At 69.8% G+C, this 57,671-nt stretch carries 34 protein-coding genes and 5 pseudogenes (1 of these 39 running past the window's edge); 8 read left to right on the top strand and 31 right to left on the bottom strand.

Annotated features, from left to right (window positions below; all coding sequences use genetic code 11):
- Positions 1–94: the 5' portion of an extracellular solute-binding protein gene (locus tag AB0D59_RS45835; protein WP_362577663.1), read on the bottom strand. 1,175 nt of this gene lie to the left of the window's left edge; the window shows 94 of its 1,269 coding nt (coding positions 1–94); it begins with the start codon at positions 92–94; the stop codon falls past the left edge of the window.
- A gap of 260 nt (positions 95–354) precedes the next feature.
- On the opposite strand from AB0D59_RS45835, the gene AB0D59_RS45830 reads away from it, so the two are divergent.
- Positions 355–1,194, top strand: coding sequence for a GntR family transcriptional regulator (locus AB0D59_RS45830; RefSeq protein ID WP_362577661.1), 840 nt, complete (start codon positions 355–357; stop codon positions 1,192–1,194).
- A 418-nt stretch (positions 1,195–1,612) separates the two neighbouring features.
- Here the strand turns inward: AB0D59_RS45830 and AB0D59_RS45825 are convergent, their stop codons facing one another.
- The 3 genes from AB0D59_RS45825 to AB0D59_RS45815 form a co-directional block, all read right to left on the bottom strand.
- A complete protein-coding gene (locus AB0D59_RS45825) occupies positions 1,613–2,395 on the bottom strand; it encodes an SDR family oxidoreductase (protein WP_362577659.1) in 783 nt (260 codons plus the stop codon).
- A 117-nt stretch (positions 2,396–2,512) separates the two neighbouring features.
- Positions 2,513–3,352 carry an SDR family NAD(P)-dependent oxidoreductase gene (locus AB0D59_RS45820; protein WP_362577657.1) on the bottom strand — a complete coding sequence of 280 codons (840 nt, stop codon included), beginning with the start codon at positions 3,350–3,352 and terminating at the stop codon, positions 2,513–2,515.
- A 127-nt stretch (positions 3,353–3,479) separates the two neighbouring features.
- On the bottom strand, positions 3,480–4,355 hold the full coding sequence (locus AB0D59_RS45815) for a helix-turn-helix transcriptional regulator (RefSeq protein ID WP_362577656.1): 876 nt from the start codon (positions 4,353–4,355) through the stop codon (positions 3,480–3,482).
- A 235-nt stretch (positions 4,356–4,590) separates the two neighbouring features.
- Here AB0D59_RS45815 and AB0D59_RS45810 point away from each other — a divergent pair, with 235 nt between their 5' ends.
- Together AB0D59_RS45810 and AB0D59_RS45805 are read left to right on the top strand one after the other, a co-directional pair.
- Complete coding sequence (locus tag AB0D59_RS45810; RefSeq protein ID WP_362577654.1) at positions 4,591–5,448, top strand: helix-turn-helix transcriptional regulator; 858 nt, start codon at positions 4,591–4,593, stop codon at positions 5,446–5,448.
- A 109-nt stretch (positions 5,449–5,557) separates the two neighbouring features.
- Complete coding sequence (locus tag AB0D59_RS45805) at positions 5,558–5,884, top strand: flavin reductase (protein ID WP_362577653.1); 327 nt, start codon at positions 5,558–5,560, stop codon at positions 5,882–5,884.
- Positions 5,885–6,590: 706 nt separating this feature from the next.
- Here the strand turns inward: AB0D59_RS45805 and AB0D59_RS45800 are convergent.
- The 4 genes from AB0D59_RS45800 to AB0D59_RS45785 form a co-directional block, all read right to left on the bottom strand.
- Positions 6,591–9,488: a non-ribosomal peptide synthetase gene (locus tag AB0D59_RS45800; RefSeq protein WP_362577651.1), complete on the bottom strand. Its 2,898-nt coding sequence runs from the start codon at positions 9,486–9,488 to the stop codon at positions 6,591–6,593.
- A 57-nt stretch (positions 9,489–9,545) separates the two neighbouring features.
- Positions 9,546–10,394, bottom strand: a complete 849-nt coding sequence (locus tag AB0D59_RS45795; protein ID WP_362577650.1) for a mycofactocin-coupled SDR family oxidoreductase — start codon at positions 10,392–10,394, stop codon at positions 9,546–9,548.
- Complete coding sequence (locus AB0D59_RS45790; protein ID WP_362577648.1) at positions 10,391–11,098, bottom strand: alpha/beta fold hydrolase; 708 nt, start codon at positions 11,096–11,098, stop codon at positions 10,391–10,393. Before AB0D59_RS45790 ends, AB0D59_RS45795 begins: the two co-directional genes overlap by 4 nt.
- A 337-nt stretch (positions 11,099–11,435) precedes the next feature.
- A complete protein-coding gene (locus tag AB0D59_RS45785; RefSeq protein ID WP_362577646.1) occupies positions 11,436–12,104 on the bottom strand; it encodes an LmbU family transcriptional regulator in 669 nt (222 codons plus the stop codon).
- A gap of 764 nt (positions 12,105–12,868) precedes the next feature.
- Here AB0D59_RS45785 and AB0D59_RS45780 point away from each other — a divergent pair.
- The gene (locus tag AB0D59_RS45780; RefSeq protein ID WP_362577645.1) at positions 12,869–16,042 is read left to right on the top strand and encodes a condensation domain-containing protein; all 3,174 of its coding nucleotides are present in this window, start codon (positions 12,869–12,871) and stop codon (positions 16,040–16,042) included.
- A 72-nt stretch (positions 16,043–16,114) separates the two neighbouring features.
- Here AB0D59_RS45780 and AB0D59_RS45775 read toward each other — a convergent pair.
- A pseudogene (locus AB0D59_RS45775) lies at positions 16,115–16,375 on the bottom strand (transposase family protein); the annotation flags it as partial.
- A 124-nt stretch (positions 16,376–16,499) separates the two neighbouring features.
- On the opposite strand from AB0D59_RS45775, the gene AB0D59_RS45770 reads away from it, so the two are divergent.
- Entirely contained in the window at positions 16,500–17,021 is a 522-nt protein-coding gene (locus tag AB0D59_RS45770) for a hypothetical protein (RefSeq protein WP_362577643.1), read from the top strand.
- A 343-nt stretch (positions 17,022–17,364) separates the two neighbouring features.
- Here AB0D59_RS45770 and AB0D59_RS45765 read toward each other — a convergent pair whose 3' ends face one another.
- Positions 17,365–18,015, bottom strand: coding sequence for a response regulator transcription factor (locus AB0D59_RS45765; protein WP_059204809.1), 651 nt, complete (start codon positions 18,013–18,015; stop codon positions 17,365–17,367).
- Positions 18,003–19,214 carry a histidine kinase gene (locus tag AB0D59_RS45760; RefSeq protein WP_362577641.1) on the bottom strand — a complete coding sequence of 404 codons (1,212 nt, stop codon included), beginning with the start codon at positions 19,212–19,214 and terminating at the stop codon, positions 18,003–18,005. Before AB0D59_RS45760 ends, AB0D59_RS45765 begins: the two co-directional genes overlap by 13 nt.
- Positions 19,215–19,389: 175 nt before the next feature.
- Between AB0D59_RS45760 and AB0D59_RS45755 the strand changes: the two genes are divergently transcribed.
- Positions 19,390–20,313, top strand: a complete 924-nt coding sequence (locus tag AB0D59_RS45755; RefSeq protein WP_362577639.1) for a hypothetical protein — start codon at positions 19,390–19,392, stop codon at positions 20,311–20,313.
- 55 nt (positions 20,314–20,368) lie between these two features.
- Here the strand turns inward: AB0D59_RS45755 and AB0D59_RS45750 are convergent.
- The 11 genes and pseudogenes from AB0D59_RS45750 to AB0D59_RS45700 all read right to left on the bottom strand — a co-directional run.
- A pseudogene (locus tag AB0D59_RS45750) lies at positions 20,369–20,440 on the bottom strand (DNA-binding response regulator); the annotation flags it as partial.
- A 27-nt stretch (positions 20,441–20,467) separates the two neighbouring features.
- Positions 20,468–20,660, bottom strand: a pseudogene (locus AB0D59_RS45745) (epoxide hydrolase); the annotation flags it as partial.
- Positions 20,661–20,665: 5 nt separating this feature from the next.
- Positions 20,666–21,413: pseudogene (locus AB0D59_RS45740) on the bottom strand (transposase family protein).
- 113 nt (positions 21,414–21,526) lie between these two features.
- A pseudogene (locus AB0D59_RS45735) lies at positions 21,527–21,640 on the bottom strand (IS5/IS1182 family transposase); the annotation flags it as partial.
- Between the two features lie 45 nt (positions 21,641–21,685).
- Positions 21,686–23,398: a carbamoyltransferase N-terminal domain-containing protein gene (locus tag AB0D59_RS45730; protein ID WP_362577637.1), complete on the bottom strand. Its 1,713-nt coding sequence runs from the start codon at positions 23,396–23,398 to the stop codon at positions 21,686–21,688.
- Between the two features lie 55 nt (positions 23,399–23,453).
- Positions 23,454–26,699 carry an aminotransferase class III-fold pyridoxal phosphate-dependent enzyme gene (locus tag AB0D59_RS45725; protein WP_362577635.1) on the bottom strand — a complete coding sequence of 1,082 codons (3,246 nt, stop codon included), beginning with the start codon at positions 26,697–26,699 and terminating at the stop codon, positions 23,454–23,456.
- A gap of 22 nt (positions 26,700–26,721) precedes the next feature.
- Positions 26,722–29,280, bottom strand: a complete 2,559-nt coding sequence (locus tag AB0D59_RS45720; RefSeq protein ID WP_362577634.1) for a beta-ketoacyl synthase N-terminal-like domain-containing protein — start codon at positions 29,278–29,280, stop codon at positions 26,722–26,724.
- The gene (locus AB0D59_RS45715) at positions 29,273–32,626 is read right to left on the bottom strand and encodes an amino acid adenylation domain-containing protein (protein ID WP_362577632.1); all 3,354 of its coding nucleotides are present in this window, start codon (positions 32,624–32,626) and stop codon (positions 29,273–29,275) included. Before AB0D59_RS45715 ends, AB0D59_RS45720 begins: the two co-directional genes overlap by 8 nt.
- A 5-nt stretch (positions 32,627–32,631) precedes the next feature.
- On the bottom strand, positions 32,632–34,038 hold the full coding sequence (locus AB0D59_RS45710) for an acyltransferase domain-containing protein (RefSeq protein WP_362577630.1): 1,407 nt from the start codon (positions 34,036–34,038) through the stop codon (positions 32,632–32,634).
- 565 nt (positions 34,039–34,603) lie between these two features.
- Complete coding sequence (locus AB0D59_RS45705; protein WP_362577628.1) at positions 34,604–34,861, bottom strand: phosphopantetheine-binding protein; 258 nt, start codon at positions 34,859–34,861, stop codon at positions 34,604–34,606.
- The gene (locus tag AB0D59_RS45700) at positions 34,858–35,085 is read right to left on the bottom strand and encodes an MbtH family NRPS accessory protein (RefSeq protein WP_362577626.1); all 228 of its coding nucleotides are present in this window, start codon (positions 35,083–35,085) and stop codon (positions 34,858–34,860) included. Before AB0D59_RS45700 ends, AB0D59_RS45705 begins: the two co-directional genes overlap by 4 nt.
- Positions 35,086–35,306: 221 nt before the next feature.
- Between AB0D59_RS45700 and AB0D59_RS45695 the strand changes: the two genes are divergently transcribed.
- Entirely contained in the window at positions 35,307–36,350 is a 1,044-nt protein-coding gene (locus AB0D59_RS45695) for a MupA/Atu3671 family FMN-dependent luciferase-like monooxygenase (RefSeq protein WP_362577624.1), read from the top strand.
- Positions 36,351–36,683: 333 nt separating this feature from the next.
- Here the strand turns inward: AB0D59_RS45695 and AB0D59_RS45690 are convergent, their stop codons facing one another.
- The 3 genes from AB0D59_RS45690 to AB0D59_RS45680 are packed head-to-tail and all read right to left on the bottom strand — an operon-like array spanning position 36,684 to position 41,435.
- Positions 36,684–37,040, bottom strand: coding sequence for a winged helix-turn-helix domain-containing protein (locus tag AB0D59_RS45690; protein WP_362577622.1), 357 nt, complete (start codon positions 37,038–37,040; stop codon positions 36,684–36,686).
- A 57-nt stretch (positions 37,041–37,097) separates the two neighbouring features.
- Positions 37,098–40,430, bottom strand: coding sequence for an amino acid adenylation domain-containing protein (locus AB0D59_RS45685; protein ID WP_362577620.1), 3,333 nt, complete (start codon positions 40,428–40,430; stop codon positions 37,098–37,100).
- A gap of 45 nt (positions 40,431–40,475) precedes the next feature.
- Entirely contained in the window at positions 40,476–41,435 is a 960-nt protein-coding gene (locus tag AB0D59_RS45680) for a fatty acid desaturase (protein ID WP_362577618.1), read from the bottom strand.
- Between the two features lie 142 nt (positions 41,436–41,577).
- On the opposite strand from AB0D59_RS45680, the gene AB0D59_RS45675 reads away from it, so the two are divergent.
- Positions 41,578–41,898 carry a hypothetical protein gene (locus AB0D59_RS45675; RefSeq protein WP_362577616.1) on the top strand — a complete coding sequence of 107 codons (321 nt, stop codon included), beginning with the start codon at positions 41,578–41,580 and terminating at the stop codon, positions 41,896–41,898.
- 43 nt (positions 41,899–41,941) lie between these two features.
- On the opposite strand, the gene AB0D59_RS45670 is transcribed toward AB0D59_RS45675, so the two are convergent.
- The 6 genes from AB0D59_RS45670 to AB0D59_RS45645 all read right to left on the bottom strand — a co-directional run bounded on the left by AB0D59_RS45670 (position 41,942) and on the right by AB0D59_RS45645 (position 57,478).
- Positions 41,942–42,160, bottom strand: coding sequence for an MbtH family NRPS accessory protein (locus AB0D59_RS45670; RefSeq protein WP_362577615.1), 219 nt, complete (start codon positions 42,158–42,160; stop codon positions 41,942–41,944).
- 248 nt (positions 42,161–42,408) lie between these two features.
- Entirely contained in the window at positions 42,409–43,464 is a 1,056-nt protein-coding gene (locus AB0D59_RS45665; protein WP_362577614.1) for a TauD/TfdA family dioxygenase, read from the bottom strand.
- A gap of 46 nt (positions 43,465–43,510) precedes the next feature.
- The gene (locus AB0D59_RS45660) at positions 43,511–47,296 is read right to left on the bottom strand and encodes an amino acid adenylation domain-containing protein (protein ID WP_362577613.1); all 3,786 of its coding nucleotides are present in this window, start codon (positions 47,294–47,296) and stop codon (positions 43,511–43,513) included.
- 19 nt (positions 47,297–47,315) lie between these two features.
- Complete coding sequence (locus AB0D59_RS45655; protein WP_362577611.1) at positions 47,316–48,623, bottom strand: MFS transporter; 1,308 nt, start codon at positions 48,621–48,623, stop codon at positions 47,316–47,318.
- 174 nt (positions 48,624–48,797) lie between these two features.
- On the bottom strand, positions 48,798–55,421 hold the full coding sequence (locus AB0D59_RS45650) for an amino acid adenylation domain-containing protein (protein WP_362577609.1): 6,624 nt from the start codon (positions 55,419–55,421) through the stop codon (positions 48,798–48,800).
- Positions 55,422–55,678: 257 nt separating this feature from the next.
- Positions 55,679–57,478, bottom strand: a complete 1,800-nt coding sequence (locus AB0D59_RS45645) for an NAD(P)/FAD-dependent oxidoreductase (protein ID WP_362577608.1) — start codon at positions 57,476–57,478, stop codon at positions 55,679–55,681.
- Positions 57,479–57,671 lie beyond the last annotated feature (193 nt).

The raw sequence follows: 57,671 nt of genomic DNA, 5'->3' as shown, positions 1-57,671 counted from the left end.
AGCCGTCGTCGGAGGTATCGGAGGAGCTACTGCAGGCACTGAGCCCGGCCGTCATCAGGAGCGCGGACACACCGGCAAACAAGCGGAGCTTCACGGTTCACCTCTGGAGGACATGACCTGACCACCTGACCAGTGAAGTCCACTGGACAGCTCACCTCTTGATGTGGGGATGAAGGTGGCATAGACCAATTGAAGCGTCAACCCCCCATGCACAAACGGCGTTTGGTGCGCAGCCCAGCGGAAATGCGGACGGCCATCGCTCGGCGGCCGTTACACTTCCCAGGTCAAGAGGACGGTTGCAGGCGGCCACTGGTCAACTGGTCAAGTGGGATTCCGGGCAAGAGGGAGTGCGACATGAGGGTCGACGAACCAGGTGCGGTACTCAAACGGGAGCGAGTGCGCGACTTCCTCCTCGACCTGGTCGAGTCACAACGCCCGGGAGACGCCATCCCCTCCGAGCGCGTCCTCTGCGCCCGTCTGGGCGTGTCCCGTCCGACCCTGCGCGCGGCGGCCGACGAACTGGTCGCCGCGGGGCTGCTGGTCCGGGAACACGGGCGCGGCATGTTCGTGGCCCCCGAGAAGATCACCCAGGAACTCGTCTCCGGACAGCAGGCCATGACCGTGCCCCGGGCCGCCGGAACCTGGTCGAGCCGACTGCTGGAGTTCACCACCGTCCCGGCGGGCGCGCGCGTGGGCCGCAAGCTGCGCATCTCCCCCGCCGCCGACATCGTGTACGTGGCACGGCTGCGCCTGGTCGACGGCGCCCCGATGGCCATCGAGCACCTGCACATCAAGGCCGATCTGGTCCCCGCCCTGTCCGCCGGGGAACTGGAGGCCGGCGACCTGTACGAGCACCTGCGCGAACAGCACGACGTGCACGTCCAGGAGGCGGTACAGGCGATCGAGCCGACCGTGGTCACCCGGGCCGAGGCCGAACTGCTCGACGTGCCCGAACTGTCCCCGGCACTCCTCTTCGAGCGGCTCACCTCGGACACCACCGGACAGCCCATCGAGTACGTCCACTCGATCTACCGCGGAGACCGCTACCGCATCGTCTCCCGGCTCACCCTCGGCCCCTCGACCACGGTCCCGTCGGCCGGCGTCGGACACCACCCCGGCATCCCACCGGGCGACTTCGCACACGGCGACACCATCACGTCCTCCACACGCGGCGACATCCAGTCGGCACCGTGAGCCACGGCGGTGCCCCGGGGGACGGAGCGGTATCCCCGGGACGGGGTGGTGCGCCGGGGACGGGGTGGCGCCCCAGGCACGGGGTGGCGCGCCAGGGACGAGGTGACGCCCCAGGCACGAGGTAGCGCCCCAGGGACGAGGTGACGTCCCAGGCACGAGGTAGCGCCCCAGGGACGAGGTGACGCCCCAGGCACGGGGTGGCGGGGACGGCCACGACGACGTCGGCGTCCTAGGCGTCGCCTCCGTCCCGCCCCAGCGTCCTGACCTCGTGGCCGGCCGTCTCCCACAGCCGGGCCAGGCCACCGCCGACCCGCCCTCGTCCGATCACCGTGATGTTCATGTCGGGTCCTCTCGACCGATGCGGGCAGGGCGGGGAGAACAGCCCAGGACTGTTCTCCCCGCCCTGCCGTGACGAATCTCAGACGGCCTGGGCGGTGGGCAGGATGGTGATCTCGGTGAGGTTGACGTGGCGCGGGACAGCGGCCATGAAGGCGACGGCCTCGGCGATGTCGGCGCTCTGCAGGACGTCGATGTCGTGGATGAGGTCGGCCATCAGCTTGGAGGCGTCGGGGTCCGTGACGTGGTCCGGCAGCTCCGTGTCGACCATGCCGGGCTCGATGGTGGCCACCCGGACCATCTTGGGACCGAGCTCGACGCGCAGCAGCCGGGTGAGGTGGCTGATGTACGCCTTGGTGCCGGAGTAGACGGAGAACTTCGTCAGGATGCGGGTGGCGGCAATCGACGAGGTGTTGATCAGGTCGGCGGGCCTGCCCGCGGCGGCGGACTCCGTCAGGTGCGGCACGAACGCGGCGATCACGTTCATCAGGCCGCCGATGTTGAGGTCGATCTGGCGCTGCCAGTCGTCGACCTTCAGCTCCTCGATGCCGGAGATGAGCTGGACACCGGCGTTGTTGAACACGAGGTCGGCCTTGCCGAAGCGCTCGGCGACCTGGTCGGCGGCGGTCTGGACGGCGGCGCGGTCGGTCACGTCGACGGCCAGGGCGAGCGCGGTGCCACCGGCGGCCTCGATGTTCTTGACCACACCGTCCAGGCGCTCCTTGCGCCGGGCCAGGACGACCACGGTCGCGCCGAGTCCGGCGAGGCGTTCGGCGGTCACGGCCCCCATGCCGCTGGAGGCGCCGGAGACGACGGCGACACGGCCGGCGAGGGGGGTACCGGTGAGCAGGGCAGCAGACATCACAAAACCTCAATCTCTTTGCTCGCAGGCTGGGAAAGCGGAGGGTTCGCAGAAGGCCCGACGGGAGGGGAGAGCCGGGCCGGCGCGGGTGCCCGAACGTGTCGGACACCCGGCGGAGCGTCAGGCGGCGTCGTCGTGCGCGGTGGCCACGGACTTCTCGCGCCACGGGGCTAGGTCGTCCTGCACCTGCTGGTACTTGACGTCGAGCCGCTCCAGGGTGTCGCGCCCGAGGTAGAGATGCGTGGGCAGCTTCTCGGCGGAGGCGACCTCGACGATGAGGGCGGCACCCTTGACGGGGTCGCCGAGCTGGGCGTGGTTGGCCCGGTCGATCCAGTCCAGCGTCACGTGCGCGGGGGTGTCGTCGTAGTCGCTGATGCGGTTCCCGGCGACCGACAGGGAGCTGGCGTCCAGGAAGTCGGTGCGGAAGACGCCCGGCTCGACGACCATCGACTGGATTCCGAACGGCGCCATCTCGGCGGAGAGCGCCTCACTGATGCCGGCGACGGCGAACTTCGACGCGGAGTACAGGCTGACACCCGGCTCGCCCTCGAACCCGGAGCGGGACCCGATGTGCACCAGCCGGGCCGAGCCCTGCTTGCGCATCACGGGCAGCACGGCGCGGGTGACGTTGATGAGGCCGAAGACGTTGAGGTCGAACAGCGACCGGGCCTCCGCGTCGGAGATCTCCTCCAGCGCGCCGAGCAGGCCGCGGCCGGCGTTGTTCACCAGGACGTCGATACCGCCGAACCGCTCCACGGCGGCCTCGACCGCGCGCGGAATGCTGTCGTTGTCCGTGACGTCCAGGGCGACCGCGAAGACCTTTTCGGAACTCTTCAGATCGTCCGGTACACGCTCCGGATTTCGTACGGCGACCACGACATTGTTACCGCCGGCCAGAGCGGCACGGGCGATTTCCGCGCCGATTCCACGGGAGGCACCGGTGACAAACCATGTAGCCATGGGAAAAACCTCTTTCGCTGCTTTCCCCTTCGAGGGGGATTTCTTGTTGACGTATTCGAGTCTGTCCCTTCACCACGGTGATATGAAGGCAGCGGTTTTCCTGGGAGTCCTGCACCCAGGATGGGGCTCACGTGCCGTGCGCGGGGTTCGACTGGTGCGGCACTTCGGGCGCGCTGACGGAGCCCAGCAGGGCCAGCCCGTCGGCGGAGGGGGAGCCCGGCTCGGCCTGCAGGACGACGAGCTGCTGCCCCGGGGCGCTGCGGATGCTGAGGGCCTCGTGCCGCAGCTCCAGGTCTCCCACGACGGAGTGGTACACCTCCTTGATCTCGTAGGGCGGTACCCGGGTGTACTCGCGTGCCCACAGGGCGCGGAACCCGCCGCTGCGCACCGACAGCTCACCGACCAGCTCCAGGATGCGGGGGTCCTCCGGGGTGCTCGCGGCGGTCTGCTGGAGGTCGGCGACCGCCCGGTGCCTGGCCCGCTCCGGGCTGCGGTAGAAGGTCTTCGCGGCGGGGTCCAGGAAGAGCATGCGCAGGACGTTGTCGTGCTGCGCGAAGTCGCGGTAGAGGGCGTCGGCCAGGGCGTTGGTCGCCAGCAGGTCCTGGGCGTGGCCGATGATGAATGCCGGTGTCCTGGTCCAGCTCTCGATCAGCTGCCGCAGGTGCGGCCGGACACGCTCGACCCGGACGGGAGCCTTCGTACGGCGGGCCGCCGGCTGGGCCAGCCGGAAGAGTTCCCGCTTGTCCTCGTCCCCGAGTTGCAGCACCCGGGCCATGGCCTCAAGGACCCGGGGCGAGGGACTGAGCTCACGGCCCTGCTCCAGCCGGCTGTAGTAGCTCGGGCTGACGCCCGCGAGCGTCGCGACCTCGTCGCGCCGCAGCCCGGGCACCCTTCGCCGGCCGGCGGCGGGCAGCCCCGCCGCCATGGGGCTCAGGCGTTCTCTGCGGGCGCGGAGAAACCGACCCAGCCCTTCCACCGAGTCGGGGTGCGTGTCGTTGTCCATGTCATCGAGGCTAGGCGGAAAGCGCCCGGAAAAGTCCCGCCGACGGTGGGTGTATTACACCCAGGATTACGGGCTCCACGGGGCGGCAGGGCCATGCCGGACTACAGCCTGACACCGCGCCTCCCCCTCTTCGGCGCCCCGGGCACGGAATCACCTTCTGCGACGAACGTGCGACCTGATGTGATACTGCGCGCCCGGCACTTCTCACCGGGCGAAATCCATCTAGTCTTGCCGCATGAGCAATGGGACGCCTTTGGGCGATTTTCTCCGAGCCCGCAGAGAAGCCCTGAAGCCACACGACGTCGGTCTGCCCGAACACGGGCGGCGCCGGGTGCCGGGACTGCGCAGAGAGGAAGTCGCGCTGCTCGCCGGAGTCAGTTCCGACTACTACATCAGGCTGGAACAGGGACGCGAGAACAGCCCGTCCCCGCAGGTCCTCGATGCCGTGGCGCAAGCGCTGAAACTGGACGCGGAGTCCACCGACCATCTCAACCGCCTCTGCCTCGCCGCCTCGCAGCGCCCCCACGACTGGGGCGAGACGGACGTCAGCCGGCAGCTGTTGCAGCTGATGGAAGGATGGGATCACACCCCGGCCTTCGTCGTCGGCCCGGCCCTCGACATCATGGCGGGCAACTCCCTGGCCACGGCCCTCCACAGCGGTTTCGACAAGTTCGACAACCTCGCCCGCATGGTGTTCGTCGACCCGGCGGGACGCGACTTCTACCAGGAATGGGAGCGGGCCGCGCACTCCTGCGTCGCCGAGATCAGGGCCGCCTACGGCCATGACCCCGCGTCCGCCCGCATCGCCGAGGTCGTGGCCGAACTGTCCGCCCGGAGCGCGGAGTTCGCCGCGCTCTGGCAACTGCACGACGTCAAGGGCAAGTCCCAGGAGAGCAAGCACCTCAAACACCCTCAGGTCGGCGACCTGCACATCAAGTTCGCGGCTTTCACGGTCAACGGGGCCCCGCACCAGCAGCTGGTGGTCTACCAGGCCGAACCGGCCAGCCCGACGGCGAACGCCTTCGAGACGCTGAGGTCCATGGCCACCCGGCCGAAGCAGGCCCGGACAGGAGCGGTGGAAGCCGGCAGGTGAACTCCGGTGCAGGCTGGTACCGGCACACCCAGGAAGAACGCGGCCTTCATCCCGGTGCCCCCGTCCGCCGACACTCGATGCCACAGACCGCACGGCACCGGGAGCAGACATGATCACCGTGAAGGACCTTCAGCCGCACCCCCTGGACCAGGTTCACCGTCTCATCGAACCCGGCCCCGTCATCCTGGTCACCACCCGGCACCGCGGTGTCCCGAACGTGATGACCAACGGGTTCAACATGATGGTGCGCCACGCCCCGCCGCTGATCGCCTGCACGATGGTCCCTGGGACCACAGCTACCAGGCCCTGGCCGAAACCGGGGGAGTGCGTCATCTCGGTCCCTACGGCCGACATGGCCGCCACCGTGGTCGACATCGGCAACTGCTCGGGCGCCGACACGGAACCTTCACGCTCGACGGACCGACCGTCGACCTGAAGGACCACATGACCAAGTGGCAGTACCTCCTGTAGAAGACGACCACACCCCGAGCAACGGCGTGCGGGGCCACCGCAGACCGGGCCGCTGCATCAGGACACCGCCCGCCATGCCCGCACCGCACATCATGCACACGCACAAAACCGCAGGTCAGGCACCCTTGGCCACCGGCTCGAGGATGGCAACGCACTCCACACGATGCGTCATCGGAAAGATGTCGGCCTGAGCAAGTCACGGAAAAGACCAGGTCAGAGCAGCTTTCTCGGCTCGCCGCGCAGCGTGAGTGCGCCCAGAGCGTCAAATGAGCGTCACGGTCGACAGCCCGTCCCGCCCCCTCGGGCCAGACCGAGCTGCCACGACCAGTTGCCCCAGCAGGCTCCGTCCCGCTCACTCCAGAGGCCAGCCGGCTCATCATGACCCGCGCCACTGCTCCGGCCCCAGAATGAAAGGCATGCCCTCCAGCCCACGACACCCCGCTCGTACTTGGTCTCATCGGCCATGCGGCTCCCCGCCCCCTGAGGCGAACTGGACACCGCCGAGTTGTTGGCCAGCGAGGTGATCGCCAACGCGGTCGCGACGGGTCGTACCCCGCTGCCGCGCACCATCCGAGCCGATCCGTCGCACCCGGCACGCGGGGCGGACCAGGCACGACGGGCTGCACACAGCACGTCGTCAAGTGAGCACCGGTCCCGTCCCTGCGACGAGGTCAGCTCCGCGCGCCACCAGTGGCAGCCGGGGCGTCGGAAGCGAGAGTGATCCGCTCCCTGACCAGCTGGATGAACTGTCGTGCGAAGGAGTTCTGGTAGAAATCCCGCACGGCTATCTTCGGTGCACCGAGCTCCTTGACCTCGGCCAGTACGCGGACGACCAAAAGCGAGTTGCCGCCCAGCGCGAAGAAGTTGTCCTCAGGGCCTACCTGCGTACCCAGGTGCCGACTCCAGATGTCCAGCATGTCACGCTCCAGCCGGTCCGCGGACCCGGTCTCGACGGGATCCGGGGACTCCGCCACGGCCGGCCGAGCGGCAGTCGGTGCGGGGAGCTGTGCTACATCGACCTTCCCGTTGATCGTCAAAGGGATGGCGTCGAGTTCTGTGACCGTTGCCGGGACCATGTAGTCGGGCAGAAGCTGCCTGGCATGCTCCGCGACCATGGCCACTGTCGTGTCCCTCGTGAGCACTACGTAGGCATCCAGCCGGTCGGCTGCTCGATCGCCACTCTCGTCGTGGTGGACGACGACGGTCGCCCCGGAGACCGACGGTGCTCCGAGCAGGACGTTGCGGATCTCGTCCGGCTCGATCCGGTACCCGCGGATCTTCACCTGGCTGTCGATCCTGCCCAGGTGTTCCAGGGACCCGTCGGGCCTCATGCGGCCCTTGTCGCCACTGCGGTAGATCCGCTCACCGGTCACCGGGTCGATGACGAAACGTCGCGCCGTGAGCTCCGGCTGCCCCTGGTAGTGACGGGCGACTCCAGCCCCGCCGACCCAGATCTCGCCCGCCGCTCCCACCGGCAGTACCTCTCCTCTCGGTCCGCGTACGGACACCGACCAGCCGGGGAGCGCCGGGCCCACCGACCGGCTCCCCCGCAGAGCCGCCTGAGGCGTCACGGTCTGCGCCGTCACGTGCACGGTGGTCTCCGTGATCCCGAACATGTTGACCAGACGGCACTCCGCCTGCGGGTGGCGGGCGAACCAGGGCAGCAGCTCACGGGCGTCCAGCGGCTCACCGCCGAAGATCACCAGGCGCACCGCGAGCTCGGCGGGCGATTCCCGGTCCTGTGCGACGAGGGGCAGGAAGGCGGAGGGCGTCTGGTTGAGCACGGTGACGCGTCGTTCGGCGAGCAGTGCGTGGAACTCCCCCGTGTCCCGCGTGATCCAGAAGGGCACCACCACGAGTTGCCCGCCGGTCAGCAGACAGCCCCAGATCTCCCAGACGGAGAAGTCGAACGCGCTGGAGTGGAACATCGTCCAGACGTCGTCCGCACCGAGCCCGAAGTCCTCGGCCGTGCCCTCGACCAGGGCCAGCACGTTGCGGTGCGGGACGACGACGCCCTTGGGCCGCCCCGTCGATCCGGACGTGTAGATGATGTAGGCGGGGTCGTTCTCGTCGCAGGGTGTGGTCCGGCCGCGGGAGACGCTCCGCTCGCCGAGCCGGAGCAGCTCCTCGGGGGGCACGGACCGAACGCCCTCGACGACCGGGAACGCTTCGGCTGCGGCGACAACGACGCGCACCCCGGCGCTGCCGACCGTGTAACGCAGGCGCTCGTGCGGGTACTCGACGTCCATGGGTACGTAGGCGCAGCCGGACTTGAGTACCGCGAGCAAGGTGACGACGAGGGTCGCGTCGCGCTCCAGGCACACGCCGACCGCGCTCCCCGGCACCGCCCCCGAGGAGCGCAGCCCCTCGGCCATGAGTTCGGCCTGCTCATCGAGCTGGCGATAGGTCAGAGTGCGGGTGCCGTCCGTGACGCCGATCGCGTCCGGATGGCGGCGTACCAGGTCCTCGAAGCGCCTGTGGACAGTCGAACCGGCCGTGGGGGTCGCGGCGACCGGAGGAGTCGCTCCCCGCCGCACGATGTCCGCGGCGCGTTCGGCCGACATCAGGGGGATGGCCGACAGCGCCAGTTCTTCCCCCGACTCGCCCACATCGGCCAACCACTGTGCGACATGAGCCACTTGCTCGGTGAAGGCGCGTGCGATCCGCGGATCGATCGCACCCTCGTCGTACCAGCAGGTGCCGCTCCAGGACCGGTCCGGGCGCTGCTCGGCCTGGAGCGTGAGAGGGAAGACGGGCGCGAGGCAGGGGTAGTACCGCCGCGCGTCGTCCCACTCGCCGAAGACCATGCCCACCGGAATCGCGAGGCCACCCCCGAGTTCCGTCGCCGGTTCACCGGCCGGCTCCGGTGTCTCGGGCCCACCAGCGAGGAAACCGGCGACGGACATGGTCTCGTCGTACTTGAGGACATACTTGGACAACGCGTCCGGTCCTACCGCGTCGGGATCGAGCAGGGCGATCTGCGGTGTCTCCTCGGCGTCGTACCGGGCCAGGACGATGGCGGTCGCGGAAATCAACAGCTTCTGGTCCACCGGGTTTTCGCAGACCGTCGTAGAGAAGCGGGCCGCGCCGACGAGACCGCGGCGCGCGAGGTTGCCGAGGCCCCACTCCGGCCCCGCGAGTGGGGCGGCCCCCGCCCCGCTCGTTTCACGCGCGGTGTCATGCCGACCTGCCCGGGGCAGGGAACCGCCGGTGAGGAAGCCGGCCAAGTCGCTCAGTGCCGCCCGGGACAGGGCGTCACGGGCAGCGACCAGCACCAGATCGGCGACGTCGTCCGCATGCCGCACGAGCGTGATGCGCAGCCGCGGACCGGAGGTGGCGCGCAGCGGTCGGCGGGCTTCCTGTTCCGCGTACTGCTGCGCCGCCGGTGCCGTCGAGCGCTCCCGGGTGCGCCGTTCCCACAGCACGCCTTCGGCGAGTTCGCCGACCTGTTCCAACCGTCGCCGAAGCTCACTACTACTGGGTGGCTGCGGGCACCTGACCGTCAAGCCGTGGCACATGGCGGCCTGCTCGTGGCACTGCGGCGGCACGGACCAGTGGGCTGTCGCCATCGGGGAACTCCTGTCGGTGCGCCAAGAAGGGTGCGGGGAACACGGTCGGCCGACGGGTCAGCGCGCGGTGAAGCCCCCGTCGACGGTCAGTACGCTGCCGGTCACTTGAGAGGAGTCGTCACCGGCGAGCCAGAGGGCGGCGCCGGCGATGTCGGAGGGAGCGATGAGCGAGTTCATCGGCTGCGCCTGGACGAAGACCCTCTCGTGGTCTTCCACGGCCACGTCCAGGGAGCGAGCGATCTCGGACAGCATCCGGCCGTCGAGCGCCGGGTCGTCCGCGACGGAGCCCGGGCAGAGGGCGTTGACCCGGACCTGGTGCGGCCCGTAGTCGAGAGCCGCGGCCTTGGTCAGCCCTATCAGCCCGTGCTTGGCGGCGACATACCCCGCGAAGTGCCGGTAGCCGACCAGACCGGCGGTGGATGAGACGTTGATGACGCTGCCTCGCCGCTGCGCGATCATCGTCGGCGCCACGGCTTTGATCATGCGCCACGCGCCGGAGAGGTCGACGTCGATCATCAGACGCCACTCGTCCTCGGTGATCTCGTGGACGGCCTTTCCCGAAGGGGCGGCGATGCCCGCGTTGTTGACGAGGACATCGATACGGCCGAAGCGGTCGAGCGCCTTCTCGACAGCCGGCGTGACACTTCCGCGTACGTCGACGGACTCCGCCAGCACCGCCGCGCCGCGCTCCTCGCAGAGCTTGGCGGTGTGCGTGAGCTGACCGCTCGTCGACAGGGGGTAGGGGACGCCAGCGATGTCCTCGCCCACGTCGAGCACAACGAGGTCGGCTCCCTCTTCCGCGAACCGCAGCGCACAGGCGCGTCCCAGGCCACGGCCCGCGCCGGTGATCACCACGGTCCGGCCCTCCAGGGCCGCACCTGCGGCACTCTTCCCGTCGCGCGTCATGTGCGGGCGCCTCGCGCCGCGGCGTCGATGACAGCGAGCAATTCCTGTTCCCTGTCGGTCAGATACATGTGTCCGCCCGCGAGTTCCTTCAGCTCGAACGGCCCGGTCGTCGCCGTCTCCCAGGTCGCGCACTGCGCCCGGCTCACCAGGGCGTCGTCCGTCCCTCGCAGGGCGGTGACAGGCAGCGTCAACGGCTCGTCCGAAACGGGTTGGTAGTCCTCGTGCAGGGCTACGTCCGCCCGTAGCAACGGAAGCAGCAACTCCCGCAGCTCGGGGTCGTCGAGTGCCGCATGCCGGTACCCGGCGAGCTCCGCGACCCGCTCCACGAAGGTGTCGTCGTCGAGTTCCGCGGTCCGCCCCGTGCGACCGCTCCGGGGACCGGGGGACCCGCTCACGAAGAGGTGCTCCAGCAAGGTGAAGCCCTGCGCCTGGAGTTCACGAGCCGTCTCGTAGGCGAGCACGGCGCCGAGACTGTGCCCGAAGAGCACCACTCGTTCCGCCCCGCCGACCAGGCGGAGCGTGGCGCCGGCAAGGTCCTTGGCCGCCTCCGCGGCGTCCTTGTACGGGTCCTCCAGGAAACGCTCCTCCCGGCCCGGCATCTGCAACGGGACGACCCGGAGGCCCTGCTCACCGCCGTTCGGCCAGGCCCTGTAAAAGCCGGCGCCGCTCCCGGCGAAGGGTACGCACAACAATGACAGGGTCATTTATCATCCTCATACTTGGAATGCCATTCGCCCAACAGCGCCTTCATCATCATGGACACCGGTTGAACACGTCCAGACAAATGAGGAATCCTGGTTTGCATTGCCGGTGAAAACCTTGTCCCGCCGACGGGACAAGCGCACTCTGCACCGGGCGCCAGGTTCGTTCTTCAGGATATTTTGCGGCGAATCCATTCGAGGACGCCGAAGGCATTTACCTGGGCCTGGCCAACGGCGAGTGACAACATTCACCGTGGCTCGCTTTCAGGACGGTATCGGCGGCCACCGCACGTCGGGAAGGCACCCAGGAGGTCTCCCGACGTGCGACGGCACCCTTGCCTCAGGACCCGCCGGCAGCCCGCCGCAGTATCTCCATCGCCCAGGTCTCGACCGGCGCGCCTTCCTTCCTGGCAGCGGTCCGGATCTGTGCCAGGATTTCGGCCGGGAGTTCAATGTGCAGCAGGCCCGCTTCGGGCGAGGGGTCGGCATCACGCCGGTCCGGACCCGAGCCGGATCCGGTCGCGGCGGGTTCGACCCGCTCCGAAGCCGAACTGGCCCCGGAGGGACCGACTTCGTCCAGCTCAGCGCGGCTCTCGGACTCGGGCACCTCGCTCTGCCGCGCGCGGAGGCTGCTACGAACCTCCCCGCGAAGCTTGTTCCTGCTCCAGCCCATCGCTTCCGCTTTCTTCAGCCAGTAGTCCTGTTCCGGCTGATCGAGCGCCACCACTTCAAGGTGATGACTGAAGCTCAGATTCTGCCGCCTGCGGGTCAGCGGGAACTTGCGCGCGACCCACGTGTAGTTACGAAGCGTCTGGTAGCTGAGCGACGTCCGCTTGACGGCTTCGTGGTAACGGTCCTGGAACTCGGATTCACCATAGACCAGCCAGTCGGCGACCCACCAGGTAGAAGAGTCGGCGAAAGAGAGCAGTCCGGTCCCGACTTGCTCCCACGTATTGAGGCTCTGCCTGGTTGTGAACGACAAGCCGGACTTGTGGAGCTGCACGCCCATACTCGGCAGCTGTCCCGCAGTGCTTGCCGTTGCAACGTTCCGCGTAGTTGTCTCGTTTGTCCTCTTTGTCAGGATAGCAGTGCGCAACGATCCCCCGTTGGTTGATGCTTTCGCATGTGCTGGCCAACCGTAACGGTTGGACGTCATCCAGGGCGTAATTGTGCGCGATACGCGGGCCGCCCGCTACGGCACGGGGACGGGTCGACCGCCGCCCGCACTCGCATATCGCTACTCGATCACGATCGACACGAGCGCGAGAGCTCACGCAGGTCGAGGAGCCGTTCACCAATAAGAAGTTTCTTTAAGTAAAATCTCTCCGGCGCCGGCTCCCCCATTTGCGTCACCCATTTCCGCACCACCCCGTGCCGTCCATCGGACAATTCGCCACGTTCCCGGCCGATCGGTGCGAGAGTGCGTCTGCGTCCTGGCAGTGTCTCGCCGGCGAGACACGTGGGCGGAGCGAACTACCCCCGCCAGGGCTCGATATGACCCCGGAGAGGCGTCATGTTTGGGGGTCCACGTTCTTCTCGCGGCGACGGACTTTTCATGCGGAGCGAGTGAGACCGTCTGACACACGCTCGAGCGATTGCGCTGATCGAGCCTGAAAATAAGGTGTTCCCGAAGGAACGGCCGATCGATAGGGGAGGGCTTCCGTGCCCCGAATACGTCACACACATGGGCTGGACATGCCGGATCTTGAGAGTGACAGTCTCGCGGGCAAGCGTCATTCGCGTATGGTTCCCGCCTCATCACCGCAGCGCAGGATGTACTTCTCCTCGGTGATGCGACCGAACAACTCGTCTGACGTCTGGAGGCCGGTTCTCACCGTCGATGGAGATCTCTCGGTAGAGAGGCTGGAGCGCGCGCTTCAGGTGCTGCGCAGCAGGCACGAAGCATTTCGAACCACATTCCTGGAGCGCGGCGGCGAAGTCTTCCAATTGGTGCACGACGAGGACGGCGACGCCACGCAGCCGGTCCTGGTCGACCTCGTGGAGGCCGAGGGCGACTCGCGGGACGAACGCCGAGCGTGGGCAGATGCCGAGGCCAGGAGGGTCGTCGACCTCCCGTTCGACATTTCGTCGGGCCCGCTCTGGCGAACGTCGGTGATACGGATATCGCCGAGCCTCCACCTGGTGGTCTTCGCGTTCCACCACATCATCACGGACGAGATTTCCGGGAAGGTGTTCGCCGAAGAACTCCGTCTCGCCTACGCAGACCCGCACGCGCCCGCCTTCGCGGTGCCGGCCGCACAGTACGCCGACTTCTGCCTGACGGAGAACGCCTCCAAGGTGGATGAGGCCGCCCTGGATTACTGGCGTGGCCAACTGGCAGGTATTCAGCCGGCGTCGATGCCCGAGGACGGAGAGGACAGCCCGGGCAGACTGATCGGATCGAGGTTGCCGATCGCCGTCCCGCAGAATGTGGTGGCAGAATTCGAAGAGTTCTGCCGGGCTCGCTCGGTGACCCCGTTCGCCGGCCTGCTGTCCGTATACTTCGTTCTGCTGCAGCGTTGGGCGGGAACGAGCGACATATCGGTCGGAACGCAGACGCTCAGCCGACCGAGCCCCGAACTCTTCGGAACGATCGGATTCTTCTCCAATACGGTGGCACTGCGCTGCCAGGTGGATTCGGCACTGACCTTCGATCAGCTTCTCGGTCTCGTGAGCGAAACGGTTCACGACGCACTGGACTACCAGGACGTTCCGTTCGAGGTGGTGGTGGGCGCACTGGCTCCCGAGCGTGACGCCGACCGCAACCCCCTGTTCCAGGCTTCCATCACCTATGGCATGCTCGACCTGAGCGACGTATGGGCACTCGAAGGTCTCCAGGTGACGCTCCTGCCGGAACCTGCGGAATTGTCGGGGCTCCAGTTCGATCTGTCGCTGGACGTACAGCGGCTGGCAGGCGAAGTCTCACTCAACGTCGAATTCAACCGCCAGCGGTTCTCCGAGGCAGCCATGCAGCGGTTCGCCAAGGCCTACGGCGACCTGCTGGTCTCACTCAGCCGGCGATCCGATGTCGCGCTCGGCAGCGTCCCGCTGCTCGACCAGGCCGCACTGACGGAAACGCTGGCGCTCGGCGCGAGCGGTGAACCGGAGGGCTGCCGTACTCCTTCGGAACCCACGTCCGCGTGGGACCTTTTCGAACTGACCGCAGCCACCGTGCCCGAACGGGAGGCAGTCGTCGCGGACGGCGCGCGGCTCACCTTCGCCGAACTGGCCGGCCGGGCGCGGACGATGGCCGCTGGCCTTGAGGCTCGCGGCGTGCGGACCGGCACCGTGGTGGGGATCTGCCTGGACAGTCGCAGCGATCTGATCGTCGCGATGCTCGCCACCTGGTGCGCGGGCGGCGCCTTCCTGCTGCTGGATCCGCAACAGCCCGAGTTCCGCCGCCGCCTGCTCCTCAAGGAGGCGGGCATCGCTCTCGTCATCGCGGACGAGGCGTTCGCCGAGGTGGAGGCCGTCTCGGCGGCCGCCCTCCTGGCGGACGCGGAGAAGACCTCCGGAGACGATCCGGCCGACGGCGGCTTCGCGCGTCGCCCGGCCGCCGCTCCGGCCTACGTGGTCTTCACACCGGGTTCCACAGGACAGCCGAGGGGTGTGGTCATCGATCAGGCGAGCCTTCTCGCGCTCGCCACCACCCAACTGGCGTCGGTGTACGCACGGTTGCCCGAAGGCCGTCAGGTGAATGTCGGTGCGCTGAGTTCCCTGACCTCCGGCGTGTTCGTCAACCACTGTCTCGGCATGATCGCCTTCGGGCACCGGCTGCTGCTGATCGACGAAGAGGAGCGAACGGACCCGAATCAGCTCCTCGCCCGTGGATCGGCTCCCGAAACGGCGATCGATGTACTCGACTGTGCAAGCGGCCGGCTGGAAATGCTGGTCGACGACGGCCTCCTGACGCTCCCGCACCCGCCGAAGATCGTGGTGATCGGTGGCGAGAGACCGTCCGACCGGCTGTGGCAGCGCCTGCACGACCAACCCGGGCTGCTCGCGTTCCACGCTTACGGCCTCAACGAGTGCACCGTCGAGTCGGCCAGGGCGGAGATTCGCGAACACCCGAAGCCGGTGGCCGGGCGCGCGGCCGGCACGTCACGGATCTACGTCGTCGACGACCAGCTGCAGTTGCTGCCGCCCATGTTCGTCGGTGAGATCTGCATCGGTGGTCTCGGCGTGGCCCAGGGGTACGCGGGACAGCCGGCGCACACCAGCGAGCGATTCGTGGCCGACCCCTTCAGCCATGTCCCCGGACGCCGCATGTACCGCACCGGCGACAAGGGCCGGCTGCGTCCCGACGGGCAGTTGGAACTGTGGGGGCGCCTCGATGACCAGGTCAAGATCCGCGGCCTGCGCATGGAGCCGGCTGAAGTGGAGGGCGTGCTGCTCGAGCATCCCGCCGTCGCCCACGCCGCGGTCGTGGCGACCCAGGCCGACACCCGCATGGCCGAACTGGTGGCGTACGTCGTGCCCGGCGACGAAGGCCAGGACGCGCTGACGCCGGCCACCGTCCGGGAGTTCCTGCGCGGCAGGCTCCCCTTGGCACTGTTGCCCGACCGGGTGCAGGTCCTCGCAGCTCTTCCGACCACGCCCGACGGGAAGTCGGACCGCAAGATGCTGTCGGGCGGCGCGCCGTCGAGCACCGTGTCGGACACCGCCCGAAGCGTCTCGGCGTCCGCCGACCCCCGTGAACGGCAGCTGTGCCAGATCGTGGCCGAGGTGATCGGCGTTCCGCAGGCGGGCGTTGGCGACAACTTCTTCGATCTCGGCGGAGATTCGCTGCTCGCCATGATCGTCATCGGTCGGGTGCGCGCCGTCATGGGCTGTGAGCTGCGGCTGCGGGCGTTCTTCGAAATGCGGTCGCTCGGGGAGCTCGCTGCTCAGCTCAGTGCCGAGGTCAGCGCGCCCCGGCCCGTACTGGGCAGGAGAGCGGACTCATGACGGTGGCGACGTGTTCGTACTCAGAGGGCGTTTGATCTGGCCAGTTTGTCGTCTGTGCCTTAGTGAGCCTCTTCAGCGTTGCCGCTCCAGGGTGAGAATGGCTTTGGTGATTGACGTCATGCGGTTGGGGCTGCAGCGGGACCTGCGGCAGATCCGCCAGGACTTCAGGCTGGCCACGCCGCGCTCAACCGGTGCCCGTGCCGCGGCCAGAGCCCGATTGACGGTCTTCTCGGTAGGGGTGAGTTCCCGCAGGGGCCTGCGTTCGATGCCCGTGGTCAGCCAGGGGCCACCGCCCTGGTAGGCGAGATCGGCCAGGATGGGGACGCCCTGGCGACGAGCACCCACCCCGCCAGTTCGCGACCGAGTTCCTCAGCTGTGCCGAGGTCGCGGCCACGATCCGCCGCTACCTGGAGGTCAAGCGGGCCACCGACCCCCTCGGCACATCCCCGGCAACGAGTTGACCCGCGAGCAGTGGCAGGCCATGTGGGACGCGGATGACGAGCTGGGCGACCTCTACCGGCGCCTGGACCGTGCCTGCGCCCTCATCTACCTGCCGGACGGCTACCGGCCCCAGCACCTGGACCACCTGGCCGAGGCCTACCGGGCCGGCAGGATCCTGCCGGATCCTCGCCAGCCCGCGCCGATGCCGGGCGACCTGCTCGTCGAGCACCACAACAGCCTGGGCGCCTCCCTCAAGCCGCTGTCGCGGATCCGGGCAGGCGAGCGCATCGAGGCCACGGTGACGATCGCCGCGGTGAGGCGCTTCGCCGGGCACGTACGTCTGCTGCTGGAGAGCGACGACGGGGAGATCGCGCACGCCCGGGTGTCAGCCAGCCGCTTCACCGCGGCCGAGCAGTCCCTCGGCCGTCAGCTCACGGTCGGCGACCAGGTGCTGGTGCGCGACTACGTCGAGAAGGAGCCCGCTCTGCGCCCCGGTGCCCGCAGCGTCGACGTCTGCTCGATCCGGGCAGCGGCATGAGCAGGGCCATCTCCCTGGTGCCCTCCGCCGCGCGCCACGCGCGGATGGCGGAGGACACCAGGTCCACCCGCTACCTCGGCATGGCGGGGGAGGGGCAGGCGCTGCTGACCCGGTGGCGCGACGCCGACCTCGACTGGTCCGCCGACTCCGGCCGGGCCGGCCGCAACATCACCCGCCTGTGCAAGCGGCACCGGAAGGCCGCCGGGCCCGAGGCCGACGCCCACCTGGTCGACTACAGCGAGATCGTGGCCCGCTTCCCGCAGGTATACCGGCCGAACCTGCTGCGCCAGCAGTTGTACAGTCGCGCTCGCGTGGTCGGCCATCGGCACTCTCCCGTAGCCGGTCAGTTCGGGGGCACCCCGAGGAATCGCAGCACGGCGAGGACGCGTCGGTGGTCGGCGTCGGCGGCGGGCAGGCCGAGTTTGGCGAAGATGTTGTTGATGTGCTTGGCGACCGCGCTGTCGCTGACCACCAGTGCCTCGGCGATCCCCGCGTTGGAGCGTCCCTCGGCCATCAGCGCCAGCACCTCCCGTTCACGGGGCGTCAGCCGCTCCAACGGGTCGCTGTGGCGGCGCAGCAGCAACTGGGCGACGACCTCGGGATCCAGCGCCGTGCCGCCGTCCGCGACCCGCCGTACCGCGGCGATGAACTCCTCCACGTCGGCGACACGTTGCTTGAGCAGGTAGCCGACACCGTTGGTGTGGGCGGTCAGCAGATCGGCCGCGTACCGCTCCTCCACGTACTGCGAGAGCAGAACCACCGCCGTTTGGGGCCACTGGCGGCGGATCACCAGCGCGGCGCGCACTCCCTCGTCGGTGAAGGCCGGGGGCATGCGGACATCGACCAGGGCAAGTTCGGGCCGGTGTTGCTCGACCGCGGTCAACAGGGCGTCCGCGTCACCCACGTCGGCTGCGATCAGGAAGCCGGCCATCTCGAGCACCTTGACGAGCCCGACGCGCAGCAGCACCGAGTCTTCGGCGATCACAGCTCGCACGGCAGCTCCGCGGTGAGGGTGGTCGGGCCCCCGGGCGGACTGCTGACGCGGAACGTTCCGTCGACGGAGCCGACGCGTTTGGCCAGTCCGTTCAGCCCACTGCCGGCTGAGGCGTCGGCGCCACCGCTCCCGTCGTCGGTGACGTTCACGCGCAGCACCTTCCCGATCCGTTCGACGGTCACCTCCGCGCGGGTGGCGCGGGCGTGCTTGGTGACGTTGGTCAGCGCCTCGGAGACCACGAAATAGGCGACCGACTCCACGACGGGCGCTGCTCGCTCTCCGATGTCGACGCGCAGGCCTACCGGCAACGGTACCCGGGCGGCCAGGCCGGACAACGCAGCGTCCAGCCCTCGGTCTTCGAGGACCGCGGGGTGCAACCCTCGGACCAGGTCGTTGAGTTCAGCGATGGCCTCCTTCGCCTCGCGGTGCGCCTCGTCGATGGCGGTGCGGGCATCGTCCGGCAGGTCGGTGAGGGTTGCCCTGGCCAGTCCCAGATTGACCGCGAGGGAGACCAGGCGCTGCTGGGTGCCGTCGTGCAGGTCGCGTTCGATGCGGCGGCGCTCGCTGTCGACGGCTTCGATCAGGTCGGTGCGGCTCTCGGCCAGGTGCTCGACACGCTGCCGAAGCCGCTCGTTCCGGCTCGGACCCAGCAGCGCCGGCGCGAGCCGGGCCTCGGTCCGGGCCGTCGCCCCGGCCAGCCAGGGTGCGCTGCACAGCAGGACGACGCCGCCGACGGTGCAGAAAAACGCCTGGTCCACCGGCAGCGCGGAGGCGTACCCGAAGACGGTGGCGCCCGCCACCGCCGCGGTCCACGCCGCGAGCACGAGCAGTTCCACAGCAGCCAGCAACGGCCCGAGCAGGAGGTGGTATCCGACCTGTCGCCAGGTCTGGGCCGAGGACAGCCACCGCAGGGCACGCCTAGGCCACCATCGTTCCGGGGTCGGCGTCAGCCGGGGGACGTCCACACCGAGTAACGCTCGATAACGGTGTCGTTGAACAACGGTGAGCGCCGGAACGCCGACGAGGAACAGCGCGAACGGTATCGGGACCACGGCCCACGCGTTCGCCTTCACGACGATGGTCACGCCCCAGACCCACTGCGACGCCAGGGCAAGGTGCAGCGGAATCCCGGCTGCCACGAAGCCGGTGTCCCGTCGCGCTCGAAGTAATGCGCGTCGCAGCTTCCGGAAACTCCTCATGACTCGACGGTAGAACGCCTGGTGACGCACATGCCATGCACCGTGCATCCGGATCGATGGTGAAGCCAGTGCCACCCCCAAGTCGGACCTTCGCGTTACCGACGCGCGCACCCGCCGCAGGAAAGCTTGTCCGTGTAAGGCACACAAGCCCGCATCCGGGAGGAGACGCAGCCCCATGGCCCTCGTCGATTCGGCAGCTTGCGGCGCTGCGGACGCGCTGCCCGCCGCCATCGAGGACGTGCTCTTCTTGTCGCGCACCGCTGTGCTGCGAGAGCAAGGCACCATCGACAGGAGGCGGTGGCCCGGCATGGCGTTGATCGGGTGCGGCCTCGCGCTGCTGCCCTGGCTGCTGGTGCTGGCGGCCGCGCTGCCCACCGCACCCAGCGTCCCGCACTGGTCGGCCGCGTGGGTGGGGCTGGATGCGCTGGAGGCCCTGGGCCTCACCGCCACCGGAGCACTGCTGCTGCGCCGGGATCCTCGGCACCCGCTCACCGCGGCGGCAACCGCCGCGCTGCTGATCGTCGACGCCTGGTTCGACATCGTCACCTCTGCCCGCGGAGCCGAACTCGCCGCAGCGATCGCGATGGCCGCCGTGGCGGAACTACCGATGGCGGCCTTGTGCGTCGTGCTGGCCACCGCTTCCTGCCGCCCCGGCTTCCCCGGCCACGATCGTCCGCCCCACCATCGCCGACCCGATGTCACTGCGGGTGCTGCCGCCACGCCCCCGCCCACACCTCTGGAGGAGACCACGATGACCGAGCAACCCCCGGCACCGGCAAAACGCCCCCAGCCCGCCGAGCGCCCGGAAGGCGGGGGCGAGAACGCCATCGTGGACCTGTTCGTCGAACGGCTCGGGGACCGGATCGACGACCGCGTCGCCGCGTCGTTCGACGAGTTGTGCGCCGAGCGGCTGGCGGAGCCCGGCCCTCTTCAGCGAGCTGTGGTCCGCGACCGAAGGGCGGAGCTCAGGGTCCTGTTGCTCTCACTGATCCTCGGCACCGTCGCAACAACCTTCACTCCCGGCGGGACCACCGCACTGCTCATCTCCTGGGCCGGACTGGTGGTCCTCAACCTCGTCTACCTCTTCCGCCCACGCTGACACCCGACTCGGTCCGTCCCCGGAGACTCACACCAGCCGACGCGCCGTCGCCCACCCGGGCGGTGAGGGGCAGGACCTCCCGTCCGCGCTGGGTGAGGCGGTCGAGGTCCTCGTCGACCGGCGGGGCGCCGCCACGGAGTCGGCGTCGACAGCCTCATGACCAGGTACCGTTAGCGGCCAGCACTGCCGCGAGGCCGTCTTGCAGATCCCTGACGAAATACTCGGGGACCTCCAGCGACGGGAAAATGTCCCCCGGCTTCAGGTGCCCTCCATCGGACGATCCGTCGGAACCGCTCCTGTGCCCAGGCACGCGGACACTTCTCGATGTCGGGCGGGTACACACTGAGCCTCTTCAGCGTTGCCGCTCCAGGGTGAGAATGGCTTTGGTGATTGACGTCATGCGGTTGGGGCTGCGGCGGGACCTGCGGCAGATCCGCCAGGACTTCAGGCTGGCCACGCCGCGCTCAACCGGTGCCCGTGCCGCGGCCAGAGCCCGATTGACGGTCTTCTCGATAGGGGTGAGCTCCCGCAGGGGCCTGCGTTCGATGCCCGTGGTCAGCCAGGGGCCACCGCCCTGGTAGGCGAGATCGGCCAGGATGGGGACGCCCTGGCGCTCGCAGATGCGGATGGTCCGGTGGGTGCGGGCGGCGGTCAGGTCGTGGGAGCGGCCCGGCAGCGCGGGCGAGAGCCACAGCAGCCGGCCGTCCGGATCGGTGACTACCTGCACGTTCACCCCGTGCCGGCGGTGCTTGTGGGAGTAGTCGGCCCGTCCGTCGCCGACCCGGTCGCACTCGGCGAGCGTGCCGTCCAGGAGGACGAAGTCCGGATCCTGCTCGCGTAGGACCTTCAGCAGGCCCGGTGCACGGTCGGCGAGGAGGTCGATGACCGCGCTGGTGTAGGTGGGCGGTGGACTCGCTGATCCCGAACCCGGCAGCGACCTTCGCCAGGGTGGTGTGCTCGCGCAGGTACACCAGTGCCACTATCGCGCGCTGGGACGGACGGAGCTTGCAGCGGCGGTCACCCTCACGGGTGACGATGAGCATGGTGACCCACTCCACGAGCGCATGTGGCAGGTCGAGTGCGGCAGGATGGATGACCAACGAGGCCCCTGAGCAGCGTGGTTGAGACGTCAGACATCTCGATCAACTGCCCGGGGGCCTCGCTCGTTGCGCTTCACGGACCGTCACCCGATCGGTGGCCCGCTCGAAGAAGCTCAATGGGTTCCTCGCCAAGAGGGTGTCGTTTCGTCCGTTATACGCTTGGCGAGGTTGTCGACCGAGGCGATGTGGATCATGGCTTCGGAGCTGGTGGTGAGGGTCTCGTAGTCGTGGTCCAAGGCATGAACGACAAACCGCCCAGTTCAAACGCCCTCTCAGAACGCCGAGTCTTCCCGCCGGTACAGGACGCCCTCGCTCCACACCAGGTCGAGCTGGCCCCACTCGATCGCCGACGCGACGTCGGGGAAGAAGCTGCGGCCGTTGTAGTTCGCGCTCGTGTTGCACAGGACGGGGATGCCGCTGCACTTGTAGTACTCGCGCAGGATGGCGTGCAGGTTCGGGTCGTCGGACGCGTTGACGGTCTGCAGCCGTGCGGTGCCGTCCAGGTGCATGACGGCCGGGACGCGGTCGATCCACTCGGGACGGACCCAGTGTTCGAACAGCATGTACGGGTCCGGCGTCCCCGGGTCGAAGACGGTCGGGGCATGCTCTTCCAGGCAGATGGGCGCGACCGGCCGGTAATGCTCCCGGCTCTTCACGTCGTTCAGGAGCCTCTTCATCGACGTCTCGACCGCCGCTGCGATGATGCTGCGTCCGCCGAGCGCGCGGGGTCCCAGTTCAGCACGGCCGTCGAGCACGACCGCGGGCTGGCCTGTGGTGTGCAGGATATGGGCCAGTTCCTCCGGCGTGCAGGGCGACGTGCTCCAGCCGCGCGGCACGTCCGGCGTCGGTTCGAGAGCCGGGCCCAGCCGGGGACCCCACTGGATCGGCCGGAGCCCGGAGCCGCCGGCCGCGGCCAGGCAGGCCGTGCCGATGGCGACGCCGGAGTCGTCCGGGAACGGCGGCACCCACATGGCCTTGATCGTCGGGTGAGAGCGCAGGGCGCTGTTCCACTTGATGTTCAGCGCGCAGCCGCCGGCGAAGCACAGGTTCCAGGCGCCGCCGCCCTTCCACGCCTGAATCTTCCTGGTCACCCGGTCGATCAGCAGTTCCTCGAGGAACGTGTGGACGCTGGCCAGCACGTCCTCGTCGGAGATCCCGAACGCGGCGGTGCGGGCCTGCACGGCGGTGAGGAACTGGTGCACGTAGGCGTGCGACGGCTCACCGGTGCTGCCGCACCCGATGATGGACCGCCGGTACTCCCGCACCCGCGGCGAGTCTGCGTCGAAGAACTCGAAGAACTCCTCGCGGAAGACCTGCTTGATCTGCTCCTGCGAGGTGCCCAGGGCGATGTACGCCATCATCTTCCCGGCCACGGAGAGGTCGTCGACGTTCTTCGACTTGTTCTGCCGCTTGAACGGGCCCCAGTACTGCGAGGCCATCGAGTAGGTGTGGCCGATGAGCGGGAACGCCTCGCCGCCGGCCTCGATCCGGCCGTCGGCGTCCACGCAGTACAGCCGCGGGAAGCAGCCGCCGTCCCAGACCAGCACCATCGACGGCTCGCCGCGGCGCGCGAACGGGCTGGTGCAGTAGGCCGAGGCCAGGTGGCCGGCGACGTGGACGTAGCTGTCGTAGTCCAGCGCCTGGCCGCCGATCACGATCCGGCCGCGCTGGCCCGGCAGCGCCGGGTCGGGCACCAGGTCGGTCTCCCGGTAGGGGGCGACCAGGACCTCGGTCTGGATCCCGCCGGCGAGCACCTTGACGCGGCCGTCGGCGGCGCCGTCCCAGCCGTCCAACGCCCATGTGCCGACGTCGCCGACCTTGAGGCCGAACTTGTCCATGACGCCGACCAGGTCGTCGAGTTCGTCGACGTTGCTGTACCGGGCGCCGTTGGCGATCTTCTGCATCTCGACGTTGAACACCAGACGGTCCTCGTCGAGGATCGCGATGCCGCCGCTCTGCGTGAGTTTCAAGCCTGCCGTGATCATGGTTTTGCGGCTCCCGTTTGTCCGAGGGCTGTCGTGGTCGTGTCCGGGGTGGTGCTCAGAGGTCGTCATGGTCGGGCCGGTCCAGCTGGGCCAGTGGGCGCTCGCCGTGCGCGACCAGGCCGGCGAGCAGGTTCTGGTAGCGGCGCGCGACGTCGGCGGCGAGGTCGGGGGCGACGACGTCCGCCGCGATCTCGAAGTCGCACCGGAAACCGTCCGCGCCCTCGATGATGTTCAGCGCCAGGGGGTGGCCGGTGTGAATGATCGGCAGCGGGTCGGCCTCCGACACCGTGAGCCCGTCCATCGGGGGCGCCGCCACGCGGCGGTAGAACGAGATGGACGTCGCGAGCAGGTCGGCGCGCAAACCGCTTCCGGGCGTGAGCTCCGTGATCAGGTCGGCGAACGGGTGGTCCTGGGTCTCGAGCCCGGTCACGAGGTGTTCCATGACGTCGGCCACGTAGTCCGCGGCCAGGACGTCCGCCGTCCGTCGCAGACGCAGCGGCAGCAGGTTCGAGCAGTACCCGACCACCTGGTCCAGTTCCGGCGGGCGGCGGGCGGCCAGGACCGGGACGACGATGTCGTCCTGCCCCGTCACCTGGTGCAGCACGGCGCCCCAGGCCGCGACCAGGTAGGCGAACACCGTCGCGCCCTGCTCTCGGGCGGTGCCGCGCATCCGGTCGCAGAACTCGGAGTCGAGCCGGACGCTGTGCCGCACCGCCCTGTAGGGGAAGGGCCCGGACGTTCCGGACTCGGGCAGTTCCGGAGCCGCCGCGCCCTGGAGCAGAGTGCGCCAGTAGTCCCGGTGCTCGGCGGCGTCGGGGCCGCCGGCGATCCGCTCGTGCCACGCGGCGTAGTCCCGGAACTGCGCCGCGGGCGGCAGCAGGGGCCTGACATCCTGACAGCCGGCGTTGTACAGCGCGACGAGGTCGTCGACCAGGACGCTGAACGACCAGCCGTCCACCGCGGCGTGCGCCCCGGAGATCAGCAGCAGATGCCGCTCCGGAGCGGTCTGCACGATCGCGGCGCGGAACACCGGCCCGGCCGCGAGGTCGAGCCGCTGCTCGGCCCAGGACTGCCGGAAGCGGTCGAGGTCGTCGTCATCCGGGCAGACGTGTTCGGTCAGAACCTCGTCCAGCACCGTCTTCGCAGCAGGATGCACGACGAGCGTCACGCCGTCGGCAGCGAGCGTGGTCCGCAAGGTCTCGTGCCGCGCGACCAGGCCCTGCACGGCGCCGCGCAGCGCGTCCCGGTCCAGCCGACCGTCCAGCCAGAAGCCGACGGACATCTGATACGCCGGCACGCCGCCCTCGTCCAGTGCCGCCTGCTGCCGCTGCGCGAGGGTGCTGCGCGGCGCGGGCGGCGACACCACGGCCCCGGCCGGGGCCGCCCGGCCGGGGCCGAGCACACCGTGCTCCCGCAGCTCGGTGATCGAGTCGCGGACCGCTGCCCGGATGTGGTCGAGGTCGGCCTGCTCGTGCGCCGTGGACAGGAAGAAGTTGCGCAGCTCCCAGACGAACACGCCGCGGTCGAGCAGGTTCAAGTACAGGGGGTCCATGTTCTGTTCGTGCTCGAACCGGAAGAACGAGGAGAACCGGCGGACCTCGATCGGCACGTCGAGCTCGTGGAAGTCGGCGTTCAGCCCGTCGACGAACGCCTCGGTCCTGCGATCGAGGTCCCGCTGCAGGGCCGGGCCCTCGCCGCGAAGGTGGTCCAGAACCGCCCGGGCCGCCACCATGGTCATCGGATGCTGACTGAACGTGCCGGCGAAGAAGGTGGACTCCGCGGTCGGGCGGGAGTCGTCGCCGAAGTCCCACACGCCGCCGTCGATCGTGTCCATGATCCCGCCCCGGCCGGCGATCACGCCGATCGGCATGCCGCCGCCGATGATCTTGCCGTACGTGGCCAGGTCGGCCTCGATGCCGTAGAGCCCCTGGACACCGGCCGGGTGGCAGCGGAAACCGGTCACCATCTCGTCGAAGATCAGCTTCGTGCCGTGCCGCCGGGTGATCTCCCGAACCCGGCGCAGGAACTCAGGGTTCTGCACTCCGGGGGTGCGGAGGGTCACCGGCTCGGTCATCACCGCGGCGAGCCGCGGACCGTGCCTGTCGATGAACTCCAGGGCCTCGTCGGTGCCGAATTCGAGCACGTGCACGTTCTCCACCGCGCGCGCCGGGATGCCCGAGGTGATCGGCCGGGTGGTCCGCACGCCGTTCTCGGAGGAGGCCGCGGCGAGCACGCTGTCCGCGTGACCGTGGTAGGCGGTGGAGAAGACCACGACGTCGTCGCGGCCGGTCGCGGTCCGGGCGATGCGCAGGGCGGTCATGACCGCTTCGGTGCCGGTGTTCAGGAAGGCGACCCGCTCCATGCCGGTGAGTTCGATCAGGCCGGCGGCGACCTCCTCGACCACCTCGGTGCGCGAGGCGATGACGAAGCCGAGGTCCAGCCGCTCGCGCAGGGCCGCCATGACGGCGGGCGGGTTGTGCCCGAGGAGGTGGACGCCCCAACCCAGGGTGAGGTCGACGTACTCGTTGCCGTCGATGTCCCACAGCCGCGCGCCTTGCCCGCGTTCGGCGACGATCGGGTACAGCATCTCCTTGGTCGTCGGCCGGAAGCCGATGGACGAGCGGCTGTCGGCGATCAGCGGGCGGAACCGCTGGGCGAACTCCTTCGAGCCCTTCGTCCTGCTGCCGAACCGCTCGGCCAGGACCTTGAGATACCGGACACGCTCCTCCGACTCCACGAGGCCGGCTCCGCCGCGCGCACCGGGTGCGAGCGGGGCGGCCGGCCGGGATGAGGCCGGTCGCCCTGCCGGACGGGCTGCGGGCGCCGGTTCGACGACGACCGGTCCGGCGCCCGAGGCGGCACCGACCGCCAGGAGTTCGAGCTGGCTTCGCATGACGGCGAGCTGTTCGGTGATCAGCCGCTCGACTGCCGTCGTGGCTCCGGGCGCCGACACGGTGTCGGCCGAAACCGGCGCCACCGGCGCGGGTGCGGGGGTCTGCGGCACGTCGACGGCCGCGGCGATCACAGCACCGGTGGCCGGGGTCGCCGCAGCCTCCGGCGTCCTGGCCGACGCGTTCGCCGCCAGGTGCGCCGCCAGCGCGGCAGGCGTCTGGATGTCGCCGAACAGCTGCCGGAGCGAGACCTTGCAGCCGAAGCGTTCCTCGACCAGCCGCAGCATGCCGAGCAGCGCCATCGAGTCCGCACCGAGTTCGGTGAACGAGACGTCCGGATCCAGCGCGTCCGGCCGGATGTCGAAATAGCCGCCGACCATCGCGACGACCTCTGGGAGCAGTGGCTCCACGGTGTTCTCCTCGTGGTTCACGTCAGCCGACCCGGGCCAGGTGCGCCGCCAGGCGGTCGATCGTCGGGTTCCTCAGCAGATCGATCGTCGGCAGGGGGACGCCGAGCTCCGTCCCGATCCGGCGGGCGAGCCGCACGGCGAGCACCGAGTCGTCGTCGATGTCGAAGATGCTCTGGTCGTAGCGGTCGACCTCGGTGCGCAGCACCTCGGTCCACAGCTTCGCCAGCAGCCGCTTCAGCTCCTCGCCGCGCGGCGGGCCGGCGGGGGCCGCCGGCGGCGCCTGGTCCGGTTCGTCCAGCCGCAGCCTGCTGCGATACAGCGGATGTGCCGGCAGCGGGACCCGGTGGGGCTCCTGGCCGGACCAGTGCGACCAGTCCACCGGCACACCCGCGGTCCACAGTCGGGCCGCGTCGTGGAGCAGCCGCGCCACCGGCGACGACTCGGAGCCGCCGTCCGGGCCGAAGTCCCCCGGCAGCGGTTCAGCCGGGGTTCCGATGACGACCACCGTCGCCCCGTCAGCAGTCCGGCCCCCGAAGGCCTCGGCCAGCCGGCCGCCCTCCCACACGTCCCGAGTCCAGTGCAGCGGGTCGAGGGCGCGCGACTCGGGCAGCTCGCCGCCCACGACGGCCGACAGGACCGGGACGCGCGGGACCCGCGGCCGCACCTCCGGCGGGCCGTCGAGCAGCCCGGCCCGCCAGGACAGCAGGGCCAGCGCCTCGGTCTCGTCGAGGACCCCGCTGAAGCAGGCCGCGAGGACTTCACCGGCTCCGGCGCCGCCGACCGCGTCGGGCCGCGCGCCGGATTCGGCCCACAGCGTCGCGAGCACCAGTCCGGCGGTCACCCGCGCGGCCGGCGGACTCTGCGCGCCGATCAGGGCGCTGTCGATGGACCGCTGCGCGATGTCGGCCACGGCCGGCACTCGCTCGGCCAGCACCCGGAAATCCTCGACCGGGACCTCGCCGAACAGGAACGACACGGCCGGGGCGGCCTCCGCCGTCGGCGCCGCCGCGGCCCCCGCGGCGATCGCCCGCAGTCCGGCCACGGCGGTGGCGTGGTCGTCCGCGACGACCGCGCGGCGATGCGCGAACCCGCGCCGGCCGGCCCGCAGCGTGTAGTCGGCGTCGGCGAGGTCGGGGGCGTCCGGCCGCGCCAGCACGTCGGCCAGCCGGCCGGCCAGCTCGCGCAGCGCCCGGTCACTCTTGGCGCTCACCGCGAGCAGCCGGGGACCGGCGTCCGGCGTCGGCCGCGCGGGCAGCGGTGGCGCCTCCTCCAACACGACGTGCACGTTGGTGCCGCCGATGGCGAACGAGCTGACCGCGGCCCGCCGCGGGGTCGGGCCCGGCTGCCATGCCATCGGCAGAGTATTGATGTGGAACGGGCTGCCGGCCAGCTCGATCTCCGGGTTGGGCCGGGTGAAGGTCGGGTGGCCGGGGATCTCCCGGTGCCGCAGGGCCAGCACCGTCTTGATGAACCCGGTGATCCCGGCGGCGGCGGCCAGGTGCCCGACATTCGCCTTGACCGAGCCCAGCGCGCACTGCCCGGGCTGGGCGCCGCCGCCGGCGAAGGCCTCGCTGAGAGCGGTGAACTCGATGGGGTCGCCCAGGGCGGTCGCGGTCCCGTGCGCCTCGACGTACGTGATGGTGTCGCTGTCCACCCCGGCGACCGCGTGCGCCTCGCCGATCACCGCCCGCTGCCCTTCGACGCTCGGGGCGGTGTAGCCGATCTTGTCGGACCCGTCGTTGTTGACCGCCGAGCCCTTCAGCACGGCCAGGATCCGGTCGCCGTCCTCGATCGCCTCGGCCAGCCGCTTCAGGGCCACCAGGCCGACGCCGTCGCCGAACGTGGTGCCGGCGGCGTCCGCGTCGAAGGGACGGCACCGGCCGTCCGGGGAGAACATCATCCCCTCGCCGTATATATAGCCCGGATACGCGTTGGCGATCACCGAGACGCCGCCGGCCAGCGCGATGTCGCATTCCCCCGCGATCAGGCTCTGCGCGGCCACGTGCACCGCGACCAGCGATGTCGAACAGGCGGTCTGCACGGCGACGCTCGGCCCCTTCAGGCCCAGCTTGTAGGAGATCCGCGTGGTCAGATAGTCCTTGTCGTTGGCGACCATGAGCTCGATGCCGTCGTAGGTCAGCAGGTCGCAGGACCGGGCCACGACGTTCGTCAGGTACGTGTTCATCGCCGCGCCGGCGAACACCCCGACCGCCTGATCGCCGGCCCCGCCGGAGTAGCCGATGGTGTCGAGCAGTTCCCACGCGACCTCCAGCATGATCCGCTGCTGGGGATCGATCAGCTTTGCCTCGCGCCGGGTACAGCCGAAGAACTCGGGGTCGAAGTCGAAGGCGTCGGGCAGGACGGCCGCTCGCCGGACGTAACGCGGATCGCGGAGTACCCGCTCGGGCACACCGGCCGCGACGAGTTCGTCGTCGGTGTAGGTGGTCAGCAGTTCGTCTCCGGCCCGCAGCCGGCTCCAGAACGCGTCCAGGTCGGGGGCGCCGGGAAACCGGCCGCACATCCCGATCACGGCCACGTCGTTCGACCGGATCGTCACGTCGGTCTCGTCGGCATCAGGCATTCTTCCCTCCCCGTTCCCGGGCCCGCAGGCGCGCGCCGCGGACCGTGTCGTCCGTCAGTCGGATGCGTCGGCTCGACGTCCGATCCCGGTCGCGGCCCTCGCCTCCGCCGACGACGGCGGGCGCGGCATCGGCCCGGCCGAGGCGCGCGGCCAGACTGGCCACGGTCGGATAGCGGAACAGCTCGGACCCCTTCAACGGCGGGCCTGCGGCGTCGCCGGCGAGCAGTTCGTGAACTTGCATCAGCAGCATGGAGTTGCCGCCGAGATCGAAGAAGTTGTCCTCGCGGCCGATGTCCTGGCGCTGCAGCACCTGCTGCCAAACGGCCGTCACCCGGCGCTCGTGGTCGCTCAGCGCCCCGGCGACGCCGGTTCGAGCGGCCACGCTCGCGAAGTGCGCGGCCAGTCGCGCGCAGTCGACCTTCTGACTGGCGTTGAGCGGGAACGCGTCGAAGAACCCGATCGCGGTGGGCACCATGGAAGGCGGCAGCGTGGCACGCAACTCCGCTGTCAGGGCGCTTTCCGTCAAGTTCCACCCCGGCTCGGGAATCACGCAGGCGACGAGGCGGCTGTCGTCGACGCCCGCGCCGACGACCAACGCCGTCGACCTTCTGACACCGGGCACCTTGTCCAGCTCGGCTTCCACGCCTTCCAGCTCGACCCGGAACCCGCTGATCGTCACCTGGTTGTCGGCACGTCCCAGGATTTCCAGTTGCCCCCGGGTGTTGACCCGCGCCAGATCGCCGGTGCGGTACAGCCGGCCCTGCGGCTCGAGCGGGCTGTCGAGGAAGCGTTCCTTCGTCAGCTGCGACTGGTTGACGTAACCCCGGCTGACGCACTGTCCGCCGATGTGCAGTTCGCCGGTGAACTCCGGCGGCACGGGCTGCCCGTGCTCGTCGAGGACGTGTACCCGGGCGTTCGCCAACGGGAGTCCGACCGGCACGCTGGTTCCCACGCAGTCTTCGGGCCGGACGGGCTGCGCAGTGGCCCAGAGCGTGGTCTCGGCCGGGCCGTACACGTTCCACAGCGTCCCGCACCACTCGCGGACGGTCCGGGCGAGCGGCGCGGGCAGCGGCTCGCCACACGAGAAGACGTGCCTCAGCGCCAGACCCTCGGCCCCGGTCCGCCGGACCACGGCGGACCAGCCGTGCAGGGCGGAGGGGGTCTGGACCATGTGTGTGACCCGTTCCTGGACGAGCAGCTTGTGGAAGAGGTCAGGCGATCGGGCCGCCCCCGACTCCACGACGACCAGGCACGCCCCGGCCAGCAAGGTGCCCCACAGCGACAGATCGGAACCGGCCGGGTGGAAGAACGCCCCGACCGCGGTCTCGTCGATGACGACGTGCTCGCGCATCGACTCCAGCAGCGCCAGGACGTTGCCGTGCTCGATGTCGATCCCCTGGGGCGTCCCGGTCGAGCCGGAGGCGTAGACGGTGTAGGCCACGTCGTCGGCTCGCGGCAGGTCGCCTGGCTCGCCGGCCGGCGGCAGCTCGGTCTCCGGCATGACCAGGACCGGCACCGCGGCACCGTCCAGCAGACCGGCCAGGTCCGGCTGGGTGAGCACCACGTGCGCTCCGCTGTCCTCGAGCACCGTCCGGCACCATGCCACGGGACAGGACGGGTCCAGGACCACGTAGGCCGCCTGGGCCCGCTGGACCGCGACGATCGCGGCCACCGTGTCGAGGGAGGGCTCGAGCAGGAGGGCGACCCGGCTGCCCGGCCCGACGCCCTCGGCCCGCAGCCGAGTTGTCCAGCGCCCGGCCAGCTCGTCGAGCTCGGCATACGTGAGCTCGTCTCCATCGCAGCGCACTGCCGTTCGATGGGCGTGCTGCTCCGCGGCCTGCCGGAAGCGGGCCGCCAAGCTGTCGTCCGACGCGACGGACACCGGCACGGGGTGCCGGTCGACGCCGTGCCCGGCCTCGCTCAGGATCGGCAGATCCGCCACACTGCGGTCAGGGCCGGCGACCGCGGCCCGCAACAGCGTCGTGTAGTGCTCAGCGGCACGGCCGACCGCGGCGGCGGAGAAGACGGACTTGCGGTACTTGAGCACTCCGACGAGCCGGTCGCCGTCGTGGACGACCTCAAGCGTGAGCTCGAGCTGGTCGTCCTGCTTGTCCAGCGGGAACGGCGCCGCGGTCAGTCCGGCCCAGGCGGCCGGGGACGCTCCCTCGTCGGCCACGTGGAGGGCGGCGTGCGCCGGATGCCGACTGGACTTCTGATAGATGAACATCGTCTGGAAGATCGGATTGCGGCCATCGGCCCGGCGCGGCGCCAGCTCGCTGACGAGCAGCTCGAACGGATAGTCCTGGTGCTCGAACGCCTCGGCGACGGTGCGGCGGGTCCGGCCGAGCTGCTCGCGGAACGAGACCGCGTCGCTCAGGTCCGCACGCAGCACGACGGGGTTCATGAAGTTCCCGACGCATTCGGACAGCTCCGGGTCGGTGCGGCCGGCGAACGGGCTCCCGACGAGCACGTCACGCCGGCCGGTGTAGCGGCCGACCAGGACCTGAAAGGCCGTCAGCAATACCACGTAGGGCGTGACCGCTTCCGCCTTGGCCAGCGCCAACACGTCCGCAGCGAGGTTCGCGGGGATGGGGAACATGAGCGAACCGCCGCCGTCGGCGTCCGCCGGGTCCAGATCGAACCGGGGCCATTCGGCCGGCTCCAACTGACCGGACAACTGGGAGTGCCAGTAGGCGCGGGCCCGGGCGCCCCGATCGTCGGCGATCAGCTCACGCTGATACGCGACGAAGTCGCTGTACGGCTTGTTGCGCCCGGACAGCCCCGCCGGGCGCCGTTCGGCCTCGGCGGCGTAGAGCTGCTCGAGTTCGGCCAGCATGGTGCCGAGCGACCAGAAGTCGCACACCACATGGTGGGCTGCCAGCAGAACGACCGCTTCTCCGGGCGCCACCCGGTATGTCCGCGCTCGAAGGGGCGACCCGGTCACGAGGGCGAACGGCTCGCGATAGGCGGCACGCACCGCCTCCTGGAGTTCTCCTTCAGTCCACTGACGCGCGTCCAGCTCGGCGAAGTCGGGTTCGAGCCAGCCGTGAACGGTCTGACGGCCCGCGGGGCCGTCCCCGTCGTCGGCGCCCGCCCGGCTGAAGGTGGTCCGCAGCGCCGCGTGCCGCCCGACGAGCGACTGCAGCGCGCTGTGGAACGCGGCGGAGTCGAATCCGCCGGTGAACCGGGCGGTGAGAGCGACGTTGTAGGACGCGCTGTCCGGGTCCATCTGATGCAGCATCAACAATGAGCTCTGCGCGTACGAGAGCGGATGCTCGGTAAGCGCCTGTCCGGCCCGTACCCGAAGCGCCGCCTCCAGCTTCTTCCGGAGGTCGTAGTCAGTCATGCGTGTCACTCCTCGGTCGATCCGACGGGGGTGGAAGCGCCTGGGCCTGCCCACAGAGGCAGGAGGGCGTGCAATTGGTCCTCGGTCAGCGCGTCGAGCGAGGCCAACAGCCGCTCCGCCTCCTCAGGCGAGAGCTGGTCCGGCCCGCCCACCGCCTCACCGGTCCCCGCCCCGAGCTCTAGCCCGAAGACCTCGACGACCAGCCGGCCTGCGTCGTCGACGACCGAGACGTCGACGACCTCTCGCGCCGTCTCACCCACCCGGTGCCGGACCACCGCGACTCCGGACCCCGCAGCGCTCGCCGACTCGTGGATCACGACTCGCTCGACCCGGAACGGCAGCTCGGTGGACGGCGCCGGAGCCGGCCGATCCGCTCCCGGCCGATCACCGACCGTCCGCCCCATCGCGCGGAACGGCGCGTGGTACCTCACCCAGTCGACCGGAATCCCCGCCTCCTCCAACCGAGTCAGGTGCTCCAAGACCGTCACCGAATCCGGTGTCCGAGGCGACAACCCCGCCAGCCAGAGCTCACTCCCGTCGCTCTGCGCCCGGCCGGCCGTGGTCAGCGTCCGTCCGGGCCCCACCTCCAAGAAGACCGTGCAGCCGCCGTCCATCAGTGCCCGGACTCCCGCCATGAACCTGACCGGTGAGGTGAGCTGCCGGCCCCAGTACTCCGCGCCGAGCTCCCCGCCCGCGGCCAAACCCCCGGTGAGGTTCAACGCCAGCGGCACGGCCGGGGTCCGGTGCCGGATCCGGCCCGCCGCCGCGACCAGCTCCGGGACGGCCGGGGCGACCAGCGTCGAGTGGAAGGCGTGGGTGGTCTCCAGCGGGATCGTCAGCCAGCCTCGCCGCTCGAACGCCGCCACCAACTCCCCCATCGCTGTGTCGGTCCCCGAGACGACGATCCGCTCCGGGGCGTTGTACGCGGCCACCGACGCCGCGCCGCCGTGTGCCGCGACCAGGCGTTCCAGCTCCGCCGGGTCAGGACCGCCCACGGCGACCATCCGGCCGGCGCCGGGCACGGCCGCGAAGGCCCGGCCGCGGGCGCTGACGAGTTCGAGCCCTTCCTCGACGCCGAACACCCCCGCCACACAGGCGGCCGCGTATTCGCCGAGACTGTGGCCGACCACCGCGTCCGGCCGCACCCCGCACGAGGTCCAGAACTCCGCCAACGCGACCTGCAGCAGAAAGACCGCGGGCTGGAGCAGCTCGGCCCGAGTCTGGGCGGCCGGGTCGGCGAACACGTCGAGCGGACCGACGCCGGTGAGCCGGCGGAACTGATCGGCGTGCCGGTCGATGCCCGCGCGGAACAACGGGTGCTCGCGATGGAGCTCGACTCCCATGCCGACGTACTCGGAGCTCTGCCCTGAAAACAGGAACCCGGTCCACGGCCGGGTTCCGGCCGCCGTCACGAGGTCCCCCTGCGCCGCAGCACCGGCCGGGTGTCATCTGGTCGCAGGATCCAGGAGAAATGCATCCGTCGCTGCGCCGACGATGCGGCGACCGTTCGGGAATGACTTCCGGTTGAGGGATCACCGTCTGAATCCGACATGACCTGAACATTGTTGTACGGCATTCCGGGCACGAAGGAACTCCAACCGATCTATCAAGTCTGGAAAAAGTCAGTCACGTGAACCCGCGACGACATCCAACGGGCTGGAATGGGATGACGCCGATTTCCAGAAGAGGTCGAAGCGCCGTTGACCGAGGGCGCTATCACCGAACCACGAACATATGGGGCCGGGAAACCGTCCACCGCAAGGTGACATCGGCTCGATGTCTTGCCGGCGAGACAGGATTTCTGTCTCAGCCTCCTGATGCTGATGCGACTTACCTGGCACGAGGAATCGAACCACAGAACCCAGTCACCGGGTTAGCGGCGGATCCACGTTCCGTCCCGAAGCCACGCGCGCCGTCGGTCGCGTCACGGCGGCGTCGCACCCGGGACACCGCCCGGACGCGACCGTCACGACATGGTCAGGACGCCTTGCCGACCAGTTCGCTCAGCACGTCGCTGAGGTCGCTGAGCAACGGGTTCTTGAGGATGACGCCCGTGATCCGGGATATCCCGAGCTCCTGGCGGAGGGCCTGGCCGAGGCGGACGGCGATGATGGAGTTGCCGCCGACGGCCAGGAAGTCGTCGCCGACGCCGATGCCCGGATTCCCCAGAAGCTCCCGCACCTTGCCGACCACCAGCTCGTCCATGGGGTTACGGAACCCGTTGTCGACCGTCACCTGACCACCTCTCGCACGTCATCGGTCAGCTCTCGCAGGCTGGCAGGCCGCATGTCCGACCAGTGTGCGGACACGTATTCAAGACAGTTCGCCCGCGTGTCCGCGTCGTGCGCGACCGACCAGCCGGCGGGCACGGCATGGGACGCCGGCCACAGCGAGTACTGCTCCTCGCCGTTGACCAGGACCAGATGAACGCCTTCCTCGTCTTCAAACGGATTGGCCACGGCTCTCCTGTGTGAACGAAACCTGATTTCCCGAAGGACGTGTCCATCGTGCGCTTGTCTCGCCGGCGAGACAACACTCCGTCGGCCGTTTTCCACCGCGGTCCGCGGTGAGTGTGTCCGCGAAGAACGAGGGTGCTATCAATCAGGAGCGGGCGCATTTACTGACCGATATTCGCCACACACCCCCGACTCCGAACCGTATCCGCTGGGGAGAACGCACTATGGATCTCAGCCTCTTCTATTTCGCCAACGACAGCGGAGGCGCCGAGGCCGACCGGTACCGGTTGCTGCTCGAAGGCGCCCGCTTCGCCGACGAGAACGGCTTGGCGGCGGTGTGGACCCCGGAACGCCATTTCCACCCCTTCGGTGGGACCTATCCGAACCCCTCGGTGACCAGTGCGGCGATCGCCGCGACGACGGAGCGTGTCAAGATCCGGGCGGGCAGCGTCGTGGCACCGTTGCACCACGCGCTGCGGATCGCCGAGGAGTGGTCTGTGGTGGACAACATCTCCCGGGGCCGAGTCGGGGTGTCCTTCGCCTCCGGCTGGCACGCCGTCGACTTCGCCCTGAATCCGGCCGCCTACACGAACCGCCGGACGGAGATGTACGAGCGGATCGAGCAGGTGCGTGCCCTGTGGCGCGGCGAGGCGATCGAGGTCACCGACGGCGCGGGGAACCCGGTGAAGGTGCGGTCGTTCCCGCCGCCGGTCCAGACCGACCTGCCGATCTGGGTCGCCAGTGTCGGCGACGTCGAGACCTTCCGGAGCGCCGGCCGGATCGGAGCCGGGCTCCTCACCCACCTGCTCGGCCAGAGTCCCGAACAGCTGGCGCACAAGATCGCCGAGTACCGCAAGGCCGCGTCCGACGCCGGCTGGCCGGGCCACGTCGCGGTGATGGTGCACACGTACCTCGGCGAGGACACCGACATGGTCCGAGAGCTGGTCCGGCCGTCGCTGAGCGACTACATGCGCAGCTCACTCGGGCTCATCCTGACGTCGGACCTCAGCACCGGAGACCTGGAGCCGGACGAGATCGACATGCTCGTCGAGCGGGCCTTCGAGCACTACTTCGACAACGTCGGCCTGCTCGGCTCGGTCGACAAGGGCGAGCAGGTCGTGGCGCGGCTCGCGGAGCTCGGCGTGGACGAGATCGCGTGTCTCATCGACTTCGGACTGCCGACGGACGAGGTCATGACCGGCTTGACCTATCTCAAGCGACTGCAGGACGCGTGCGGCGCCGACGCGCCCGACCAGCGCACGATCTGACCCCGATCCTTCCCATGCCGCCGCGGTCGCCCGGCCAGGGTGCGGTTCCACCGTGCCCGCGCCGAGGCCGACCCGCCGAAGTGCCGGCTGCCGACCGAGTGGCCGACCCGCGCCGAGCGGCCGGTAGGTCAGCCGGGACGCCTCGCGGGGCCGACAGCAGCACATCCCGGCGATCGACCAGCGGCGCCAGGACCGGCCCCGCACCCGCACCACGGGCGTGCGGCCCCGTCGGCCCCAGGTGCGGGCGCGCGGCGGTGTCATCGAGAACCCATCCTCGTCCTCGTCCTCGTCCTCGTCCTCGAAGACGATGAAGGCCCCCCAGCGCCGCCGCAGTCATTCCACCTGCGGCCACACGTCCTTTGTCCACAGCTCGACCGCGTGCTCGTCGCGCTCCATAGCCCGGCGGGCAGGACAATGCCGATACCAGCCGTGCTGGTGCGCCACCCGCCACACCGCCGCCATCGAGCAGTCGATGCCGAACCTCCAGGCGATCAGCGTTCTGATCCGGGCCGTAGTCCAACGCTGGTCTTCCCAGCCGTACTCGGCCGGCCCCAGGGCCGACTCCTCCTCCAGCTCGGCGAACTGGCCATCGGACAGCTTGGGAAGCCTCGGCGGTCCCGCCGGGGCGAGAGCATCCATCCCGCCCTCCCGCCAGGCACGGCGCCGGCGTTGGCCGGTCGCGCCCGTCAACAGGACCGCCTGCGGTGCTCCCGTCCGGAGCCGGGAGGCCCCGGGAGGGGCCCCGGATCAAGCGGGTGTCGACGCGGCGAGGTCGACGCGGCGGGCCAGCTCCTCCACCGTCGTCGCCGCGAACAGGGTGATCAGTGGCAGGTCCACGCCGAAAGCTCGGCGCAGTGCGAACAGGATCCGCAGCGCCAGCAGGCTGTCTCCGCCGAGCCGGAAGAAGTCGTCCTCGGCGGTGACCACGTCGGCCCCCAGCGCCTCTGCCCAGATCCGCGCTACGCGCTCCTGCGTGGCGGTGGCGAACCCGGCGGCAGGCCGCTCGACCGCATCCGCCACGGGCGCCGGAGCGGGCAGAGCCTTGCGGTCGTGCTTGCCGTTCGCGTTCAGCGGTATCCGTTCGAGCAGCGTGATGGTGGACGGCACCATGTAGTAGGGCAGTTGGGTGCGCAGGTACTGCAGAAGAGCGACCGGGTCGGGGCTGCGTCCCGCTCGCGGCTCGACATAGCCGGCCAGGCGCCGCTCACCCAGGGCGTCCTCCCGGACGATCACGGCGGCGTCCTGGGCGTCCGGGTGCTGGCCGAGCACCGACTCGACCTCCTCCAGCTCGATCCGGAAGCCGCGCAGCTTGACCTGCCGGTCCACCCGGCCCAGCACCTCCACGTCACCCGTGGGAAGCATCCGCGCCAGGTCGCCGGTGTTGTACAGGCGGGCACCCGGCCTCTCCGAGAAGGGGTGTGCAAGGAACCGCTCGGCGGTGAGCTCGGGGCGCCCCACGTAGCCGCGGGCCAGGGCCAGGCCGCCGATGTAGAGGGTGCCGTTCACTCCAAAGGGCACCGGCTGGAGCCGGTTGTCGAGCACGTAGAACTGGGTGTTGGGCAGCGGGCGTCCGATCGGCACCGGCTCCTCGTCACCGCGCTCGGGCATCGGAGTCTCGAACAGGCCGCTGTCCACGGTCGATTCGGTGATGCCGTACGAGTTGACCAGCCGGGTGCGGGGAGGACACAGCTTCGCCAGGTTCCAGTAATCCTGCATGAACCAGATGTCCGCGCCGACGGCCAGCACCTTGAAGTTGTCCAGCATCCGCCCCTGCTCGGCCACATAGGCGCTGAGCCGGCGGATGACGACCGGGACGAGGTCGGCGAAGTCGATCCGCTCCCGCTGGAGCAGCGTGTACAGCCGCGCCGGATCCAGCAGCGCTTCACGGTGGCAGAGCACCAGCGTGCCGCCGGAGCACAGCGCGCGGACCATGTCGCCGGTGAACACGTCGAAGGCGATGTTCGCGGCCTGGAGATGCCGGCGCACCACCGTGCCCAGGCCGTAGACCCGCTCCCAGGAGCGGAAGGCGCTCATCAGGGCACCATGGGTGAGCATCGCCCCCTTGGCCCGGCCGGTCGAGCCCGAGGTGTACACGAGGAACGCCAGGTTGTCCGCGTTCGGTTCGGCGTGCCGCACCGGCGGGACGGCGGCCGGCTCGTCCTGCGCCGCAACGGCGTCCTCGGCGAGCCAGTCGTCGACGTAGCCGACGCTCACCCCTTCGGTGAGCCCGGGTACCGAGGCCACCACGTCGTGGCGGGTCAGGAGCAGGCGTACGGAGGCGTCCGAGAGCACGTAGCGCAGGCGGTCCACCGGGTGGGCCGGATCGAGCGGCACGTACGCGCCGCCCGCCTTGAGGACGCCGAGCAGGGCCGCCACCGAGTCGGGGCAGCGCGGCGCGCAGAGCCCCACTCGGGACTCCGGGCCGACGCCGAGCGCGCGCAGCCGGGCGGCGATGATCCCGGCCCGCCGGTCGAGTTCGCGGTAGCTGACCCGGTCCTCGCCGTCCACCACCGCCACGGCGTCGGGGATGGCGCGGACGTGCTCCTCGAACAGGTGGTGCACACACGTGTCGGGGGCGACCTCGACGGAGATCAGGTTGTCCCGGTTCAGGAGCTCGGCCCGCTCCGGCTCCGAGAGCAGCGGCAGCAGGGACAGCGGCAGATCGGAGTCCGCCACGGCGCCGAGCAGCAGCCGTTCGAAGTGGGCGGCCATCCGCTCGATGGTGGCATCGGCGAACAGGTCGGCGTTGAACTCCCATGCGCAGCGCAGCCGGTCGCCCTCGTCGACGACGTGCAGGCTCAGGTCGTACAGCGCCGTGGTCCGGCTCTCGCCGCTGAACGGGCTGACGCGCAGCCCCGCCGGATCCGGCGTGGGCCGGGGGGCGTTGTGCAGCGACAGCATCGTCTGGAACAGGGCGGCGCGGCTGAGATCGCGGTCCGGCTGCACCTCCTCGACCACACGCTCGAAGGGAACGTCCTGATGGGCGAAGTCCGTGATGCACGCCTGCCGGGTACGGGCGAGCAGCTCGCCAAACGTCGGGTCGCCCGCCAGGTCCGTGCGCAGGGCCAGGGTGTTCGCCAAGGGGCCCACGAGCAGCTCGGTCTCCGGCCGGTGACGGTTGGCCACGGACGTGCCCACCACGATGTCGTCCTGGCCCGAGTAGCGGTGCAGCAGGGCCGCGTATCCGGCGAGCAGCGTCATGAACAGGGTGGCGTTCGCGGCGCCGCCCAGCTCCCGCAGCCCGGCGGCCACCTCGGCGGACAGGGTGAAGGACCGGGTCCGGCCCGCGTACGTCTGCACGGTCGGTCGGGTGCGGTCGGTCGGCAGCCGCAGACTGGGCAGCTCGCCGCTGAACCGCTCACGCCAGTGCGCCGGCCCGTGCGCCACCCGGTTCGCCGCACCGCCCGTGAACTGCTCGCGCTGCCAGTGGGCGTAGTCGGCGTACTGGACGGCGAGTGGCGGCAGCGGATCGGCGCCGCCGGTGCGGAAGGCGTCGTACAGACGGCAGAACTCGTCCGTCAGTACCGTCATCGACCAGTCGTCGGTGACGATGCGATGCAGGTTGATCAGCGCGACGGTTTCCCGCTCGGTGAGCGCCACCAGTGTCACCCTCAGCAGCGGACCCCGGCCCAGGTCGAACGGCGTCCGCGCGTCCTGCGCTGCGAGCCGCCGTGCCTGCTCCTCGGCGTCGTCCGCGCCGCGCAGGTCGACGACCCGGGGCTCCCAGACGTGGGTGTCCGCCGGGGTGATGGTCTGCGCCGGCTCGCCGTCGACCGAGGGGAAGGTAGTCCGCAGGGTCTCGTGCCGCCGCACCAGGGCCTGGAGGGCCCGCACCGCCGTGTCCAGGTCCACCGGGCCCGACAGCCGCAGCGCGTAGGGCGTGTTGTACGCCGCGTTCCCGGGGCAGAGCTGGTCCAGGAACCACAGGCGCTGCTGTGCGAAGGACAGGGGGGCGCCCGTGCCCGCCGGGCGTCTGGTGATCCCGCCCGGTGCCGCCGCGGTGCGCTCCTCGAGCCGCCGCGTGTGCAGGGCGTTCTGGGCGGGGGACTGCTCGCGCAGCCGCTCCGAGGTGTCGCTCATGCCGTCCTACCTTCGTGAGTGCGTCCCATGCATGCGCGACTTGTGCTATTCGGCACGGGTGCCGTCCTGTGCACGGGCCTTCCGACCGTTGGCGGCGGCCTCCTTGGCGATGGCGCGGAAGAACTGCGGATAGCTGGGGGAGGTGTGCTTCGCGTGCGACAGCGTCAGGTCGTGGCGCTCGCGGAGCTGATTGATCGGGACGACCATGGCCGCGTGGTGCTCGATGTGCAGGTTGTTGCCGTTGGTGTACCAGGTGCTGAACCAGCTGCCGGTGATGGAGCGGGTGTTGGTCAGCACGTCGGTGCTGGAGTTGTCGCACATGATGTGCTCGGGCAGTTCGACGAGGAAGTGCAGGGGCACCGCGACCAGTAGGGGCAACAGCCACACCCACAGCACCAGTTCGCCCTGGCCGAGCGCGGCGAGCGCGACGGCCGCGAGGATGGGCAGTATGAACAGCCGGTATTCGGCGACCACTTCACGCTTGCGGGCCGGTGCGATCTGGCCGGAGTCGTAGGTCCAGGAACCGGTCCAGGCGCGCACGATGTCCGCGACCGCGCCACCGAGCCGGCCGAAGGCCAGGGCCTCGCGGACCAGCGCCCCCCAGGTGACAGGCTGACGCGAGTCGAAGCCGAAGAACTCCGAGTCCTGGTCGGTGCCCAGATAGCGGTGGTGCTGCAGATGCAGGACGCGGTAATGGCTGTACGAGACCAGCATGGGCACGCCCAGCGGGACGCCGGCGATCCGGTGCCAGCGGGCACGCCGGAATGCCGAGTGGTGCAGGCACTGGTGTTGCAGTTCCAGCCAGTGTGCGTACATCGCGCCGATCAATAGGACACCCAGCACCCGCAGCGGCCACAGCCCGGTCAACAGAGCGAGCGCCACGCCGAGCGCCCAAAGGGCGTACGCGACAAAGAGTTTGAAGATGAACGTCCGCTCGTCGACGGCGTTCACCTTGGCCCGTCGGAACAGGCCCTGTGGCGACGCCGTGCTTGCGTCGGAAGTCATTTTTGGCACCTTCCCCTGTGGCAGCCTCCCGCGAGATCGCTACGGCAGTCGGGCAGGCATCAGCGACTTCGTGTGGATGAGGCACGAAGGTTGGAAGTGGCGCCCTTCGGCCCCCGGAAGACAGGGAAGGCAGGGAGGGCGGGTGGATGAAGAAGTGTCGAGCACTCCGCTTGCGTGGCAAGGCGAGGCAACGCGGCGGGGCGCCGGGATACGCGCCGCGGCTGTGGTGCGGTCAGGCCTTTTCGCCGGCCAGATCGCTGAGCGCATCGCCGAGGTCTCTGAGCACCAGATTCTTGAAGATGATGCGGACAGTGCGGGGTATTCCAAGCTTTTCGCTCAGGATCTACCCGAGGCGGATGGCGACAATGGAATTGCCGCCGATTTCCAGGAAATTGTCGTCGATGCTGACGCCCGTATCGTCCAAGAGGGTCCGCACGCTACTGACCACCGGTGCGTTCCATAGGGTTGCGGAACTCGTTGTCTGTCACCACGTACCTCATACCTCTCTACCGCGGTTCATCGCCCACCGCCCTGATCAGGCTGGCCGGCCTCATGTCCGTCCAGTGCGCGGAAACGTATTCAAGGCAGTTCTTGCGAGTCTCCTGGCCGTACACCACCTTCCAGCCGGCCGGTACCGTGCTGAAGGCGGGCCACAGCGAATGCTGGTTCTCGTCGTTCACCAGAACCAGGCATGCGCCTTCTTCATCGTCGAACGGATTGGCCACGGATTCTCCTGATGAATCGATCAAACGCCCGTCAGCGTAACAGTGGCGATAACCAGCCGTCACCGTTGCGGCAGCTGAATAATCGGCCTCGCATTGGGCGTGTCTCGCCGGCGAGACACCGGCGTCGGCGTCATGGGATATCGCTGTTCCTGATCGCCGCCGGAACGAGGGCAGGCGGCGACGGTGGCGCGGCGAACTGCTGCCTGCCGCGCCACCCAGGTGGTCTGCGCCTAATGCTCGAACCGAGCTCAGCTCATGGCAGGCACGGCCCCGCCGGTCATGTCGCCGAGCGCCACCACGATCTTCCGCGGCCCGGTGAAGGGACTGCGTGAGTGCGCGACCAGCATGTTGTCGATGACGAGGACGTCACCCTCCTGCCAGGAGAAGGCGACCGATTCCCGGTCCATCAGGTCGCGGACCTCGTCCACCAGGGCGTCGTCGATGACAGTGCCGTCGCCCCAGAAGACGTTGCGCGGCATCCCCTGATCGCCGCAGATCTCCAGCAGCGACGAGCGCGTTTCCGGGTCCAGCGACGACGGGTGGTGCAGCGCCAGCTGGTTGAAGAACACGGCCTCGCCGGTCGTCGGGTGGCGCAGCACCGCCTCGGCCTGACGCGAGGTCCGCAGGCCTCCGTCCGGCGTCCACTCGAAGCTCGTCCCCTCCGCGGCGCACTTGCGCTCGACCTCGGCGGGATCGTCGGTGCCGAAGAAGCGCGACCAGCTGACGTCGACGCCTTCGATGAAGTTACGGACGTAACGGAGCTTCTTGGTGGCGAAGAGCTCGGCCAGCTCCGGACGCATCCGGGTGAGAACCGTCCGGCAGTCGACGATCGGCGTCTGACCACCGGACCGCGGGGCCACGATGCACGAGAAGAACTGCCGCATCGGCCACTGCGGCAGATGCGAACTCTCGTTGTGGAACAGGATCGAGAGGTCTTCCGGATACGGCGTCGACTTGTATACGCGGGCCGACTCGCCCTCTCGCGGAAGGTCCCCGTATTCAGGGAAGAGGGTGCCGCAAATCGCCGAGGCGGCCTGTTCGAACTTCTCCACCGAACCGGCGTGGAACCCCCGGAGCAGGACCGCGCCGTGCCGCAGCAGCCGTGCTTCGAGTTCTTCCCGGTTCGCGCGCAGCCAGCCGGGCAGGTCGACGCCGGGACCGGCCGGCGTGATGAGGACGGGGGTCGTCGGTGACTCCGGCAGGAAGCCGATGTTCACCGAATCCCCGCCGGGTGTCCGCACCTGCCGCCGAGTCGCGCCCAGAAGGGAGCGCGGTCCCGGTGTCCCGGAAGTCGCTTCGTTCATGTCCTGGTCCTCATTTCCTCGGCGGTGAACCCGGCCGTGCTCTGTGTCATGCGTCGATCTCCCGTTGGATCAGCTCGGCGAGTTCCTCCACCGCGGGCTGTCGCATGATGCCGTGGTGGGTCGTTGCCACCGAGGCGAAGCCGAGCTCAGGCCCGACCACCGATCCCCAGCCCCACGTACGGTCCGGATCCTGCGGCACGTCGGCCGGCTCGGCGCGCACCAGCAGCACCGGGAAGTCGGCTCGGCCGAGTTCGGCCTGCTCCTGCACGAAGTAGCGGTCCAGAGCGGTCATGTTGGTCATGTAGACGTCCAGCAGGCTCCGCAGCTCCGCCTCACCGGAGTCGGGAGGCAGCCGCCCGACGTCCTGCAGGGCCTTGAGCAGTTCCTGATGACCGAGATGACCGAGCGGCCCCTCCGGCAGGTCCAGCTGGTAGTGGAAGGCGAAGCGGCGCAGGAGATAGTCGGCGGGCTGCCGCGCCAGGGCGCTCTCCGCGTCACCGGGGACGCCGCAGTTGACGATGATCAGCTGCGCCACCTCGCGTCCGGAACGGCGCAGCGCCTGGGCCGTGGCGTAGGCCATGATGCCGCCGAAGCACCAGCCGATGATCACGGGAGCGGCGTCGCCGACGGCCGCGATGTTCGCCGCGTACTCCTCGGCCATGGCGGCGAAATCGTCCTGCGGCGGCCTGCCGTGCAGACCCCAGGCCTCGATGCCGTAGACCGACCGGTCCGCCGGTATCAGCCGGGCCAGCTCCCAGTAGCTGAGCGTGTTGCCGCCGCCGGGGTGGACGCAGAAGACCGGGGCCTGCTCATGCGGTCCGCGGGCGGCGCGCAGCGGGACCAGGTTGGAGTCCTGGACGTCGCTCCTGCGCACCAGCTCCGCCATCGCCGCGACGGTCGGGGCGCTGAACACCGCGGACATCGGCAGGCGCAGGCCGAAGGCGTTGTTGATCTGGGCCATGAGCTTGATCGCACGCAGCGACTGTCCCCCGAACTCGAAGAAGTCCGCGTCGGGGGAGGAGATGTCCTGGTCGAGGATCGAGGACCAGATCGCCAGCAGACGCTGTTCCACCGAGTCGCGCGGCCGGCCGGCCCGGGCCTTCGGCGGCGCGATCGGTGCGAGGCCGCGGCGGTCGAGCTTGCCGTTGCGGGTCAGCGGGAACCGCTCCAGCACCTGCCACCCGGTCGGCACGAGGGCGGCCGGGAGGTGCAGAACCATGGCTGCCCGCACGTCCTCGACGGAGATGTCCACTCCCCCGGCGGCGGTGAGGTAGGCGTCCAGGTGCGTGACGAGTCCGTCGGCGTCCGCGCGCGCCACGACCGCCGCGGCGCCGACGCCGGGCCGATCCGCCAGCAGCGTCTCGATCTCGCCGAGCTGTACGCGGTATCCGCGCAGCTTCACCTGGTCGTCGATCCGGCCGAGGATCTCGATGCCGTTGCCGGGCACCAGGCGGCCGAGGTCACCGGTCCGGTGGGCGTCCGCGGTGTCCGCCGTACCGAAGCCCGACCCGCCTTCGCGCAACCGCGCGAGGTAGCCGAGGCCCACGCCGGGCCCGCTGATCAGCACCTCACCGGGGCACCAGGGCGGCAGCGCGGCACCCCCCGCGTCGACCACCGTCAGGACGTTCGCCCCGAGGCCGGAGCCCACCGGGATCGAGGAACAGCGTTCATCGATCGAGGCGTCCAGCGGGAGGCACGCGGCGCCCACCGTCGACTCGGTCGGGCCGTAGTGGTTGTACAAACGCAAGGACGGCGCGATCTCTCGCAGCCGCTCGTACAACGGACGTGGCAGCAGTTCGCCGCCGAGCACGAGCACCTCGCTCGGCAGAAGCGCGAGCGGATCGGCAGCCTCGGCCAGCAGCGCCGAGAGGTGCGAGGGGACCAGCTTCATCGCGGCCGCGGGGCTCCCCCGGAACCACTCGGTGAGAGCCGCGGGGCTCGTGGCGGTCTCGGTGGGGATGAGCTGGACGCAGCCACCGCCGGCCAGGGTCGGGAAGACCGCCGTGTAGGCCAGGTCTGCGGCGAGGGTGGAGACCGCCGCGAACTCGGCGCCCTCGGACAGGGCGAGCGTCTCGCCGATCGCCGAGGCGTAGTGCGACAGCTGCTCGTGCCCGATGACGACGCCCTTGGGAAGCCCCGAGGTGCCCGACGTGAAGATCACATAGGCGGCGCCCGCGGCCGCCGCGCCGGAAGTCACCGCGCGCCCCGGGTCGACGACCGCGTCGGCCGTGCACACGATGCGGACGGAGGCCTGGTGATCGGCCTTCGGATCGGGGGTGAGCAGCAGCGCGGGGTCGGCCTCCCGCAGGATCGTCTCGATCCGCTGCTGCGGCCACGTGGGGTCGAGGGGGACGAACGCCGCGCCGGCGAGCCAGACGCCGAGCATCGCGACGACCGTTTCCGCCGAGGCGGGAACGAACAGCGCGACCCGCTGCCCGGCCCGCACGCCGTGCTCGCGCAGCAGGTGCGCCACCGCGTCCGCGCCCTGCGCCGCGTCCCGGTAGGACACGACGGTCTCGCCGCAGCGCAGCGCGGGCTGCGCGGGCGTGCGCTCCGCCTGCGCGAGGAAGCGGTCGAGCACCGGGGCGTACGACGCACGGGGCCCGGCCTCGGCGTTCGGCGCGTTCGGCGCGGTGAGGCGCAGGCCGCCGACGGCGTGCTCCGTGCCACCGGACAGCAGATCGGTCAGCTGATGTCCGAACGCCTCCGCGACGAGGTCCAAGTCGGCCTGGGCGACGCGGCCCGCGCCGCCGACGAAGGTCAGGCGCAGGCTCCGCGACCCGCGCACGCAGTCGAGGTGCAGCGCACCAGGTGCTTCGTGGACGGACGCACCGGCCGAGAGTTCCTCGGCCCACCGGTCCAGGCGGTGCCGGTACGAGAGCGGGCAGACGTCCGCCGCATGGTGTGCGGAGGCCGCGGTCCCCGGGTCGATCTGGTTCTCGATCGCCGCTACGGAGCGGAGCGCGTCCTGCGACGCCTGGAGCGCGTCGGCGACCGGGGTGTCCGCGCCGATCTCCAGCCGCACCGGTACCGGACGCTCCAACAGGCCGAGCACGTTCTCCAGGCCTTCCGTGGACCGGCCGTCGGCCAGCACCAGCACATGGTCGTCGGCGTCGCGGCAGTACCGGCCGTACAGCGAGCGCCAGAGAGCCAGCAGCACCGCCGCCTCGCTCACGCCGCACCGTCCGGTGAGTTCGTCCAGCCGTTCCAGAGCCGGCCCCTCGACGACGGCCGAGGCGCTCACCGGCTCGACGGCCGCGTCCCGGAGGCCGACGGGGGTGAGGAAGGGCGGCGCCGAGGACGGCTTCGACGACTGCCGCGCCGCGTCGTCGGCCACCGGCGGCTGCGCCGACTCGTCCAGCACTTCGCCGAGCCAGGCGGCGACATCGGCGTACTGCAGCACCGTCTGCCCGGCCTGGGCGACCCCGTCCTCCAGCAGCAGGCCGACAAGCCGGGTCCAGGAAGCGTCGTCGACGCTCAGCCGCGGCAGGGTGAGAACCAGCCGCGTGCCGTCCGGACCGAGTTCGTGCTCGACGGTCAGCGCGCCGGCACGGAACACGGTGCGATCCGTTCCCGACTGCTCGATCGCGACCGGGCCCACCGGATCCACGACCTGGACGAGCGTGGGCAGCCCCGCGAACTCGGTGTACCGCGTACGCAGGCTCTCGTGCGTCGCGACCGCCGTCGCGATCCGGGCCTCCAGGTCCGGCACCGGTATCCGTCTGGCGGTGCGGACGGTGCGCACCGCCGTGCTCCGGGCCTCGCCCGACCGGGCGAGCTGTTGCGGGGAGAGCTGATAGCCCTCCTCCTGCCAGGTCTCGACGTTCGTCATGATGTCTGCTCCTGAATGGTCATGCGGGCTCCGGAGCGAGGGCCGAGTCGGAATCGGTGGGGGATGCCTCGAGGCGGCGTACCGCGCGCACGGGTGAGAACAGCAGGGCCAGTGAGGCCAGGAACGTCCCACTCGCGGCCACCACCACCGCCGTCCGCAGCCCGGTTCCGGACGCGAGCGCACCGCCGAGCAGCGAGCCGAGCGAGTACGCACCCAAGGCGCAGGTACGGGCCGTGGCGTTCACCCGCCCGAGCAGCTCGTCCGGGGTGGAGACCTGCCGGAAGCTGATCACCGTCACATTGAAGACGGGAACGCTGAACTGGACGACGAAGGAGGCGACCGCGACGACGGCGATCGCCGCCAGTGAGTGGCCGTGTACGGCCGCGAGGACGAGATATCCCAGCCCGGGCAGCGCCATCGTCAGAATCAGTGTCGGGCCGACGCCGAACCGTGCGGTCAGTGGGCCGACCAGGAGGACGCCGGCCAGGGCACCGACGCTGCCGACCGCGACGATCAGGCCGACCTGCTTCGAGCCCATTTCGAGCACCCTGAGCAGATAGAGGAAGAACACCGACATCAGGGCGCCGGAGAACAGGTTGATGATCAGCGCGGCCGTGGTGAACCAGCGCAGCAGCGGGTGCCGCACGATCGCGGCGAATCCCTCACGGATCGAGGCACGGACCGAGAGGGTCGCCGCTCCGGGCTGACGCTTCGGCCGCTCGTCGGCCGGCAGTCCCGCCACCGTGAAGAAGGACAGGACGTAGCTCGCCGCGTCCACCGCGATCGCCACCGGTGCGCTGAGCGCGCTGATCAGCAGGCCCGCCGCGCCCGGCCCGACGACCTGCGCGATCGAGTCCGAGAGTTCCAGCTTCGCGTTCGCCTCGCCGAGCCGGTCCCGGCCGATCAGACCGGGTGTGTAGGACTGGTGCGCGAGGTCGAAGAACACGGTCATCACGCCGACGACGAAGACCACGACGAAAAGCTGACCGATGTTCAGCACATCGAGCCCGTGCGCGACGGGGATCCAGGCGAGGGCCGCGGCGCGCACGACGTCGGCGACGATCATCACGGAACGGCGCGCCCTACGGTCCAGCATCACGCCGACGAAGAGGCCGAAGAGCAGGAACGGCAGCGTCTCGAGGGCGACGAGCACGCCGGCTTCCATCGGCGTCGCGTGGAGCAGCAGGACCGCGGTCAGCGGCATCGCGACGTAGGTGATCTGGGAACCGAGGATCGAGGCCGACTGACCTGTCCACAGCAGCGCGAAGTTCCGCTGGCGGAACAGCGAAGCCGGCTTCTTCCCGGCGCTCGCGGTGTCCTCGCTCATCAGCGCCACACCGCCTCACGGATCTCGGCTCCCGGTCGGGAACGCAGGGTCTCGGCGCGTTGGTCCATCACAGTCTTCCTATCGGGTCGAATTCGCCGCACGGGTGATCGGGGAGGCGCCGGGCGGTGTGGGGGGCGTGCCTGGACTTCTCCCGGGCACTCGGTCACGTGCGGCTCAGCCGAGCGGCTGCTCCGGCGGGAGACCGGGGCGGGCCAGCACCCGCCGCCTGCCGGGGCCGAGCGTCGGCCGGGTCGCCGACCGGTCAGGGTTCGCGTTCCGTTGAGCCGGTTCCGGGACTTCCACCTTGCCGATGGGCTGGTCGGGGTCGGAGGTCAGCTCCGCGACCAGCAGGCTGAGCCGCTCGGCCCAGGTCTGGACCGTGTGGTGGTCGAACAGGTCGGTGGCGTACGCGACGATCCCCGTGATGCCGGTCGGCCGCCCGTCCGGCTCGTACGACCCCCGCAGCAGGAAGTTCAGGTCGAACTTGGGGGATTCGTGTTCCGGGATCTCGAACTCGCTGACGTCGAGTTCGGGGAGGTCGAAGGCGGCTTCGGCGTTGGTGTCGAAGGACAGCATGACCTGGAAGAGGGGGTGGCGTGCCGCAGTCCGTGGTGGAGCGATGATCTCCACCAGGCGTTCGAGGGGGAGGTCCTGGTTCTCGAAGGCGGCGAGGTCTGTCTCCCGTACCCGGGTGAGGAGTTCGGTGAAGGTGGGGTCACCGGAGACGTCGGTGCGCAGGACGAGGGTGTTGAGGAAGAAGCCGACCAGGTCGTGGAGGACTTCCTCGGTGCGTCCGGCGACGGGCGTGCCGAGCGGGATGTCGGTGTCGCCGGTGAGCCGGGACAGCAGGACGGCGAGGGCGGCCTGGACCACCATGAACGGGGTCACGCCCGTCCGCCTGGCCAACTCCGTGACACGGGTGTGGACTTCGGCGTCGATGGTGACGGGGACCCGGGCGCCGTGCCGGGCGGGGGTGGCGGGGCGCGGCCGGTCGAAGGGCAGGTTGAGTTCCACCGGCAGTGCGGCCAGTGCGTCGCGCCAGAAGGCGGACTGGCGGGCGACGGCGCTGGTGGGGTCGTTCTCGGAGCCGAGCAGGTCGCGCTGCCACAGGGTGTAGTCGGCGTACTGGACCGGGAGTTCGGTCCAGGCCGGGGTGGTGCCGGCGAGCCGTGCGGTGTAGGCGGTGGCGAGGTCGTTGCCCAGGGGCCCGACCGACCAGCCGTCGCAGGCGATGTGGTGGACCAGCAGCACCAGGACGTGTTCGTCCGGCCCGGTGCTGAAGACCTGTGCCCGTAGCGGGATTTCGGTGGCGAGGTCGAAGACATGTCCGGCGGCCTGGACCACCAGGTCGGTCACCTGCTCGTCGTCGGTGTCCGTCCATGTCAGCGGCAGGGTGACCGCGTCGGCGGGCACGATCTGCTGGACGGGTTCGCCGTCGACGACCGGGAAGACGGTCCGCAGGCTCTCGTGCCGGCCCACCACGTCACCCAGCGCCGCCGCCAGCGCCTGCCGGTCCAACGCCCCGGACAGACGCAGCACCAACGGCATGTTGTACGCCGCGCTCGGCCCCGCCAGCTGACCGATGATCCACAACCGCTGCTGCGCGAACGACAACGGCAGCGACTCCGGACGAACCCCGGCCACCAGCGCCGGACGGGAGGGTCCCGCCTCGACCAGCGCACCGGCCAGGGCGGCGACAGTGGGGGCATCGAACAGCGCGCGGATGGTGATCTCCATCCCGAGCAGGGCGCGGATGCGGGCGACCAGCCGGGTCGCGAGAAGGGAGTGGCCGCCGAGTTCGAAGAAGTGGTCGTCGACGCCGACACCGGGCAGACCCAGCACCTCGGCGAACGCCGCACACAGCATCTCCTCCCGCACGGTCGTCGGAGCGCGGTGAGTCGAGGCGACCGCGTAGTCCGGGACGGGCAGGGCCTTGCGGTCCAGCTTGCCGTTGGCGGTCAACGGCAGCCGGTCCAGGACCACGACCGCGGCCGGCACCATGTAATCCGGAAGCGGCCCCGCGGCATGCCGGCGCAACAGGCCGGGCAACTGCGTGATCTGTTCCGGGGATTGACCCGGGGCGGGTACCACATAACCGACCAGACGCTGGTCACCAGGGATCTCCTCGCGGACCACCGCCACGGCCCGGGCGATACCGGGATACCGGGCCAGCACCGCCTCGACCTCCCCGGTCTCGATCCGGAACCCCCGGATCTTCACCTGGTCGTCGGCCCGCCCGACGAACTCGAGGGTCCCGTCCGCCCGCCACCGCGCCAGGTCCCCGGTCCGGTACATCCGCTCGCCGGGCGAACCGAACGGGCACGCCACGAACCGCTCCGCGGTCAGTGCGGGACGGTTCAGGTAGCCACGCGCCAGACCGGCACCCGTCACGTACAACTCGCCCGTCACACCGGGGGCCACCGGTTCCAGGCCGTCGTCGAGCACGAACACCCGCATGTTGAAGGTGGGTCCGCCGAGTATCGGCCGCGGTGTGGATCGCGGCTCGGCGAAGACCTGGTAGACCGTGCACTCCGTGGGCCCGTAGAAGCTGAAGCTGCGGGTGCCCTCACCCAGCGATCCGAGCCACTCCCAGAGCGAGTCGGGCACGGCCTCGCCACCGACCACGAGCAGTGCCGGAGTACGGCGGCCGTTGTCGAACAGGCCTTCCGACACAGCGGCGGCCATGTGCGTGGGGGTCAGCTCCAGGAAGTCGACGTCGTGTGCGTCCAGCCAGGTCGCGAGGAGGCCGATGTCGGAGAGCACCTCCGTGCTCACGACATGCAGCTCGTGCCCCTCCAGCAGGCACGACAGCTGGTCCCACACCGCGTCGAAGGATATGGAGGTGGTCAGCGCGACCCGCAGCGGGCGACTGTCCGACAGATCGGCGGCGCAGGCGAAGACCGACTCACGGTGAACGGTGATGAAGTTGGTGATGCTGTGGTGCGGTACCGCCACGCCCTTGGGAGTTCCGGTGGAGCCGGAGGTGTAGATGACGTAGGCAGGATGGGCGGGGGTCAGCGGGCCGGTGCGCTCGACATCGGTCGGGTCGTGACTCCAGGCCGGGTGTGCGGTCAGCTCTTCCTGGGTGGCAGCGTCGTCCAGGACCAGAAGGGGTGCGTCGGCCGGCAGCCATGCCGCGGTGGCCTGGAGCGTCACCACGTACGACGGCTTCGCGTCCTCGATCATGAACCGGACCCGTTCCTGCGGGTATTCGGTGTCGATCGGGAGATACGCCGCGCCCGCCTTGAGTACGCCGAGCATCGCCACGACGAGGTCGATCGACCGTGGCAGTGCCATGCCCACGATGTCCTCGGGGCCGACCCCGTGCTCGATCAGGTGGTGCGCGAGCCGGTTGGCGCGGGTGTTGAGCTCGCCGTAGGTCAAGGTGGTGCCGTCGAAGACGACCGCGGTGGCCTCGGGGGTGCGGGCGGCCTGGTCCTGGAAGAGCGCCGGCAGGGTCGTGGGCGGGACGGAGCGGGAGGTGTCGTTCCAGGTGTGCAGCACCTTCTCCTGCTCCGCGGCCGAGAGCACCGGGACCTGGTCGACCCGCTGGTCCGGGCCGGTGGCCAGGGTGTCGAGGACACGGGTGAAGCGTTCGGCGAGCTGCTCGATGCTTGCATGGTCGAACAGGTCGACGGCGTAGAAGATCTCGCCGGTCATTCCGGCGGGCCGGCCGCGCTCGTCGAAGCGTTCGCACAGGTCGAAGGAGAGGTCGAACTTCGCCGGGGTGTCCGCGTCGGGCAGGACGCTCGTGCGCAGGCCGGGCAGTTGGAGCACGGGATCGGCGTTGTTCTGGAGCGCGAGCGTGACCTGGAACAGCGGATGGCGGGCCATGGAGCGGGCCGGGGCCAGCTCCTCGACCAGGCGCTCGAACGGTACGTCCTGGTGCGCCAACGCGTCGAGCGCCTGCTCCCGCACCCGGGCGAGCAGTTCGCCGAAGGACGGACCGCCGGACACGTCCGTGCGCAGGACGAGGGTGTTGACGAAGAACCCGACGAGGTCGTCGAGCGCGGTGTCGGTGCGCCCGGCCGTCGGGGTTCCGATCACGATGTCCTGGCCGGCGCCGAGCCGGGAGAGCAGCACGGCCAACGTGGCCTGGAGCACCATGAAGACCGTCGCGCCTTCGTCCCGGGCCAGTTCGGCGACCCGGGCGTGCAGCAGCGCGGGGATCTCCAGCGTCACGCTCCCGCCCTGATGCGTGGCCACCGCGGGGCGGGCACGGTCGACGGGCAGCGGCAGTTCCTCCGGTATGTCGGACAGCGCGCGGCGCCAGTAGGCCAGTTGCTCGCTCAGCAGGCTCTCGGGGTCCTGCGCCTCGCCGAGCAGTTCACGCTGCCAGAGCGTGTAGTCCGCGTACTGGACCGGTAGCGGAGCCCATCCGGGTTCCTGGTCGGCCAGGCGCGCTGTGTACGCCACCGAGAGGTCCCGGGCCAGCGGTACCAGCGACCAGCCGTCACCGGCGATGTGGTGCACGAGCAGCACCAGCACGTGTTCGTCCGCACCGGCTTCGAACAGCCAGGCCCGGAACGGCACTTCGGCCGAGAGGTCGAAGCAGTGGCCCTCTGCCCCGCTGATCGACGCGGTCAGGCCGGACGGCCCGACCAGGGCGGCCGGTACCACGGTGAGCACCTCGCCGAGCTCCTCGACCGGCACCACTCGCTGGTACGGCCGTCCCTCGACCGACGGGAAGAGCGTGCGCAGCACCTCGTGGCGCTCGAGGACATCCCGCAACGCCGCGTCCAGCGCACCGGCGTCGATCGCACCGGAAAGCCTGATGACCGCCGGGATGTTGTAGGTGGCGCTCGGTCCCTCCAACTCGTGCAGGAACCACAACCGCTGCTGCGCGGACGACAACGGCAGCGGCTCCGGACGATCCGCGGTCACCAGCGCCGGACGCGAGGGGCCCGCCCCGGCCAGCGCCTTGGCCAGGGCGGCGATGTTGGGGGCTTCGAACAGCGTACGGATGCCGAGTTCGACCCCGAGCAGGGCGCGGATGCGGGCGACCAGCCGGGTCGCGAGCAGGGAGTGGCCGCCGAGAAGGAAGAAGTTGTCGTCGATGCCGACGGTGGACAGCTCCAGGTTCAGCACCTTGGCGAACGCGGCGCACAGGATCTCTTCCTGGACGGTCGTCGGAGCACGGCGGGCGGCCACGACGGCGTGGTCCGGTGCGGGCAGGGCCTCGTGGTCCGGTTTCCCGTGATCCGTCAGCGGCAGCCGGTCCAGGACCACGACCGCGGCCGGCACCACGTGCGCGGGCAGCAGCCCGGCAGCGTGCTCGCGCAGGATCGCGGGCAGCCGTACGGTGACTTCCGGGTCGAGGCCGGGGCCGGGCACCACGTAGCCGACCAGACGCTTGTCGCCCGGGATGTCCTCGCGGGCGACGATCGTGGCCTCGGCGATGCCGGGATACCCCGCGAGTACCGCCTCGACCTCGCCGAGTTCGCTGCGGAACCCGCGGGTCTGCGTCTGGTGGTCCGCCAGGTCGATGGGCTGGTCGGGGTCGGAGGTCAGTTCTCCGAGCAGGTGGTCGAGCCGCTCGGCCAATGCCTGGACCGTGTGGTGGTCGAACAGGTCGGTGGCGTACTCGAGAATCCCCTTGATGCCGGTCGGCTGTCCCTCCGGACCGAACCGCTCCTCGAACTCGAAGTTGAGGTCGAATTTGGCTGTTTCGTGTCCGGGGATCTCGAATTCGCTGGTCTTGAGTCCGGGGAGGTCGAAGGCGGCTTCGGTGTTGGTGTCGAAGGACAGCATGACCTGGAAGAGGGGGTGGCGTGCCGCGGTCCGTGGTGGAGTGATGATCTCCACGAGGCGTTCGAAGGGGAGGTCCTGGTTCTCGAAGGCGGCGAGGTCTGCTTCCCTCACCCGGGTCAGGAGTTGAGTGAAGGTGGGATCGCCGGAGACGTCGGTGCGCAGGACCAGGGTGTTGAGGAAGAAACCGATCAGGTCGTGCAGGGCTTCTTCGCTGCGTCCGGCGACCGGTGTGCCGAGCGGGATGTCGGTGCCGCCTCCGAGTCGGGACAGCAGGACGGCCAGGGCGGCCTGGACGACCATGAACGGTGTCACGCCGGTCTGTCGGGCCAGCTCCGTGATGCGGGTGTGGACGTCCGCGTCGACGGTGAGCGGTACCTGGGCGCCGTGCTGGGCGGCCGTCGCGGGGCGTGGCCGGTCGAAGGGCAGGTCCAGTTCGACGGGGAGTCCGGCCAGTGCGTCGCGCCAGAAGGCGGACTGGCGGGCGACGGCGCTGGTGGGGTCGTTCTCGGAGCCGAGCAGGTCGCGCTGCCACAGGGTGTAGTCGGCGTACTGGACCGGGAGTTCGGTCCAGGCCGGGGCCGTGCCGGCGGTCCGCGCCGCGTAGGCGGTGGCGAGGTCGTTGCCCAGGGGCCCGACCGACCAGCCGTCGCAGGCGATGTGGTGCACCAACAGCACCAGGACGTGTTCGTCCGGCCCGGTGCGGAAGGCGTGTGCACGCAGCGGGATTTCGGTGGCGAGGTCGAAGACGTATCCGGCGGCCTGGACCGCGAGGTCGGTCACCTGCTCGTCGTCGGTGTCCGTCCATGTCAGCGGCAGGGTGACCGCGTCGGCGGGCACGATCTGCTGGACGGGTTCGCCGTCGACGACCGGGAAGACGGTCCGCAGGCTCTCGTGCCGGCCCACCACGTCACCCAGCGCCGCCGCCAGCGCCTGCCGGTCCAACGCCCCGGACAGACGCAGCACCAACGGCATGTTGTACGCCGCGCTCGGCCCCGCCAACTGACCGATGATCCACAACCGCTGCTGCGCAAACGACAACGGAATCATGCAGGCTACCTCGCTGTTTCCGACCGCTACCAGTCGCGATCCGCATCCGATGGCTCAGGCGCCGAAATCACCGGCCAGGCGTCGGGCCGCAGCGGGATCGGGAGCCGTTATGTCGGCAGAATTAATTGGCAAAGGGAAAACGGAGTTGTATCGACTTCGCGAGGCTAGCAGGCGGCACTCGCCAGGGTGAATAAGTCCCGGGCTTCACTCGACGGAGCCCGGGAGGACTGTCTCGCCGGCGAGACGGGCGAGCGGCTTCACCTGTCCGAACGGTGGAATTCCAGGCCGTCGAACTCCCCGCTGCCCCGCCATTCCTGAAGGTGCCGGAAGAAGCCCAGGCCATCGGGGAACTCGTATTCGTCCCAAAGGGAATGCGGACCGAGATCCATTCCCTCGTTGTTGGAGTAGCCGGGGGTGCATTCCGCGCCCAGGAACGTGCGCCACTCCGGATCGACTCCCACGTTGCTCATCCAGGCGTCCTCCGCCTGCCGGGTGAGTTCGACGACGTCGGCCCCCGTGGTGACCGCGTGCGCGACGACGGCGGCGACGGTCTTGGCCGCCTCGGACAGGTTGTGCGAGAGGTTGGAGAACCGCGTCCCGCCCGTGAGCGACTGAACGAGGAACGCGTTCGGGAACCCGTGCACATGGAGTCCGTGCATCGTGCGCATGCCGTCGGTCCAGTGCTCCGACAGTCGCCTGCCGTCCCTGCCGACGGGGTCGAATCCGGCGCGCCGGGTGGGCGCGGTGCCGACCTCGAACCCCGACGCGTAGATGATGCAGTCCACCTCGTACTCGGTGCCGTCCACCACGACACCTCGCGGCGTGATCCGCTCGACCCCCTTGCCGTCCGTGTCGACGAGACGGACCGTCGGCTCGTTGTAGGCGTTCAGATACTCGTCGTGGAAGGTCATGCGCTTGCACGGAAGCCAGTACCAGGGCTTGAGGAGTTCCGCGGTCCGTGCGTCCTTGACCGTCTCCTCCACCCGGGCGTGGAGCTGGCCCATCTTCTCCATGTCCGCGTAATACTCACCGCGAATCTCCTCGGACGTGTCCGAGTCCGGCTGCGAGCCCTCTCCGGCGTTGCGCCACATCCGGGCCATGGCGGTCCAGCCGTCGTTGATCAGATCCTCGGCCGGCTGCTCGGCCGACGTCATGTTGGCCGCGTAGTTGTCCAGCCAGCGCTGCTGCCATCCAGGCGTGGCTATCTGCGCGAACCACTCCGGGTCGATCGGCCGGTTGTTGCGGACCTCGATGACGGAAGGCGTGCGCTGGAAAACGAACAGTTCCCGGCATGCGGTGGCCAGGTGAGGGACGCACTGCACCGCGGTGGCGCCGGTGCCGATGATCGCCACCCGTTTGTCCCGCAGGTTGCCCAGCGGTCCGCCGACCGGGTCGCCGGTGTAGGCGTAGTCCCATCGGCTCGCGTGGAAGGTGTGGCCCGCGAAGGTCTCGATACCCGGGATGCCGGGGAGCTTCGGCACGGACAGGTGGCCGAGCCCCATGATCACGAACTGGGCGGTGAACTCGTCACCGCGGTCGGTCCGCACCGTCCACAGCCGGGCGGAGTCGTCCCAGTCCAAGCCGGTGACCCTGGTGTGGAAGAGCGCGTTCTCGTACAACCCGTACTGCTTGCCGATGCGTTGGCAGTGCTCCAGGATCTCCGGGCCGCGCACGTACCACTCGGTGGGCGCGTAGCCGGTCTCCTCCAGCAACGGCAGGTAGATCATGGACGCGATGTCGCACTGGGCGCCCGGGTACCTGTTCCAGTACCAGGTTCCACCGAAGTCGCCGCCGGTGTCCACGATCCTGACATCGGCGACCCCCGTCTCCTTCAGGTGGGCGCCCGTCATCAGGCCGGCGAACCCCCCGCCGATGACGGCGACCGTGACGTGGTCGCGGTACGGCTCGCGCTCTATGCGATCGGTGAAGGGGTCCTCGTTCATGTGCGCGAACCCGCCACTGAGGGTCAGGTATTGGTCGATGCCGTCCGGCCGCAGTCTCTTGGCCCGCTCGGCGGCGTTTTTCGCGAAATGCTCCGACACCTTGTGCCTGGACATAAAAGTCTCTCCTCCGAATGCATTTCTCCGGCCGCCCGGCCAGCACCTGGAATGTGCCGTGGTCGGTACTCGACGAGGCCCGTGGGTCTGTCTCGCCGGCGAGACAGACCCACCGCCGGCGGCGGTTCGGGTCGAGGTGGGGGGCGGCCGGCGGGGGGCGCGCGGCGCAGGGCGGAGCTCCGGTGGGACGGGG

Origin of the sequence: Streptomyces sp. NPDC048417 (assembly GCF_040651615.1) — a bacterium.
Classification (GTDB): Bacteria; Actinomycetota; Actinomycetes; order Streptomycetales; family Streptomycetaceae; genus Streptomyces.
This window is presented reverse-complemented; position numbering and strand designations above follow the sequence as displayed.

Excerpts from the sequence above, each read along its gene's own strand:
- AB0D59_RS45795 (WP_362577650.1), bottom strand. The coding sequence starts at position 10,394 with ATGACGCGCGACGGGAAGAGTGCCGCAGGTGCGGCCCTGGAGGGCCGG.
- AB0D59_RS45760 (WP_362577641.1), bottom strand. The coding sequence starts at position 19,214 with ATGAGGAGTTTCCGGAAGCTGCGACGCGCATTACTTCGAGCGCGACGG.
- AB0D59_RS45720 (WP_362577634.1), bottom strand. The coding sequence starts at position 29,280 with ATGCCTGATGCCGACGAGACCGACGTGACGATCCGGTCGAACGACGTG.
- AB0D59_RS45810 (WP_362577654.1), top strand. The coding sequence starts at position 4,591 with ATGAGCAATGGGACGCCTTTGGGCGATTTTCTCCGAGCCCGCAGAGAA.
- AB0D59_RS45665 (WP_362577614.1), bottom strand. The coding sequence starts at position 43,464 with ATGAACGAAGCGACTTCCGGGACACCGGGACCGCGCTCCCTTCTGGGC.
- AB0D59_RS45830 (WP_362577661.1), top strand. The coding sequence starts at position 355 with ATGAGGGTCGACGAACCAGGTGCGGTACTCAAACGGGAGCGAGTGCGC.
- AB0D59_RS45780 (WP_362577645.1), top strand. The coding sequence starts at position 12,869 with ATGTACTTCTCCTCGGTGATGCGACCGAACAACTCGTCTGACGTCTGG.
- AB0D59_RS45805 (WP_362577653.1), top strand. The coding sequence starts at position 5,558 with ATGATCACCGTGAAGGACCTTCAGCCGCACCCCCTGGACCAGGTTCAC.
- AB0D59_RS45660 (WP_362577613.1), bottom strand. The coding sequence starts at position 47,296 with ATGACGAACGTCGAGACCTGGCAGGAGGAGGGCTATCAGCTCTCCCCG.
- AB0D59_RS45715 (WP_362577632.1), bottom strand. The coding sequence starts at position 32,626 with ATGACTGACTACGACCTCCGGAAGAAGCTGGAGGCGGCGCTTCGGGTA.
- AB0D59_RS45800 (WP_362577651.1), bottom strand. The coding sequence starts at position 9,488 with ATGGCGACAGCCCACTGGTCCGTGCCGCCGCAGTGCCACGAGCAGGCC.
- AB0D59_RS45650 (WP_362577609.1), bottom strand. The coding sequence starts at position 55,421 with ATGATTCCGTTGTCGTTTGCGCAGCAGCGGTTGTGGATCATCGGTCAG.
- AB0D59_RS45730 (WP_362577637.1), bottom strand. The coding sequence starts at position 23,398 with ATGATCACGGCAGGCTTGAAACTCACGCAGAGCGGCGGCATCGCGATC.
- AB0D59_RS45785 (WP_362577646.1), bottom strand. The coding sequence starts at position 12,104 with ATGGGCGTGCAGCTCCACAAGTCCGGCTTGTCGTTCACAACCAGGCAG.
- AB0D59_RS45815 (WP_362577656.1), bottom strand. The coding sequence starts at position 4,355 with ATGGACAACGACACGCACCCCGACTCGGTGGAAGGGCTGGGTCGGTTT.
- AB0D59_RS45820 (WP_362577657.1), bottom strand. The coding sequence starts at position 3,352 with ATGGCTACATGGTTTGTCACCGGTGCCTCCCGTGGAATCGGCGCGGAA.
- AB0D59_RS45685 (WP_362577620.1), bottom strand. The coding sequence starts at position 40,430 with ATGAGCGACACCTCGGAGCGGCTGCGCGAGCAGTCCCCCGCCCAGAAC.
- AB0D59_RS45695 (WP_362577624.1), top strand. The coding sequence starts at position 35,307 with ATGGATCTCAGCCTCTTCTATTTCGCCAACGACAGCGGAGGCGCCGAG.
- AB0D59_RS45790 (WP_362577648.1), bottom strand. The coding sequence starts at position 11,098 with ATGACCCTGTCATTGTTGTGCGTACCCTTCGCCGGGAGCGGCGCCGGC.
- AB0D59_RS45655 (WP_362577611.1), bottom strand. The coding sequence starts at position 48,623 with ATGAGCGAGGACACCGCGAGCGCCGGGAAGAAGCCGGCTTCGCTGTTC.
- AB0D59_RS45755 (WP_362577639.1), top strand. The coding sequence starts at position 19,390 with ATGGCCCTCGTCGATTCGGCAGCTTGCGGCGCTGCGGACGCGCTGCCC.
- AB0D59_RS45645 (WP_362577608.1), bottom strand. The coding sequence starts at position 57,478 with ATGTCCAGGCACAAGGTGTCGGAGCATTTCGCGAAAAACGCCGCCGAG.
- AB0D59_RS45680 (WP_362577618.1), bottom strand. The coding sequence starts at position 41,435 with ATGACTTCCGACGCAAGCACGGCGTCGCCACAGGGCCTGTTCCGACGG.